The organism is Myroides sp. N17-2 (assembly GCF_002286775.1).
In the GTDB taxonomy this organism is placed as follows: domain Bacteria; phylum Bacteroidota; class Bacteroidia; order Flavobacteriales; family Flavobacteriaceae; genus Flavobacterium.
In genome coordinates this window covers 1-51121 of the sequence record NZ_NSGJ01000039.1, presented here as the reverse complement: position 1 = coordinate 51121, position 51121 = coordinate 1, and the positions used below count along the sequence as shown (strand labels likewise).

General features: G+C 35.1%; 44 protein-coding genes and 1 pseudogene. 11 read left to right on the top strand and 34 right to left on the bottom strand.

From position 1 onward, the window contains the following. A pseudogene (locus tag CF599_RS19935) lies at positions 1–91 on the top strand (transposase); the annotation flags it as partial. On the opposite strand, the gene CF599_RS14860 reads toward CF599_RS19935, so the two are convergent. The 3 genes from CF599_RS14860 to CF599_RS14850 all read right to left on the bottom strand — a co-directional run bounded on the left by CF599_RS14860 (position 75) and on the right by CF599_RS14850 (position 3934). Beyond that, positions 75–986, bottom strand: coding sequence for a YhcG family protein (locus tag CF599_RS14860; protein ID WP_121966783.1), 912 nt, complete (start codon positions 984–986; stop codon positions 75–77). The pseudogene CF599_RS19935 and the gene CF599_RS14860 overlap by 17 nt on opposite strands. A 737-nt stretch (positions 987–1723) precedes the next feature. Beyond that, positions 1724–2446 (bottom strand): NAD(P)-dependent oxidoreductase, encoded by a 723-nt coding sequence (locus CF599_RS14855; protein ID WP_121966782.1) that lies wholly within the window; start codon positions 2444–2446, stop codon positions 1724–1726. Positions 2447–2809: 363 nt separating this feature from the next. Next, on the bottom strand, positions 2810–3934 hold the full coding sequence (locus tag CF599_RS14850) for an aspartyl protease family protein (RefSeq protein ID WP_121966781.1): 1125 nt from the start codon (positions 3932–3934) through the stop codon (positions 2810–2812). A gap of 314 nt (positions 3935–4248) precedes the next feature. Between CF599_RS14850 and rlmD the strand changes: the two genes are divergently transcribed. From rlmD to CF599_RS14835, 3 genes are all read left to right on the top strand, one after another. After that, the gene (gene rlmD, locus CF599_RS14845; protein WP_121966780.1) at positions 4249–5661 is read left to right on the top strand and encodes a 23S rRNA (uracil(1939)-C(5))-methyltransferase RlmD; all 1413 of its coding nucleotides are present in this window, start codon (positions 4249–4251) and stop codon (positions 5659–5661) included. Between the two features lie 53 nt (positions 5662–5714). Continuing rightward, positions 5715–6044, top strand: coding sequence for a DUF2185 domain-containing protein (locus CF599_RS14840; RefSeq protein ID WP_121966779.1), 330 nt, complete (start codon positions 5715–5717; stop codon positions 6042–6044). 179 nt (positions 6045–6223) lie between these two features. After that, a complete protein-coding gene (locus CF599_RS14835; protein ID WP_121966778.1) occupies positions 6224–7084 on the top strand; it encodes a hypothetical protein in 861 nt (286 codons plus the stop codon). A 17-nt stretch (positions 7085–7101) separates the two neighbouring features. On the opposite strand, the gene CF599_RS14830 is transcribed toward CF599_RS14835, so the two are convergent. Genes CF599_RS14830 through CF599_RS14815 form a run of 4 tightly spaced genes read right to left on the bottom strand, consistent with a single transcriptional unit; the run spans position 7102 to position 11357 of the window. After that, positions 7102–7680 (bottom strand): LUD domain-containing protein, encoded by a 579-nt coding sequence (locus CF599_RS14830; protein ID WP_121966786.1) that lies wholly within the window; start codon positions 7678–7680, stop codon positions 7102–7104. An 8-nt stretch (positions 7681–7688) separates the two neighbouring features. Further along, positions 7689–9062, bottom strand: a complete 1374-nt coding sequence (locus CF599_RS14825; RefSeq protein ID WP_121966777.1) for a lactate utilization protein B — start codon at positions 9060–9062, stop codon at positions 7689–7691. A 2-nt stretch (positions 9063–9064) separates the two neighbouring features. After that, on the bottom strand, positions 9065–9805 hold the full coding sequence (locus tag CF599_RS14820; RefSeq protein ID WP_121966776.1) for a (Fe-S)-binding protein: 741 nt from the start codon (positions 9803–9805) through the stop codon (positions 9065–9067). 19 nt (positions 9806–9824) lie between these two features. Continuing rightward, complete coding sequence (locus CF599_RS14815; protein ID WP_121966775.1) at positions 9825–11357, bottom strand: L-lactate permease; 1533 nt, start codon at positions 11355–11357, stop codon at positions 9825–9827. Positions 11358–11752: 395 nt separating this feature from the next. On the opposite strand from CF599_RS14815, the gene CF599_RS14810 reads away from it, so the two are divergent. Continuing rightward, positions 11753–12271 carry a DUF6452 family protein gene (locus CF599_RS14810; RefSeq protein ID WP_121966774.1) on the top strand — a complete coding sequence of 173 codons (519 nt, stop codon included), beginning with the start codon at positions 11753–11755 and terminating at the stop codon, positions 12269–12271. Further along, positions 12225–13088 carry a DUF6048 family protein gene (locus CF599_RS14805; protein ID WP_121966773.1) on the top strand — a complete coding sequence of 288 codons (864 nt, stop codon included), beginning with the start codon at positions 12225–12227 and terminating at the stop codon, positions 13086–13088. Before CF599_RS14810 ends, CF599_RS14805 begins: the two co-directional genes overlap by 47 nt. 95 nt (positions 13089–13183) lie before the next feature. Here the strand turns inward: CF599_RS14805 and CF599_RS14800 are convergent, their stop codons facing one another. From CF599_RS14800 to CF599_RS14780, 5 genes are all read right to left on the bottom strand, one after another. After that, entirely contained in the window at positions 13184–13729 is a 546-nt protein-coding gene (locus tag CF599_RS14800; protein ID WP_121966772.1) for a putative glycolipid-binding domain-containing protein, read from the bottom strand. Between the two features lies 1 nt (position 13730). Beyond that, positions 13731–14522 (bottom strand): class I SAM-dependent methyltransferase, encoded by a 792-nt coding sequence (locus CF599_RS14795; protein WP_121966771.1) that lies wholly within the window; start codon positions 14520–14522, stop codon positions 13731–13733. A gap of 10 nt (positions 14523–14532) precedes the next feature. Further along, entirely contained in the window at positions 14533–15021 is a 489-nt protein-coding gene (locus CF599_RS14790) for an exonuclease domain-containing protein (protein WP_121966770.1), read from the bottom strand. Between the two features lie 301 nt (positions 15022–15322). After that, positions 15323–15859, bottom strand: coding sequence for a GRAM domain-containing protein (locus tag CF599_RS14785; RefSeq protein ID WP_121966769.1), 537 nt, complete (start codon positions 15857–15859; stop codon positions 15323–15325). Positions 15860–15902: 43 nt separating this feature from the next. Next, positions 15903–16571 carry a hypothetical protein gene (locus tag CF599_RS14780; protein WP_121966768.1) on the bottom strand — a complete coding sequence of 223 codons (669 nt, stop codon included), beginning with the start codon at positions 16569–16571 and terminating at the stop codon, positions 15903–15905. Between the two features lie 661 nt (positions 16572–17232). Between CF599_RS14780 and CF599_RS14775 the strand changes: the two genes are divergently transcribed. Then, positions 17233–17469 (top strand): hypothetical protein, encoded by a 237-nt coding sequence (locus tag CF599_RS14775; protein WP_121966767.1) that lies wholly within the window; start codon positions 17233–17235, stop codon positions 17467–17469. A 365-nt stretch (positions 17470–17834) separates the two neighbouring features. Here the strand turns inward: CF599_RS14775 and CF599_RS14765 are convergent, their stop codons facing one another. The 3 genes from CF599_RS14765 to CF599_RS14755 all read right to left on the bottom strand — a co-directional run bounded on the left by CF599_RS14765 (position 17835) and on the right by CF599_RS14755 (position 20330). After that, positions 17835–18593 carry a LytTR family DNA-binding domain-containing protein gene (locus tag CF599_RS14765; RefSeq protein WP_121966766.1) on the bottom strand — a complete coding sequence of 253 codons (759 nt, stop codon included), beginning with the start codon at positions 18591–18593 and terminating at the stop codon, positions 17835–17837. Continuing rightward, entirely contained in the window at positions 18565–19650 is a 1086-nt protein-coding gene (locus CF599_RS14760) for a sensor histidine kinase (RefSeq protein WP_121966765.1), read from the bottom strand. Before CF599_RS14760 ends, CF599_RS14765 begins: the two co-directional genes overlap by 29 nt. Before the next feature lie 95 nt (positions 19651–19745). Further along, positions 19746–20330: a GNAT family N-acetyltransferase gene (locus CF599_RS14755; RefSeq protein ID WP_254050324.1), complete on the bottom strand. Its 585-nt coding sequence runs from the start codon at positions 20328–20330 to the stop codon at positions 19746–19748. Positions 20331–20578: 248 nt separating this feature from the next. Between CF599_RS14755 and CF599_RS14750 the strand changes: the two genes are divergently transcribed. Next, positions 20579–22981, top strand: a complete 2403-nt coding sequence (locus CF599_RS14750) for a TonB-dependent receptor domain-containing protein (RefSeq protein ID WP_121966764.1) — start codon at positions 20579–20581, stop codon at positions 22979–22981. A gap of 333 nt (positions 22982–23314) precedes the next feature. Here CF599_RS14750 and CF599_RS14745 read toward each other — a convergent pair whose 3' ends face one another. From CF599_RS14745 to CF599_RS14735, 3 genes are all read right to left on the bottom strand, one after another. After that, positions 23315–23713 carry a (deoxy)nucleoside triphosphate pyrophosphohydrolase gene (locus tag CF599_RS14745; RefSeq protein WP_121966763.1) on the bottom strand — a complete coding sequence of 133 codons (399 nt, stop codon included), beginning with the start codon at positions 23711–23713 and terminating at the stop codon, positions 23315–23317. A 420-nt stretch (positions 23714–24133) separates the two neighbouring features. Continuing rightward, the gene (locus CF599_RS14740; protein WP_121966762.1) at positions 24134–24691 is read right to left on the bottom strand and encodes a hypothetical protein; all 558 of its coding nucleotides are present in this window, start codon (positions 24689–24691) and stop codon (positions 24134–24136) included. A gap of 453 nt (positions 24692–25144) precedes the next feature. After that, positions 25145–25408 (bottom strand): (2Fe-2S) ferredoxin domain-containing protein, encoded by a 264-nt coding sequence (locus CF599_RS14735; protein WP_121966761.1) that lies wholly within the window; start codon positions 25406–25408, stop codon positions 25145–25147. A 74-nt stretch (positions 25409–25482) separates the two neighbouring features. On the opposite strand from CF599_RS14735, the gene CF599_RS14730 reads away from it, so the two are divergent. Next, positions 25483–26550, top strand: coding sequence for a DUF3810 domain-containing protein (locus CF599_RS14730; RefSeq protein ID WP_121966760.1), 1068 nt, complete (start codon positions 25483–25485; stop codon positions 26548–26550). 230 nt (positions 26551–26780) lie between these two features. Here the strand turns inward: CF599_RS14730 and CF599_RS14720 are convergent, their stop codons facing one another. From CF599_RS14720 to guaA, 4 genes are all read right to left on the bottom strand, one after another. Next, positions 26781–28070 (bottom strand): NAD(P)/FAD-dependent oxidoreductase, encoded by a 1290-nt coding sequence (locus tag CF599_RS14720; protein WP_121966759.1) that lies wholly within the window; start codon positions 28068–28070, stop codon positions 26781–26783. Positions 28071–28899: 829 nt separating this feature from the next. Beyond that, complete coding sequence (locus CF599_RS14715; RefSeq protein ID WP_121966758.1) at positions 28900–29124, bottom strand: DUF3820 family protein; 225 nt, start codon at positions 29122–29124, stop codon at positions 28900–28902. 2 nt (positions 29125–29126) lie between these two features. Next, on the bottom strand, positions 29127–31178 hold the full coding sequence (locus CF599_RS14710; RefSeq protein ID WP_121966757.1) for a LysM peptidoglycan-binding domain-containing protein: 2052 nt from the start codon (positions 31176–31178) through the stop codon (positions 29127–29129). 67 nt (positions 31179–31245) lie between these two features. Beyond that, on the bottom strand, positions 31246–32772 hold the full coding sequence (gene guaA, locus CF599_RS14705; protein WP_121966756.1) for a glutamine-hydrolyzing GMP synthase: 1527 nt from the start codon (positions 32770–32772) through the stop codon (positions 31246–31248). 251 nt (positions 32773–33023) lie between these two features. On the opposite strand from guaA, the gene gltS reads away from it, so the two are divergent. Further along, positions 33024–34232, top strand: coding sequence for a sodium/glutamate symporter (gene gltS, locus CF599_RS14700; protein WP_121966755.1), 1209 nt, complete (start codon positions 33024–33026; stop codon positions 34230–34232). A 138-nt stretch (positions 34233–34370) separates the two neighbouring features. On the opposite strand, the gene CF599_RS14695 is transcribed toward gltS, so the two are convergent. From CF599_RS14695 to CF599_RS14675, 4 genes are all read right to left on the bottom strand, one after another. Then, positions 34371–35123, bottom strand: coding sequence for an MBL fold metallo-hydrolase (locus tag CF599_RS14695; RefSeq protein WP_121966754.1), 753 nt, complete (start codon positions 35121–35123; stop codon positions 34371–34373). Positions 35124–35329: 206 nt separating this feature from the next. Beyond that, on the bottom strand, positions 35330–37018 hold the full coding sequence (ettA, locus tag CF599_RS14690) for an energy-dependent translational throttle protein EttA (protein WP_121966753.1): 1689 nt from the start codon (positions 37016–37018) through the stop codon (positions 35330–35332). 737 nt (positions 37019–37755) lie between these two features. Next, entirely contained in the window at positions 37756–38259 is a 504-nt protein-coding gene (locus CF599_RS14680; protein ID WP_121966751.1) for a GNAT family N-acetyltransferase, read from the bottom strand. Between the two features lie 314 nt (positions 38260–38573). Further along, positions 38574–39374 carry a YoaK family protein gene (locus CF599_RS14675; RefSeq protein ID WP_121966750.1) on the bottom strand — a complete coding sequence of 267 codons (801 nt, stop codon included), beginning with the start codon at positions 39372–39374 and terminating at the stop codon, positions 38574–38576. 518 nt (positions 39375–39892) lie between these two features. Here CF599_RS14675 and CF599_RS14670 point away from each other — a divergent pair. Continuing rightward, complete coding sequence (locus CF599_RS14670) at positions 39893–41350, top strand: hypothetical protein (RefSeq protein WP_121966749.1); 1458 nt, start codon at positions 39893–39895, stop codon at positions 41348–41350. A 55-nt stretch (positions 41351–41405) separates the two neighbouring features. On the opposite strand, the gene CF599_RS14665 is transcribed toward CF599_RS14670, so the two are convergent. The 8 genes from CF599_RS14665 to CF599_RS14630 all read right to left on the bottom strand — a co-directional run bounded on the left by CF599_RS14665 (position 41406) and on the right by CF599_RS14630 (position 50585). Continuing rightward, the gene (locus CF599_RS14665; RefSeq protein ID WP_121966748.1) at positions 41406–42434 is read right to left on the bottom strand and encodes a macro domain-containing protein; all 1029 of its coding nucleotides are present in this window, start codon (positions 42432–42434) and stop codon (positions 41406–41408) included. Then, a complete protein-coding gene (locus CF599_RS14660) occupies positions 42431–43027 on the bottom strand; it encodes a DUF4433 domain-containing protein (protein ID WP_158221787.1) in 597 nt (198 codons plus the stop codon). Before CF599_RS14660 ends, CF599_RS14665 begins: the two co-directional genes overlap by 4 nt. Before the next feature lie 214 nt (positions 43028–43241). Beyond that, on the bottom strand, positions 43242–43970 hold the full coding sequence (locus CF599_RS14655; protein ID WP_121966746.1) for a hypothetical protein: 729 nt from the start codon (positions 43968–43970) through the stop codon (positions 43242–43244). Between the two features lie 105 nt (positions 43971–44075). Next, the gene (locus tag CF599_RS14650) at positions 44076–45644 is read right to left on the bottom strand and encodes a P-loop NTPase fold protein (RefSeq protein WP_121966745.1); all 1569 of its coding nucleotides are present in this window, start codon (positions 45642–45644) and stop codon (positions 44076–44078) included. A 69-nt stretch (positions 45645–45713) separates the two neighbouring features. Beyond that, the gene (locus CF599_RS14645) at positions 45714–47894 is read right to left on the bottom strand and encodes a DNA/RNA helicase domain-containing protein (RefSeq protein ID WP_121966744.1); all 2181 of its coding nucleotides are present in this window, start codon (positions 47892–47894) and stop codon (positions 45714–45716) included. Then, the gene (locus CF599_RS14640; RefSeq protein WP_121966743.1) at positions 47894–48223 is read right to left on the bottom strand and encodes a nucleotide pyrophosphohydrolase; all 330 of its coding nucleotides are present in this window, start codon (positions 48221–48223) and stop codon (positions 47894–47896) included. Before CF599_RS14640 ends, CF599_RS14645 begins: the two co-directional genes overlap by 1 nt. A 184-nt stretch (positions 48224–48407) precedes the next feature. After that, the gene (locus CF599_RS14635; protein WP_121966742.1) at positions 48408–50066 is read right to left on the bottom strand and encodes a hypothetical protein; all 1659 of its coding nucleotides are present in this window, start codon (positions 50064–50066) and stop codon (positions 48408–48410) included. Positions 50067–50195: 129 nt separating this feature from the next. Beyond that, on the bottom strand, positions 50196–50585 hold the full coding sequence (locus tag CF599_RS14630; protein ID WP_121966784.1) for a GxxExxY protein: 390 nt from the start codon (positions 50583–50585) through the stop codon (positions 50196–50198). Between the last annotated feature and the right edge of the window lie 536 nt (positions 50586–51121).

The following is a 51121-nucleotide window of genomic DNA, read 5'->3' as shown; positions in this document are numbered from 1 at the left end:
TAATGCCAAAATTAAAGCATTCAGGGCTCAATTTAGAGGAGTAAGAGATATTGACTTCTTCTTATACAGATTGACTAAACTTTATGCATAAACACAACTTTTGAGATTGATCCCTTTTTAGACTTGCAAATAATGATCCCTATAGAAGGATTTTCGTGTGGCAGTTTTATCGTGTCATTTAAAACATTTAGATAGAACTCCATTTTCCCTTTATACTCAGGAAGAAATTTTCCTATTTTTAACTCTACAGCGATTAGTGCCTGAAGCTTTCTGTGATAAAGCAGCACATCGATAAAGAACTCCTCCCCTTCTATCTCTATCTTATACTGATTACCCACAAAAGTATAGTCTGCCCCAAACTCAATAAGAAAAGATCTAATATCCTTAATAAGTGCCTGCTCAAGATCAGCTTCAGAATGTTCATCAGTTAGATTTAGGAAGTTAAACACATAATCGTCTTTTATAGCAAGTATAGCTTGGTTCTTGATATTATCAGGTAGTGTCTTATCAAAATTAGCTTGCCCAGTAAGATACTTCTCGTAATTCTTAGATTCTATCTTATTAATTAATAGATTCTTTGACCATCCGTATCTCTTAGTTGAAAGTATATAGAATTGACGCTCTTGCTCATTTTTACATTTAGTCATTATCACCAAATGTTTAGTCCAGCTAATTTCTCCAACCGATGGTTGGAGAATTACACTTTTGTTATATTCTGTAAAAAACTGAGCCATAGACCATAAGTTTGACACACCAAAACCACGAATACCCGGAAACTCTTCTTGTAAATCTTTTGATAGCGTTTCGACAACAGATTTACCCCAACCTAGTTGTTCTTGTTTTGAAGTAATTTGTTTACCGATATCCCAGTAGAGTGATATCATCTCTTTATTAACCGCTTTCATAGCCTCATACTGTGCAGAGCGAATGCGTTCTTTTACCTCTATTAGAAACGAACTGTAATGTTCTTGTTGCTGAATATCCATAGTTAAGTTTTATGTTATATTGCACAATTACCATGCCTTAATCAACAGAATATTAGTCTTTTAAATTCTGCAACCATTGGTTGCAGAATTAGGTATCACAATCAAATACACACAATTCTCCAACCATCGGTTGGAGAATTAAACCTCCTATAGCTATAAGCAACAAACAGCGCATTACAACACTATTTACATCTCCTTTTTACTTGATGTCATTTTGCGAAATAAAAACAAGTTCGGACACTACCGAACCTTCACAAACCCAACAAAATAAAGGCTTAAGGTATCACATTCCACCATTATTCCTGTTTTGTTCCCAAGAACACTGCAAAACGGGCTCTTTTGGGAACAACTCGGGAACAAAACCAAAGCAAACCCAGGAAAACACAAGGTTTTCACAGCCAAAAAAATCTAAAAATAATAAGTAAAAATGAAAACAAAAGTCTTTTTGAGTTGACTTTTTTAAGCAGAGATATACAAAGTAGCTTTATAGTAATTCAAGGCTATTATATCTCATATAATTCATCAGATAGAACTCTGATTTAATGCATATTAAAGCACAAATATATAAAATATAATTTAAACTTAAAATCAGCATTAACCTAGTACTACAAAGAAAGCCCCCCTCCTCTAATTGGAGAGATAAAAAAAGCGATAACAAATCTTCACAGACCTATTATCGCTTTATATATTACCTTAATTCCATAACTAGCAGACTACGAAATCTCACTAGTCTTAAATTATTGCTTAAGCTTAAAAAGATTGAATGAATTATATTGGGGAGTATAATTCAATAGCCTTTTTGCTTTAGTTATATTCAATCTCTTATATGTATTATTAGAAATAGCATTAAATATTTCGAAATCAAATGTATCTATTGATTCTATACACTTATTTAGCAACTGATTAAGATCATCCGGATGCAAATAAGCACTCATATCTCTAGCATTCATCTCTGTAAAGTCTTCAGGAAACTCATAAGCTCCTATTCTTAAGCAAATAGCTTTAACCCCACTACTCTTAGACAAATAAGAAAGTAATGACTCACCAAATACTTTTGATATCCCATAATAATTCCCTGGCAGCGTAGGCATCGTTTCGTCGATTTGGATATCTTTTTCATACCCCTCAATAGTTTGTGCACTACTAGCAAATATTATTTTAGAAATATTGTTCTCTAGCATACTATCTAATAGGTTTTTTGTTCCTAACATATTAGCCGCTAACACTAAATCAAAAGGAGTATCCGCAGAAGGAATCCCTGCTAGATGAAGAACTATATCAACACCCTTACAGGCTTTCGATAAAACATCAACATCACTTAAATCACCTATGATATAATCAACCGATTCATCTATTGGTCGTTTTTTATCTAATACTATAAAATCGTATTTTTCTTTATTTTGTGATATAAAGTGACTACCTATTTTACCCGCTCCACCTGTAATTAATATTTTTTTCATTGTTATCTTTTCACTATTTTGTTTATCACATTGTAAACTTTTTACAATTAAGGATAAGTATCTAAAACCAGCATTCTATCTACTGTAATCTCAATACCATCTGAGTAAAATTAAAAATAATAAAGCGATTGCTTTTTTAAAAGAGTCTTAAATTATACAAACACCTTCTACAATATTGTTTTCTTGGTCATAAGTATATAGAATTGACGCTCTTGTTCATTCTTACCAAATGCATAGTCATACTAATTTCTGAAGAAATAGATTAGAGCATCGGATTAATCATAGTTGTTATCTGTGACTAAAAAAAAGCGATAACAAATCTTCACAGATCTATTATCGCTTTATATATTATATCATTACTTCTTACAGTGTCAACTTCTCTCCATTGCGAAGTACCTCTAGCTTAGGTTGCTTCTTACTGCGTTGCAAGTATTTTCTGTACCCACATAATTGTTCCATTGGTTGACCGTCTATAGACAAGACCACATCCCCTAGTCTAACAGTCTTCTCTTTCTCGTGAATAGCTGCTACCATATACTTTCCTTCGATATAAGCTATACCATACCCCACTTTCTCTAAAGTAGACACGATAGGGTTATTCTGCACTTTCTTTAAATACAACAGCTTAAAAGAAGGCAAATAATACATGTGAAACTGCTTTATAAACTCCACTCCTATCTGATAAGTGTCATCGCTCGCACTAAACGTCAATTCCTCATTCTCTAGTGCCATTTTGCCAATCTTGATTCTCGCTTCTTGAGTAATCAATGTTCTATTAATAGACTCATTCATTCCGAAAGCTCCTATACTCCCTACACTGATGTACGAATTAAACTTTAACCCTGACAAATATGCTAATAGTCCTCGATCTGCAGTCACTGTAAGATATCCATTATCACCTGTATCTAATAGAAACGGACGTATAGCTCCGTGTCCTACTTCTACCGGCACCACTATCCTAGTATCCATCTCTAAAGGATAACTCTGCACAGATGTAAAGTTATCTTTTAATAAAGTATCAACTAACTCCGGTGAGAAGTCTTGTATGATAATCTCTTTCTTGATCGGGTCTATCTCTAATACTTTATCTTTATAAATCACATTACCTAGTATCCCATCTATCTTATAACAGTTAAAAATAGGGTCATTAATCATTGGGAAAGACTCAAAGTCGGTAAATGGTAAATGACGAAACGTATAATTACCCACCTTCAGGCTATCTACATAAATTGTCGGAACTGCTTGTACCACATTATTTGCATCCACAGCCGAAATAGCTTCCCCAACATAAAACTCTTTTAACAAGCTACTGCGAATAGATAATCCATCCCATCCAGTATCAAATAAGAAAGTCATTGGTTTATTATTAACCTTTAAATCAACAAGCATCCAACCTGAGTCATCATTGTAAGGAAGGCGCACTGTCTGAGCATACCCTCCAATTGAAAATAAAACAAAGGCTAGTAAAAAGAATTTGATAGATCTCATATAAGTTTGATTGAATAATCTAAAATAGATAAATTATCAATCAGTTTTACATCTTTATGAATAATACATCTCTAATTTAACAAATCTCTCTTCCTGTCTCTATATACCCTTATCTACCTTACTACTTTTGCCTGATTTCTTCTTCTAGAACTTAAAATCCTCGTACTTCTGCCAAATTAAATCAGCACAACGACAGCTACTCCACCCATCACCGTATAAAAAACTAACAAACAACCATTTATGCAATTATATAAACTCATTATGAATAAGCTTTAAGAGAGGTAAGCAAATGAAAATAAACTTAATTTTGCGGCATGAGTAGAAAAAAAACAGAAAGAATCGTATTCGAAAACGTAGAAGTCCTTGATGCAGGTGCAAAAGGCGTTTCGGTAGCTAAAGCTCCAGATGGGAAGGTTATCTTTATTCCTAACGTAGTTCCGGGAGATGTGGTAGACGTGCAAACATTCAAAAAACGCAAAGCGTACTATGAAGGTAAAGCAGTAAACTTCCACAAATATTCTGAACAAAGAATAGAGCCAGTATGTGAACACTTCGGAGCTTGTGGTGGATGTAAATGGCAAAATATGAGCTATACGCAACAGTTGTTCTATAAGAACCAAGAGGTTTTTAACAACTTAAAGCGCATAGGTAAAATCGAATTGCCTGATTTCGAACCTATCTTAGGTTCTAAAGAAACTTTATTCTATAGAAACAAGATGGAGTTTTCTTTCTCTAACGCTCGTTGGTTAACACCAGAAGAAGTAGCTAGCGGAGTAGAAATGGGTAAAGAGAATGCACTAGGATTTCACATTCCTAAAATGTGGGACAAAATCTTAGACATCCAAAAATGTCACTTACAGCAAGATCCTTCTAACGATATCAGAAACGAAATCAGAAGATTTGCTAATGAGAATAATCTATCTTTCTTTAATCCTCGTGATCAAGAAGGTCTATTGCGTACATTAATGATCAGAACTGCCTCTACAGGGGAAGTAATGGTGATGATCCAATTCTTCTATGACAACAAAGAAGAACGTGAGTTATTAATGAACTTCTTAGCTGAGCGTTTCCCTAATATCACTTCATTACAGTATGTGGTAAACGGAAAAGCAAATGATACAATCTATGATCAAGATGTAGTACTTTATAAAGGTCGTGATTATATCTTAGAAGAAATGGAAGGTCTTAAATTTAGTATCAACGCTAAATCATTCTACCAAACTAATTCTGAGCAAGCGTACGAATTATATAAAGTAACGAGAGATTACGCAGGTCTTACAGGTAGCGAGCTAGTATATGACTTGTACACAGGTACAGGTACTATCGCACAGTTCGTTTCTAAAAAGGCAGGTAAAGTAGTAGGTGTAGAAGCAGTACCTGAGGCTATCGAAGATGCTAAACTAAACGCTGAGCGTAACAATATTACTAACTGTGAGTTCTTCGTAGGTGATATGAAGAATGTGTTTAACGACGACTTTATCGCTACGCACGGTCATCCAGACGTGATAATTACTGACCCTCCTCGTGATGGTATGCATAAAGATGTAGTAGAGATGCTATTAAAAGTAGGTGCTAAACGCATCGTGTATGTAAGCTGTAACTCAGCTACTCAAGCACGTGACTTAGCGCTTATGGATCATATGTATAAAGTGATTAAAGTACGTCCAGTGGATATGTTCCCACAGACGCACCACGTAGAAAACGTAGTATTATTAGAACTTAGATAATAAATACATAAAGGGCAATCTTCTCGATTGCCCTTTTTTATAAAACAATAACAATGAATCAAGACAACAACATTCTTGCTGAGGCAACCAAGAACCTAGTAGGTGATATCGGATTCTGTTTAGTATCTGCTAAAATTATGGTCTTAGGCGAAAACGTAGATTATATGTACCGCGAAGAGCCAAACTCTGATACAGATAGCGGATGGAGATTCTTAAGCAATACAGAAGACGAAGAGTACTTAGATAATCCTGAGAACACAGACATCTACAGCGTTAATGCTGTAGCACATAATGACAAAGCGATTATCCCTTACTTAAAATTACCTGTAGGAAGCGAATTAGCTCGTGTAGAAGGAACTAATGAGTTCGAAATTTTAGACTAAACAATATCTCTTTCATAACAAGTAGCCACCTTAATAGGGTGGCTATTTTTGTTTACTTCTTATACAAATCAAACAATACAACACCACCTTGTCATAACAAATTATTTTATCATTACATTAATTTACAACAAAAGCAATATTTATTCATATTTTTAGTTAAAATAAAAACACTTTAAAAAATGAATAAACTTCTCATTATACTATTCACCATTTCTTTAGCACTTACTTCGTGTAGTAGCGATGATAATACTAACACTCCTACTAGGACTAGAGGAAAGTTAGTTATCGAAACCACTAGCTTGACTACTTATGTAAACAAACCTGTCTACTTAACGATTAAAGACGAAAGAGGAGAAGTACTCACAGATAGAAGCAAGATTATCAATATTAATAATAGTGAAGAGGTTACTTCATATGGCCGTTTTAAACCAACACATATAGGTCAATATCAACTTATAGCTAAAGCTACTATCAATGGCTTCGCTTATAAAGACAGTGATCCTATCTTTATTAAAGTATTAGAACCTACAGAGAAAGTGTTTCGCATCGACGGAAAGTATTACCCTGTATCTAAAGCAACATTAAGTATCAAACGCGTAAAAGTTAAAGACAACAATGGCAATGAGATTACACGAGATAAGATTATCGTATTAGGACAAGACTATAACTGTAATGAATATGTACTCGATATAGCAGGAGGAACACCTTATCTGTCTAGTGTAACGATTACTTTCCTAGTCTACAATGAATCTGTCAAAGCTACTAACGGACAAATCACTGATTATGGCAAAAGAGCCTTGCCTAATAATGTAGAGGCAACTATCCTTAAACAACTAATCATCAAGCCTGCAGGCGGAACAACTACTATCCAAGAGGTCATCAGCTCCCCTACTAGAGAGTTGCAGTTCTATAGTCTAACAGCTCCTAAAGAAGGATTAGAGAATCAAGTACTATCTAAAAGCTACTTTGGCTTAGAAACAAAAAGTGCGAGTATAGACTACATCGGAGATTTAACTTTCAGTGAAATCATAGAGAAGTAAATGACATTACATAATGTTTACTTCAGTATTACCGTTAATCCCTTAGGACCGTGCGCACCTACTACTAAAGCCTGCTCAATATCTGCTGTCTTAGATGGGCCGGATATAAATACCCCAAAGCCTTTTTCACTTGGAGTAATCTGTTGATAAGCCTCGTGCATATTATTAACCAATTTAGAGCGATCTAAAACGATAACTAAATATTGAGTTATAAAGTATAGTGCCTTGTACTTTATTTGCTGAGGGACCCATATACATCCATTCTCGCATACACCGAAAGCACCTTCTATAATCGCTAAGTCTACATCATTAAGATTTTTTGGGCTAGCTACCTGATCTGGATGAAGTGTTGCTAATGTAATATCCGCTATCTCTGAAGCGATCACATTAGCCTCTGGATATAAAGATCGGATCACTTGATTAATATCCTCTCCTTCTTTTAATATTACCGCATCACCTCCCACCGCTTTCGAAATCTCCGCGAACTGTGTTAGTTTATCTTCATAGCTTATCGCTGACAACTCCATTTTAGGCTTGTCATAAACCTGCTTAGTATTGCGTTTTATATTGTTTAATATTTGTTCTTTACTGCTCATAATACACCTTATTTCTTTTGCACCTTTCCTTTTTTCCACATCTCAGTGAACGACTCTTTTGCGAAGTTTGGCAAGTCACGCCCATCTTCCCATTCCTTTAATCCGAAGGTTAGAGAACGCGGAGCATACTTCGCTAACGAACTAAACTTTAAGCTCGTTCTGAATAAAGCAGGATGCGTAAATAAAAACTGCATACCACTAGATATAAGTTTTTTAGATGAGTTCGCTTTACCTAAAGAATCAAGGTCCTGACGCCATCTATATATTTGATCTGCCAAGTCTATTTTCACTGGGCACACATTGTTACACGAATAACAAAGCGAACACGCAGATAGGTTCTCACTGTGCTTCTCAGGGTCTTTTAGCATCCCAAGGTTAATACCGATAGGCCCAGGGATAAAGTAGGTATATGAATATCCTCCACTGCGTCTATACACAGGACAGGTATTCATACACGCCCCACATCGAATACAGTTAAGAGATTTGATATGCTCCTCATTATTTAGAATATCACTTCTACCGTTATCAACTAAAATAATGTGAAACTCTCCTCCTTCTACAGGCTTGCGAAAATGTGATGTATAGGTAGTACTTGGTTGACCTGTCGCTGATCGAGCTAGTAACCGAGTGAATACACTCAAACTCTCATAGTCAGGAATCAACTTCTCTAATCCCATTGAGGCGATGTGTAGTTTAGACAGTGAAGTTCCCATATCAGCATTTCCTTCATTGGTACACACTACTATTTCTCCTGTAGCAGCGATACCAAAGTTCACACCTGTCATAGCAGCATCAGCAGTTAGGAAGTCATTTCTTAGCGATGCTCTAGCAGCACGAGTTAGATAGGTCGGATCACTATTTCCTTTTTCAGTGTTTAACTTCTCAGTAAACAACTCTCCTACCTCTTCCCTTTTCATATGGATAGCAGGAAGGACTATATGTGAAGGTGCTGTACCATTCAGTTGCAAGATACGCTCACCTAGGTCACTCTCTATCACATCGATTCCCTTTGCTTCTAGATAGTGGTTTAGATCACACTCCTCTGTTAGCATTGACTTACTCTTTACTACCTTCTTTGCATTGTGTTTCTGTAAGATCTCTACAGCGATAGCATTGTGTTCTTCAGCATCTTTTGCCCAGTGCACGATTACACCGTTTGCTTCTGCATTAGCGGCAAATTGCTCTAAATACATCGCTAGATTACTAACGCTGTGCAGTTTTATCTTCTCACCCATAGCGCGTAGTTCTTCCCATTCAGGAAGTCCCTTAGCCATTTTATCTCTCTTCTCTCTAACGAACCACAAAGCATTATCGTGCCAAGTTGCTCTCTCTTTATTCTGCTGAAATACATCAGCATTCTGTGCGTGCTTAGTACTACTCATAACTATAAACCTGATGCTAATATTTCGACAACGTGAATCAATTTGATCGGCGTCTTATTCTTATCTACGATACCTCCCATATGCATTAGACACGAACTATCAGGACCTGTGATATACTCCGCACCTGTAGCTACGTGACAGCTGACCTTATCATTACCCATACGGATAGAGATAGCAGGCTCTTCGATAGAGAACATCCCACCGAATCCACAGCATTCATCTACCCTAGCAGGTTCTAGTATCTCTACTCCTTCTACTAAGCTCAGCAAGTCCTTTACTTTAGAATATGGTTTTACATTCAGTTCACTTGCAGATCCTAATTTAAGCTCTCTCAATCCATGGCAACTGTTGTGCAGACTCACTTTATGAGGAAACTTACCTGGCAACTTATCTATCTTGAGAATATCGTGAAGAAACTCACAGATATCATATACTTTACCACTTACCTTACTTGCACATCCTTCTTTCTCCATTAGTCTCGGATAAGCATCCTTAACAAATCCTGCGCAACTACCTGACGGTGCTACGATATAATCAAACTCCTCAAACAAATTATTAAACTGCTTCGCTAAAGGCAAAGCCTTGTCTTCAAACCCCGCATTAGCCATAGGCTGTCCACAGCACGTCTGATCTACAGGATAATCTACATCTACCCCGAAGTGTGTTAATATTTTATAACTCGCTACTGCTGCTTCTGGATAAACCGCATTTACGTAACAAGGGATAAACAATCCAACTCTCATATATCTATCTATTTAATTCTTAACTTCCTAAATACACTATTAATCCTGCAATAAGGATATATAATAATGCGAACCCAACTGCTTTCTTAAGGATAATACCTTCTTTACCTTGTTGTCCACAGGCCGTAGTAGCTACCGCTATACTCTGTGGTGAGATAATCTTACCTCCTGTTGCTCCTGTTGTATTAGCTGCAGCTAGCCATCCTTTATCAGCTCCTATTCTATCTGCCACTGTTGCCTGTAATTTACCAAACAAAATATTAGACGAAGTATCACTACCTGTTAGGAATGTCCCTAATGCCCCAATAGCGGGCGCAAAGAATGGATAAAAAGCTCCTGTAGCTGTTGCTAGCCCTAATCCTAATACCGTAATCATCCCTGAGAAGTCCATTAAAGTAGACAGTGCGATCAAACAACATACAGTAACAACAGTCTTCTTCAATTGAACCGTTGTTTTGCCTAATAACTTAAACAATGCTCCAAAAGACACTCCTTGAATTAACCCTCCTACGATAGAACTAACGAAGATTAATACTCCTGTATCTGTTAGCCAATATATACCTATGGTGCGCATAGCACCTGCTATATCAAAATTAAAAGAGGTCTGGAACGCAGTCCAATTGGTCTTCATAAATGTTGCAAATGGAAACAACGGACTTGTCAATAAAACAAGCAATAGGATCAACCCATATACACTCCAAGCTTGAAAAATATCCTTAAAGCTAAAGTTTAACTTAATATCACTAACTTCTTTTCTTGCAGTAATCTTACCAAATAATATAATTACTATTACTGAAGCTATACTTCCTAATATCGCAGGTGTCTCTGCTCCGATATACACTGCAGCATAGTACTGTACTCCTAAGGTTACAGCTCCTACTAAGATACTTAGGATGATGTTCTTCGGAACAGACTTCAATGATTTATCAGCTAGAGTAACGATCAAGAAAGGAACTAAGAACATCAACACAGCCAACTGCCATACGATATTAGCACTGATCGTTGTGATTTGATCCACCATCTCTACTTCTCTAGCTAATACGATTACAGGTATTCCTACTGCCCCGAAAGCTGTCGGTACACTATTAGCTATCAAACTGACAATTGCAGAGAACATAGGTTTAAATCCTAAGCTAATCAAAATAGCTGCCGGAATAGCCACTGCAGTACCGAAGCCTGCCATTCCCTCTAATAATCCTCCGAATCCCCACGTTAATAATAACACTTGGATAGACTTGTCTTTTGAGATTGCTGAGAATTGCTGTTTAATGGTCTCTATCTTTTGAGATTCTACCTGTACATTATAGCTATAAATAGCCATCAGAATAATAATCAAGATGGGAAATACCGCTTTAATCACTCCATAAAGTACGGATAAGCCTGTATCTCCTAAAGACAAATTAAAGCCGAAATGAGCGATAAGGAGTGTGGCAACTAAAGTTATAAACGCACTCTTCTCTCCTGCTAATTTTAAAAAACCCAACAAAACAATTAATAGCACTACTGGCGTAGCTGCTAATATAATCTGCAAACTAGTGATTGATTCTAACATTCTCTTTCTTTATTAAAAACCCTAGAAAGACAAATAATCAAAAGCTAATACTACAAAAGAACTACAACTAGTCCTAAAAAAACAGATTTATTACTAGAATAAGCAAAGGTAATCTAAAGTAAATAAGCTTGTAATATTTGATATTTGTAATTCTTAAGGTTAGACTACATTCCTTAAAGATAAGGCCTAATTTGCTCTTATCCCACTAAATCTAGTTAGAATTTACTAAAAACACATACAATTTAGAATGTTTAAAAGAGAAAACTACTGCTTTAAGTGGTTTTACTACTAAAGCAGCTTGTTATTTATCTAATCCTTGCTGTGCAACTTTTTTAAAGAGTTCTGAATTAGTTTTAGTATTTTTGACGACTTATATACAGAGATAAAAGATCTATATGAAAAAACTAATATTGACAGCTTTTTGTCTAGGCATTGGAAGTCTAATCTTTAGTGCCTGCGAGAAGGATGATATCTGCGGTGCTGAAGAGGAAACTACCCCTAACTTCTTGATTGAATTCTACAACTTTGACGATCAAGGAATCGCTAAGAATGACCTAGTAGAAGCATTCGTGGCGGGTAGAGAGAAAGACATTATCAAAAGTAGTGGCAATAAACTTCTTATCCCACTTCGTCTAGATCAACCTGAATCTTCGTGGATACTTAAATCGATAAGACATACTCAGAACCGAACGGATACCCTATACGATACATTGACATTTAAATACCAAATCAATACAAAGTATCTAAATAAAGCGTGTGGATATGTATCTACATTCTCTTTGAGTCAAGATGGTACTTCGCCTACCTTAAATGGAAAAGCAGAACAAACTAGTGGTAACTGGATTAAACATTATACAACTGAAACAAATGAAATTCAAGATAGCAAAAAAGCACACTTCAAGATTTATTATTAATTGTGGTATCCTATTTTTCGCTTTCTCTTCATTTGCACAAGAGAAAAAGAAAGAAACTCCTGTAACTGTTAAAGATTCTACAGATCAGGCTATCCACTATTATCCTCAACGTTATGGATTACGTGTAGGAGCTGATCTATTTAGAATTACGCGTTCTATGTATGACAAAACCTACCAAGGGTTCGAAGTATTCGGTGACTATCGTCTTACGAAGAATTGGTATGCTGTAGCAGAGCTAGGACACGATAAGATGACTCGTGATGAGAGTAGTTATGGTTTTACCACGAATGGTAATTATATCCGCTTAGGTGGAGACTATAACTTACACCAAAACTGGATGGATAGAGAAGATATGATCTCTGTAGGTTTTAGATACGGAATGGCTGCATTCTCTCAAACACTTAACTGGTATCAACCTTATACTACCAATCCTTACTTCCCGAAAGAGAGAGTAGATATTAATAAGAAACAGAGTGGACTGAGTGCACACTGGGTAGAGTTCGTAGTAGGTATTAAGACACGTGTGTTTAGCAATGTCTTTATGGGATTCACTATGCGACTAAATGGATTAATCTCTCAGACACAGCCTGATGATTTTGAGAACCTATATATCCCTGGTTATAATAAGAAACACAGCGGAGCTATAGGTGTTGGGTTTAATTACACAGTCTCGTACTTCTTCCCTTTATACAAATCGAAGAAAGACAAATTCGTTATCCCTACAGAAGAAGCTAAGTTTGACTTAGAAGGTAATGCCATAGAACAATCTGAAGATCTAAAAATGATCCAAGAGAATAAGAAGAAGACTGCTAAATAAAGGAACAGGGAACTGAACAATATTTACTAAAAGACATAAAAAAAGCCCCGAAGGTATATCTTCAGGGCTTTTTTATATCTTCTAATCACAGATTACTATACTCTATTAAATAACTTCGGATAATTAGTGATTAATCCATCACTATCCACCTCTATCGTTGACTCAAAATCACTCCATAGGTTCTTATAGTGATAAGTTGTCTCTGATAATCGCTCATAGCGCTGTACCACTCTTGTGAATCGCTCTTCTAGCGGATTAATATAAAGCACTGCCAATTCTTTAGCTTGCCCTATCTCTAGTTTAAGTCTATTAATTGGTAGCGTATTGGTAAATGGAGTCACAGAAATATCAATATCTAAACAATCGTGCAACTCTGGATGTTCTTGTTCATCTATGATCCATTGATTGTTTAATTTGTACCCGTGTATCGCATAGTTCTTATGTCCTACCTTACACGAGATATCGAAGAACCTAGTTTCCCACTTCTGATCAACTACTACCTGATACTCGGCACCATATACTTGGTTATTTTTATTTCCTACTAATTCACCCTTACAGTGAATAGTCTCTTCTTTATCAATCAAGACACACTTTTCTATCGATAAGCTATCGACACCTGTCCAGACTATGTTCTTCTCCATACTATTGAAGTTTAATTGCTACTGTACCTATAAAGGTTGGTAAATAATGATCTATTACAAATCTTGGGTTAGGTTGAAACACCTCTTCGTATTCCTTAATTAAGAAACCGGCTTTTAACTGTCCCCCTATCAAATCTTGAAGGCTATGCCCGAAGACAAAAGCTTCCTCTTTATTTTGTTTTTCGTCTATCTGCTCTTGGCTTAAATCTCGCAAGTCTGCATAAGGTATCTTATACTTTGGTTTAATAACTCCTTCAGCAGTATATTTAGTATCCTTATCGTGAATAAAAACCACTGGATTATAAAAACTACTGATCAGTCGACCTCCATTAGATAATACGCGATAGCACTCCCTCCACACCTTCGTCACATCACTCACATACAGATTAGATATCGGGTGTATGATGATATCAAAACTATTATCTGCGAACATCACTAGGTTAGTCATATCTCCCTGCACAGTAGTTAAATCAAGATCATCTCTCATCGCTACTTCCTTATCCTTATTTAGCTGTTCTGCTGATAAATCTAAGACGGTCACTTTCGCTCCGATAGCAGATAATATAGGCGCTTGTTGTCCTCCCGCAGAAGCTAGACACAGTACTCTCTTTCCCCCCACATCTCCTAACCACTCTTTATCTATAGGCGTAGGTAGTACATATAACTCCCATTCGCCTGCTTTAGCCTTCGCTACAGTCTCTGCACTTACAGGTAGTGACCATTGTTGATTCGCTAATGCTTGTTTATCCCAAGCCTTCTTATTGTGTTCTAAATACTCTTTTGTTTTCGTCATAATCTTGTAATTACAGTATTAATCCTTCCCCCTTTAAATACTGTTCAAATAGTATTCCACATACCTTCGCATCACTAAGTGCATCGTGGTGATTAAGCTTTAACTTATACTGTGTAGCTAATGCAGCCAACCCTTTCTTGTACAATTTATAGGTACAATGCTTCTCATACTCTGGTATAGCTAGGTTATAATACTCTAGTGTCTTCGCTAAGACAGGAAAGTCAAAACCAAAACCATTATGTGCTACTACATTCTGAAACTCTATAAAGGGCAATACCTTATGCCAAACCTCTTCAAACGTAGGTGCATACTTCGTATCTTCAGGTGTAATACCGTGCACATCTATAAATTTGCTCCAATAAGCATTCTGAGGAGGTTGTACTAGTATGTTTAGGGAATCTACTATTATTCCATTCTCGAATACCACTAACCCTATTTGACAAATACTATTGCGTTGGGGTTGAGCGGTCTCAAAATCTATAGCTGTAAATCTATTCATTGAAGTATTAAATCTTAATAGCTAAGGTAGTATTTTTTTGGTTTAATGTGTCTTGTTACTCTTAAAAAACCCGTATTTGCTACATTATTTAGCGATACTGTACAAATAATAACGCCTGTAAGTACTTCTTACAGGCGTTATCTATTACCTTAAATCTGCAACCACCATTTACTGCGAATTAATTCTACTTCACATAGCTTCGATTAGCTCTAAAACCATACTATAGTATGCTTTAATCACTAATCTCACTCTGTTTTGTACAATTCATTCTCGTTTAAACGTTATTTGCAGATTTAAGGTATTACTTTATTTTCTGCTTGATTACTTCTAGCCAAGCCTTTCTATCATTCACTACGAATACACATCGCTCTGCATCTGTCCTTACCTCTATTCCATTACTTAATATCCACATCACCTTACAGGGCTTTATACTCTTAATATCCTCAAAAGGAATGCGAATAGTGCTCCTCTGAATATTAAACTTATGCGAGTGGAATACTAGAGTATCTTCTGTGATCCCTAATTTACCCCCTATCGCCTCTTTTCCTAAGAACATATTAGCCACCCCATACGCCTCAAGTTCCTCACCTTCAGCCAAGGGAATTTGCAGTTTTAGCTCCACTCTTTTAGTCAATGTCTTAATCGAATAATACATTAACCCAGAGAGCAATAAACTATAAATCAGACCTTTTAAAAGATAATTCTCCCAACTTTTAATCGCTCCATCAAAAAGCCAATCAAAACCAAGCATTATCAACACATATATTACAAAGAAAAACAATACAAGTTTAACCTTATCTCCATTGCTTATTCCTATCGTATCGTTACCTATTTTCATATCTTATTCTCTTTTTAGAATACTAAAGGTAGTAAATAAACTACTAAAATCTATAGTAAATATAAAGTATAAACAGCACTTGTACCCCTACTAAGGCATAAAATACCCAAAGTGCAGGAAGTAATGCCATCGGATTAAAACGAAGTGTCGTCAACTGCTGTACTAAACTTGAAGAACTGTTGCCTAGACGAGCTTTAGAGACTACATAATGAGTTGTCTTGCGCTGTAGTATACCAGCTACGTGATTGTGATCATTAAGCGAGATTACTTCGCGCTGTATCTCTTCCCTATTAGGTTTATCCCCAAATAACGAAGGTCTCTTTTCATAAAGATAATCCATTAGTTGACCTACATAGTCAGTGATAAACACACTTCCTTGTTTCTCCCATAATAGAGAGATCGCTTTCTGAATCACATACTTGTTCGCTACAAAAAAGTAAGCGATGATCATCACTATTTGCAATAAGAAAATAAGGATAACAGAGTAGTTAATATCACTAAAGAAAGCCGTAAAGTTATTCCAAAAGCCCTTCGCTTCACTTCCACTTCTCAGTTGATATATCTTACTCATCGAATAGAAGAATATCCACAGAGACAGGAACACCCCAACTGCCATCATCCCCACCCAACGGATCAAACAAGAGAACACAATCCCTACGGACTTAAGTCCTTGCTTACCTATCTTCGCTCCTTGATCTAGTATCTTCTTCATCTTTTGATTAATCCAGTTCAGGTTAAAATTACGAACTTCTACTCAATCCCCCAAAGATTAAGCTTAACAAGTAACCTTCGTTATCCCATAATAAGTATTATTTCAAAGAACATTTCTATATTCAAATACACACCAAAATTACAATTACTAAAAACCTTCTTACGACATCAGGTAACTTTTGTCCAAAAAAGACTAAAAAAAGCCAAAAAAGACCATTTTTTACCTAAAAACGCCCAATAAAAAAATCATATCAAACTTACTATCAACATAATACTAACACAAACATATCCATTCCTTCGGAACGCCTGCGGAAGAATCCAGTACTTGTTCGGAACAAGGGGGTGTTTTCCGAACAACTACCGAATTCTTCCAAAACGACTTCCGAACAAACCCACCCACACATAGCTTTTAGCCTAGTATACATAAGGCTTTGAAGAGTTTTACACATTAAACAAAGTTCTCCTTCTTTACGTAATTCACAAGACAGAATAGGCAATTTTAGGCAAAAAATGGTCAAAAGTGGCGTTTTATTCCCTAGTCTCTAAATAGCATTTCTGTAATCTTCATCTTTGTACAGGATAATAAAAGAAGTCTTAAGAAACAATCTTATATCTAATTATTGTATATTTTTGTATTACATATAAATACATTTATATACCTTATGAGTACTAAAGAAACGAAAAAAGCAGGCTCTTTTAGACTTAACAGAGGGCTTTATAATCACATAGAGGAGTTGGCAAAAAAGAATAATAGAAGTTTTAATAATCTAATAGAGACATTATTAATACAAGCCACTAATTATCACGAACCAAACCAAGAAACGATAGACGCTATGAATGAGAGCAATCTAGAGAATTTAAACAAAAAAGAGTTTTTAGATCTAGTAGATAAGTTGTAATGTATGTATCAGTTACAACTTACTTCTCAGTTCAAAAAAGATCTAAAAAAGGTTAAGAACAACAAGGAAATCCCCATTTAATAGCCAGACGGTACAGGTGTATTACAATACGCCCACATAAAACATCTAAAAGAGGATTGTGGCTACTGTGTGGATATACACGGCACGGATTGCTCCATCACGCCACCTGTCCCATTCACTAAAACTGTCCACAGGACACTTTTTAACGCTCTGTCCTGCGCCAGCGCAAAGATTGTGGATGTAGATTATGTGATAAAATATGTCTGTAAGATCTAATATTCCCTAATCCCGAAGGGCAAACAATTCCTAACTCCTAATTTATAATTCCTAATTTCCCGAAGGGCCTAGGTGTCTAGCCATTGCTTTATAGCTCTTGTGCGCTCTCTACTTAGATCGACTTCCACATTGTTATTTAGGATAATACTGACCTTGCTATTAAGGTTGTTTTGTATTGTTTTGATGCTTTCATAGCTGACTAGATATTGTCTAGAGGCTCTGAAGAATCGCTTGGGATCAAGTTCAGTCTCTAACTCTTCCATTGTGAAAGGTAGCACGTGTTCTGATTTGTCGAACATCACTGCTTTTGACAAGCGAAACTCTGTATAGATATAAGCGACATCTTGAGTTTGGATAACTTTATAACGATCATTATTACTCAAGAGAAAGCGCATTCTATAGTTCTCTTTTTTGCCGAGCATTACTTCACTCAGATTGTTTAAGATACTCTTGTCAAAAGCTTGTAGTTTATGCAGTTTCTTGTACTTGTCTATGCTTTGTTCTAAGGCAACTTTCTTGATGGGTTTAAGCAAGTAATCTATGCTATTAACTTGGAATACCTGTAAGGCATATTGATCATACGCAGTAGTAAATACGATAGGTATATCGACCTCTATCGCATCAAATATCTCAAAGCACACACCATCACTCAGCCTGATATCCATAAAGATAAGATCTATGTTATGGTCAGTCTCTAAGCGCTCTATACAGTCTTCTACTCCCTCTATGATAGCGACTATCTCTATAGTAGGGTCTATCTCACTTAACAGTCCTATTAGGTGCTGCGCATTATATTGTTCATCTTCTACTATTAATGCTCTTATCATAATCTTGTAATAAAGGGATTCTTACTCTAAATACTGATTCTGTCTGTTCTATCACCACTTCTCTATCTTCGACGAGTTGGTATCTTTTCCTTATATTAGTCAGTCCTAATTTAGAAGAATGAGGAAGGTTATTTAATAGTTGCAAATTATTTTCTATCACTAAATATTCTTCTTCCCCATAAATCTTAATATTGAGGGGACTTTTCTTAGTCGCTTTATTGTATTTTATGGCATTCTCTAGCAATAGTTGTAAGGTCATCGGCGGTATCTTCATTCCCAATAATTCGGGTTTGACACTTATATCAACTTGTATACTATCTCCAAAGCGTATCTTCATCAGGTAAAAATAGTCTATTAAGAACTGAATTTCTTTGGCTAAGCTGACTAGATCGTGTTCTAGGTTACTAAGTAAGTAGCGGTGTACATCAGATAATCGCTCTAAGAATTGGCTTGCTTTCTCACTGTCCTCTTTAATTAGACTTCCTAGCACACTATAGTTATTAAACATAAAGTGAGGGTCTAACTGAGCTTTTAGAGAAGCTACTTGACATTGTAACATAATCTCTTTCATCTGTGAGTTTTCATAGACCGAGTCTTTCCATAGCCTGATAAGTTTTCTTCCGTTGTGGATAACCATAATGATAATCATTAGACAAACGCCAATAAACAAAAACTGTCTTATCTCTACCCAATCATCTTTAGCTACATAATCTGCATCGATTAGATAATAGTCCGTTATAATCACTAATGATAGGAAGATAAGTACGCCTATAAGTATCTGTAACGTCCATAATCGCATTAGTTCTTTGATAGAATAGGTCTTCATCGGTAACTTATCCGATATAAATATTCCAAGTGTAGTCACTACCCAACTTATAACGATGAACCATATCACATCTGCAGTGAATGTATATCCACTCTCAAAGGATACGATCTGATACTGATCTGCCGTACTGACGATATACAAAGAAAAAATAAAGAATAGCGCCACAAATATGGTTAGCCAAGCTCTGTATTTCCAATTCTTATGCTCTTGTTTACTAACTTCACTCATCATTCAAAGGTAATAATGTACTCATTAGTAATTTAAACAAAAAACTTTAAGTGACAAAATACTATTCTCATTCTACAGTAAGCTAAACTGAAGTATAGTTAAACCAACTTCATCATATAGTAATACCCTGAGAAGCCTAGTCTATCACTTGACTTAGTATCAAGCTCTTCATACTTCACCTCTACGAAACCTACTTTCTCATAGAGTTCTTTTGCACGAGTATTTTCTTTGACCACATCTAGAGAGACAAAACTGAGGTTCTCCTCTATGGCTATTTTCTCTATTTCCTTAAGTAGGAGTTGCCCTACACCTTGTCCTCTAAATCGGTTATCTACAGCTAAGGCATCCACATAGAGCGTTGAGATATCTCGCTTAGTCGGAAAATGAGTGAAGAGCATAAACATCTTTTGTATTCCCCTCCAAAACCCATAGACTTCTATCATCGTACTCAGGGTGATATCAAGGGTAAACTTGCCATTATACTGATAAGCTGCTACACCGATAAGTTCGCCTTCACTAGATCGAGCTACCACTATATGCTTCGCATCTATCGACTTTAAGATCACCTCATATAACTGCTCTTCTGTGCCAAGTATCCCTAATAGTTTACTCTTAAAAGCCTGTACTAAAATCATCGCTGCAGTAGAACGATACCCTTTATTCAAATATCTATTAATTCTCATAACTCCTCTATTTGGTGCAAATGTAATTCAGTGTAGTTCATCGATATATAGATAGATACATCAACTGACATTTTTTGTACACGAAGTGTTTATAAGGTAAGTTATAGAGAATTTGCTTCTTAAATACACTACAATCATTGTTTAAAAAGCTTTAGTATAAAAATATGTTACTTGATGTAAAACCCAAAAAAAAGAGTGGGTGTTCAGTATACATTTGCCTCAGAAATAACCGCTAATACTATTTCAAGATGAAAAAGATCTTAATTATACTCCTGTGTATAATCAGCGTCCCTCTATGGGCACAGTCTCAGTTAAAAGGTATGCTTAAAGATAGTCAATCTGCCTCTATCGGCTGGGCGACTCTAGTACTACAAGCTACTAATAATACAAAAGAAGAATACTTCATCACGAGTGAAGAAGATGGTAGTTTTAGCTTTGATGCTATTAAATCAACAGGAAATTACAAGCTAACTAGTAGTTTCATAGGTTATAAAGATCTAATACTAAAGGTGGATATCTCAGAGGTCAATACTCCCCTAAATTTAGTAATGGTACCTGATGAGAATATCTTAGACGAGGTGATGATCACAAGCCACAGAAAGGCGTTAAAAGTAACTCCTGGTAAGGCTACTTTAAATATCGAGCAGAGTAGTCTAGCCAAGACACAGTCTGCTTATGATGTGCTCAAAACACTACCTGGGGTAACAATCAGTCAAAGTGGGGAACTTAAGATCAAAGGAAAGTCTGGAGTGACGGTCTTAATGGATGGACAACCTACGCAACTGTCTGCTGAACAACTTAAGACAATTCTGAAAGGTACTCCTGGTGCTACGCTAGAGTCTATCGAGATTATGAATGTACCTCCTGCTAATATAGATGCGTCTGGTACAGGTGGGGTGATTAACATTATCTCTAAAAAGAAGCTAGTACAAGGGTTCTATGGAACGGTGAACTCTACTGTGGGAGTGAGTAAAAAGGTAAGTACAGATCATTCGTTAAGTCTTGGGTATGGCAATGACCACTGGAACTATAACTTTCTCTACTCCTTTAGTTATGCACCTGATAGACTGCGAGAAAATTATGAGAAGAAAGAGCTTACTACATTAGATAAACAGTGGCTTAACCAATCTCAACGCACTTTCATTAACAGTAGATCACACCTAGTCAAACTAGGCATTGACAGAACATTTGACAACGGTAATGTACTTAGTCTAAACACGTCAATTGATTATAATGATACGCCAAGTACAGTGAACACAGCTATTGACTTTGGGGCAATAGGTACTGCTACTCAACAATCAACTCAGATGAATCAAAATAGAAGCAAACTGACCAATTTTAAAGCGGACTTAACCTATAAGGTAAAAGTAGCAGAAAAAGAGAATTGGACTACTTCAGTGGGAACTGTTTATGTCAAGGCAGATGTGAATGATTACATCTTTGGGAACAATGGGAATGCCTTGCGTCCAAATGCGCTGCTAACGAAACAACACAATACCTACCCTACTGATCGAAAAGAGTTTAACTTCAAATCAGATTATCAAAAACCACTTTGGGAACAAGAGAATACGAGTGGTAAAGTAGAGTTCGGTGTGAAGAGCAATTACACTGTTCTCCAAACAGATGAACGTCTGAGAACACTTATCAACAATGGCAATGCGGTAAATAATATAAGAAAGAGTGAGTTTGAGTATAAAACAGGGGTTCACGCTTTCTATGGTTCGTTAGATATGAACTTTGATAAATGGGCTATCACAGCAGGGTTAAGAGGAGAATATACACATATCTCTGGTGATACATTAAATCACAAGAAGTTAGTAAAACAAGATTACTTCTCGCTATTCCCTACTGTACAAGTAACTTATACAGCTAATGATAATTATGCTGTGATGGCATCTTACTCTAGACGAATAGAAAGACCTGAATTTGATAAGCTTAACCCTGCGGTGCGATACCTAAACAGTACGACGACCTCTATGGGTAACCCTAATCTACAGCCTGAATATTCTAATAATATAGAGGTTAATCAGCAGTTTCTAGGTTTTATTGATTTGGGTTTAGGATATAGTAGAATAATTGATCCGATGCTATACAGCTATTTTAATGAAGGGCTTAATAAGGCTTACTTCACGAGTATAAATGGCAAAAGTAGAAGTGAGTGGCAAGCTTCGCTATCAATGCCTATACCTACTATTAATTGGTGGGAGAACTACCACGGGATATATTATTACAATACTAGATATGATAACAACCTCGTGAATGAGAACAAAAATAGCATAGGTGTATTCACGTATAACAACTTCAAGCTTCCTCAGAATATCAGCATCGAGCTAACAGCTTGGTACCAAAACGGAGGGATAGATTCTAACTTTAAATACCGCTCTTTAGGAGAGGTAAACCTTGGGGTAAGTAAGAAATTCTTAAATGAGAAGTTCACTGCTACATTAGCAATAAGTGATTTGTTTAAGACAGGTGGAGTGCGCACTACAATTTTAGAGAATCCTAATCAGTTGACTAATTTCACTGTGAAAAATGATATGCGTGTATTCAAATTTGGGATTACTTATAACTTCGGAGGGAAGAATAAAAAAGAGCAACAAGAAGATACAACGATCAACAAGGGGCATACTCCTGTTAAAATCATGAAATAACCATCAATAACTATGTTTCAATAGGTCGATGAGGTATGTTTATTCTTTTCAGCTTCTTCAAATAATAACACATAAACATATAGTAGTTGACCGTAAAGAGGGTGTCTGTATAGATACCCTCTTTTATTTTTTGTTATGTATTATGGTTACTGTGTGGAAATACACGGCACGGATTGCTCCATCACGCCGCCTGTCCCATTCACTAAAACTGCCCACAGGACACTTTTTTAACGCTCTGTCCTGCGCCAGCGTAAGGATTGGGGATATGGATTATGGCTACTGGATAGGTCGTATCCCCTAATGCCTGAAAGGCAACCATTCCTAATTCCTAATTTATAATTCGTAATTCCCCGAAGGGAGCGCATATTCTTCTACGATAGGAATGTCCGCTTCTGCCCAATCATACTTTATTAACTCTTTAGGGTTTACCCATAAAACTTGTGCGTGTTCTGTCTTCTCGAACGCTTGTGTATTCGCATGACAAACAAAGGGAATTAACTCTAAGGAGAAAGTATCGTAATGATGTGTTACTGGTGTAAGCTGGGCTAATACTGTAATATCAAGATTTAGTTCTTCCTTAATCTCTCTGATAATACAGTCGTGGTCGCTCTCTCCTACTTCAACTTTTCCGCCTGGGAACTCCCATTTAAGCGGTAATAGCATTTTTTCGCTTCTTTGAGCGATTAAAACTTCCTCATTACACTCTATTATGGCACATATAACTCTTAACATCACTATTATTTTTTAACATTTAATAAATTACACAACAATATCTATAGTATGCACAATTACCTACTCCATCAGCCAACAAACACCCATATACCTCTAATAACAAACAACTTATACCTAAAAAGTATAAATAAAAATATACTTAAAGGCTCTATTCTACGCCTATCTATGTTATACAAAAGGTATACTTTATGTTAATATGGGTACTTAACAATTGCGAGATTTAGGAGATACCTATACATTTGCTAAGCTTTTAACCACTAAATATTCTTTGATTCCTTTGCGCAGGATATGGGAATAAAGGTATAAAGCCTATCCAAATTTGAAACAATAATTGCCCCACAATTAAAAATAAATTAAATTGCTATGAAGAAAAAAGCCTCAAAAGAGAAATCTGATGAGGCTTTTTTCGTTTATATCATTTTACCAAGGCATCTTATCTGTTGCCACAGGTGTTGACAAATCAAAAGATACACTGAAGAAGCTAGTCTTATCAACTCTCTTTAGGTTATAAGTATAAATATTATCATTGATAGTTACCCACCATACATTACCTGCTATAGAGCTCATCATATCAACAGTCTGCTGATCAGAAGGGAAGAATTGCATATCTGCAAATCCTGTATTAGTAGCAGTACCACCATACATCGTGATGTCATCTGGTGTACCATCTTTATGTCTGTGATCGTGCTTCAACTTTACTTTTCCCTCCACTAGCGTATAGATCCACGTACGTGAGAGATCCTCTCCTACAAAGAAAGAGATCTTTACTTCGTCTGCTTTACACGAGATAACTCTCATTATTAACTCTTTGTCTTTAAAGTCTGCAGGTACATTAGGAGATACTACTTGTCCTTTATAGGCTTTACCACAATGTGCACTTAATGAAGTTAAGAACTTCTCAGGGTTAGTAGGTGCTTTTTGGGCAAAAGAGGTCAGTGTAAATAGTAGAACAGTTGCCAAGACGATGATATTCTTCATAAATAGGGTTAGATTGGTTTTAAAAGTCTAAACATAGGCATTATCTGTCTTAATCACAAAAGTAAAGAGGATAGAAATCAAAGAAAGAGGATTTTTAAAACAGTATACTTTATTTTATCACTTCGTAAGCTTACGAGAGGTAGTTATAGTTTATATCACTTGTTAATTTTTTCGCTACGCGGTTGCGTTCTTTACTTTTTTTTCTTGATAAAGTCTGCGAAAGCAGAGTATGTGGGGAAAGTAACAAAAAAATCAAGGCTGTAACTCCTAAGCGGTCAATTACAACACAAATTCCTGAAACAAAATTAACTTGCTACGCTCAAACACATTATGTGACACGCAAAGTGTTGCGTCTCTACTGATTAACCACTGTTAACCATAAAAAAACAAGGCTATCTAGTATAACTAAATAGCCTTGTTTCTCTGTTATAGAATATTACGGTAATAATATAATTAAGCGATTATGTATTCCTGGAAAATCTTCTTTGCTTTCTTTGCTCCGACTTCTTTTTTATACTTGTCGTGGCTAGAGAGATATACCACAGGAGCGCTTTTACACATTCCTTGGCATTTCATCTTACACACAGAGTAATCGTCAGAAAGTCCGCTCTCTTCTAATAGGGCTTTAAAGCAACTCTTAGTCTCTTCGTTATATCTACAGCATTTTTTTCCATCGCAAACGAAGATAGTTCTCTCACCTTTCTTAACTTTACTCATAGTTTTAGAATTTGATACAAATATATCTATTTTTATCTATTCTAAATTAATTAAACGAATTTTATCACAGTTTTATGAAATTAAGGTATTGGTTACTCTTGTTTGTTTTTTCTATCGTTGCGTTCAATATAATTACCTCTTATCCACAGTGGATAGAGACCTACTACACGACAGGGTTTTACTACTATCTCTGTAAAATATTTAATACGGTTACTTCCCTACTGCCCTTTTCTTTAGGTGATGTACTATATCTGATAGTCGGGATATTTCTTATCTATAAACTATACAAGGGAATTAAAGAAAATAAAGGCTGGAAGAAGATTAGTATGGCTTGTAGTAGCCTTGCTTTAAAGTTTATTACTGTGTTTTATATTCTGTTTAACTTGGGTTGGGGATTAAATAACTACCGTCCAAGCCTAGAGAGCCAATTAGAGATAAAAAGAGGCTATGATGAGGATCAACTTATCACACTAACGAGTAAGTTGATTAAAAAGGCTAATTTGCTCCAATTAGCTATTACTAAAGATACGCTAACAGGTGTATACCTAAAACAGGATATCAAAACGATCTTAAAGGACAGCAAAAAGGGCGTGGAGCAAATAAGCTTCTTGCACAATATAGATAACACTAAAACACTGGCGATTAAGGAGTCTTTATTTAGTTTACCCCTTACGTATATGGGTTTTTCGGGATATATAAATCCGTTCACACTAGAGGCTCAGGTCAATAATAAAGTGCCTACGCTTACTCTAATCGTAACGGCATCACACGAACTGTCACATCAATTGGGCTTTGCTAAAGAGAGTGATGCTAACTTTATAGGCTTTATGGCGTCTTATAATCAAGAGGACTTAGCCTATCAATACTCTGCTATTATTTACGCGCTTAGATACTGTATTTCCAATATCAACGATATAGAATCTTCTGAAGTACAAGATCTACTAAAAACGATACAACCTGGTGTAAAGGAGAATATAAATGAAAATATCGTCTTCTGGAGTGAATATAAGAATTTCACAGATACTTTCTTTAAGGTGTTTTACAATAGCTTCCTAAAGCTTAATAATCAAAAAGAAGGCTTACAGTCTTATAACAAGTTCGTAGATCTTTTGATTAATTACGATTTAAAGAATCCTATTTGATAGACTTAAGACACAAAAAAGCCTACAATCTCATGACGAGTTTGTAGGCTTTTTTTATAATTTAACCCAAAATCCGTGATAGACATACAAACGAAAAGTAATTATACAAGATAGGTCTGAATTAGCGATACAAGCATACTATAGTATGGTTTTAGAGCTAATGAAAGAGCTATGAAGTAGAATTGCTTTGTAGTATTTGGCTAATGCGGATTTTGGGTTTAAAGTAAAAACTATTCGCGTTGATTCTCTTTATTCTTAAATGGGCGAATGATAAGACGTGCCTGTCTATCAAACATCATATAGTTATATAACCAGTTCCAAAACACAACTAATTTATTTCTAAATCCAATTAGAGACATTAAGTGTACAAACATCCACACGAACCAAGCGAAGAACCCACTAAACTGAAACTTCGGCAAGTCCACTACTGCTTTATTACGTCCGATAGTTGCCATAGATCCTTTATCCGCATAGGTAAATGACTTTAGAGGTTGTCCCTCTCTAAGTTTGATCAAGTTGTTCGCTAATAATTCCCCTTGTTGAATAGCTGGCTGAGCCATCATAGGATGTCCTATTGGTGTTTTTTCAGTCATCATAGTAGCTACATCACCGATAGCAAATATATCTGTGAAGCCCTCTACTTGATTAAACTCATTTACTTTTATTCTATTACCACGTTGGATAACTGTAGCGTCAAATCCATCTACAGCAGCTCCCATCACCCCCGCAGTCCATATCATCGTCTCTGCAGCGAACTGTCTGCCTGACTTGGTATGTACTACTTTATCTTGGTAATCTGTAACTATCTCTCCTAGATATACCTTCACCCCAAGTTTCTCAAGGAATTCCTGTGCTTTTTTAGAAGACTTCTCACTCATCGCATCCAAGACCTTATTCGCTCCTTGTACCACGTGAATCTGCATCTTATTAAAATCTAAGTCTGGATAATCCTTTGGCAATACATGATTCTTCATCTCCGCTAACGCCCCAGCAAGTTCTACCCCTGTCGGTCCTGCACCTACGATAACGAAATTCATTAATGCCTTTTGTTCCTCATCATCAGTAGTCAAAAGAGCAGCTTCGAAGTTCTCTAATACTAAGCTACGGATATCTAGAGACTCCGGAATAGTCTTCATCGCCATACTGTTCTTCGTAATATTCTCATTACCAAAAAAGTTAGTCTTAGATCCTGTAGCGATCACCACATAATCATAAAAAATCGTACCGATATCTGCTATTACTTTCTTATTCTCTGTATCAATACGTTGTACATTAGCGACTCTAAAGAAGATTTGATCATAGTTTTGTACTACCTTACGGATAGGGTAAGCAATAGATCCAGACTCTAATCCCCCTGTTGCTACTTGATATAGCAATGGTTGAAAAGTATGGTAGTTATGCTTATCTAAAAGTACAACTTGAAAGTTTTTATTCTTTAGTTTCTTAGCAAGCGCTAATCCCCCAAAACCACCGCCGATAATAACAACACGTGGTCGATCTGAAGTAGGAATATTCATCATAATCACTCGATTTTTACCTTGCAAATTTACAATAATTAATTTGCATTAAACCTCTTTTGAGTTTCCTAAAAAAACCTACAAAACCCCCACTCTATTACCACATACGAGGTTATCAGTGCTTTTTTTTATCGATTTGACAATACTCGCAAACCTAATTATAGAAGTTGTACTTCTAGTGCCAAAAAACTAACAATATAATTATTTTAATAAATACTGTGGTTATCTCGACTTTTAAAGAACACAACAGCTTTCAGTCAGCTCCTTTCTTATATATTCAATTTACTTTCGTAATTTTGCCTAACTTCTATCTCATTAGAAATCAATGTTTCTATCCTTTCTAAGGATTACATATCTTATCACTTCCCTCAAAAAAAAATTCCCCCTTTTTATTTACCCATTTCCGTCTATGAAGTTGCTATATGGTTTTATATGAAAGTATTTTGATTGCATCCAGAGTCCATAGTGACTCCATTGAAAAGACTGTCTTAATGGACCCATTATGGACTCACAATGGACTCATTATAGACTCACCCAAACCAAGAGGCCATAAAAATGCCTTTTTTACCCTGTTAAGATAATTTCTGATTATTTTTAGATATTAGCCTAGAAGATTGGCCTAAAAAAACTATTAAACATTCAAAATGAATGCCTTGCAAAGATACATATTAAAATCTAAATATTTTATACATCTTTGTTTCTTGCTACAAAATAAATCTATAAGACCAAGATGACTTTCAATTATACATTGGCATTGATCCCTATAACCAGACCAAAAAAAGGACAGATTATAGTGATAACCTGTCCTTTTATAGTGTATTTCAGAAAGTAATTATTTAAAATTACTTCGAATATTCCTGATCAATTGTTCTAGGCCATTTAACTTCAACTCATAGATTAAACCTAGCTGCTCTCCTAGTTTTCCCTTAGGAAATCCCTTATTATGGTACCAAACGACATAATACTCTGGCAAATCTATTAGATACCACCCCTCATATTTGCCATACGGCATTTTAGTATGCGCTAGCTCTACTAGATACTTTTCATTGTTGATCATACTTAATTAATCACCTTTACATTTAAATCACTGTCATACTGTAATAGATAAACACCTGAGTTACGCACTGTACCCTCAGGATTTCTACCATAGACAAACCTGTTCTCTATCTCTTGTGATTTCTTCGCTGATGTCTGAAGGAATTCCTCTTTTTGGAACATTCTCAAGATTACATCTAGCGTCACATCAAAACCTCTTGTGGCAAAGCGGTTAGGATATACATTATATTTATTTTTATACTCTGTTGCGAATAATGATTCTGACTTAGACTCACCTGCATCTCTTGTTACAGAAGGGAAAGTATATTTTAAGTCAACTAGAGTCTGTATTTTGATTTCGTTGTAGTCAAATACATCAGATTTGTCAAAAGAGGCAATCTGTATATCATAATCCTTCACTCTATTCTTTAATCTATCAGTAAACAATAAAGCAGAAGCGATACTATTCGAATCTAAGATAAATACATTCTTTTTGTCTTTAACTAATGTTTTGTCAAGCTCGCTAATTTGAGATGTACTGACTACTTTAACATCAGAGAAGTGCTTTTGCATAAACTGCTTTGTTGACTGTTTTTTATCATCAACAACTACAGTAATCTTCGCACCTGAGTTTTTAAAGTAATCTATCAATTGCTTTTTAAGTACATCACTATAAGGCATAGTCTGCACTAAGCGATTAGAAGGCGTTGCTTTCTCATTAGACAATGGAGATACTAGAATCACCTTATCATTAGGCAAGTTCTTCACCGCTTCATCCACGTTACTTTGATAGAAAGGTCCTATAATAACATCTGTATCGTTAAAGTCTTTATTCTTAAACACATCCTTCACACCACTGCTAGATTTCGTCTCATTAGAATCATATACATTCACAGTCAATGGCAAGTTTAGACTCTCAGCATACTCTACTGCTAACTTAGCACCAGAATAAAAGTCTAAAGTCATATTTAAAAAGGCATCAGAGCCAAGTTTGGCATCTACATCTCCTCCTATTTTATCAATATTAAAAGGCAATAATAAAGCTAATTCTTTGCGTTCAGATCGAGTAACAGAATCACTCAAATCTACAAAACCTCCTGTTGCAGTTGGTAGTGTGATATTCGTCTTCGTAGGTTCTTCTACAACCTCCTTACCTGTACTAGGTACTAGAATTTCCATTCCTGTCTTTAGTCCATCTTGAAGATCAGGATTAAGTTTGATTAACTCTTTTACAGGAATATCATATTTACGACTAATACCGTATAAGGTCTGTTGAGGCTCTATCGTTACCTTGATAAACTTAGTATCGTTTGTTTTTGGCGCATCAGGAGTTACCTCTACTACTTTTGCTTTTGATTGGAATCCATAAGCAGGTACTTTGATAGACTGCCCGCTTTTTAACCCATCCTTAAGCTCAGGGTTAAGTTCTAATAAACGCTGTACAGAAGTATTATACACCACCGCTAAGCTATATAAAGTAGCCTGTGGCTCTACATCTATCGTACGGTAATAGATATTATTAATATCCTTAATCGTATCTGCAGACGAAGCCGCTAAGGTAGTCGGTATCTTCTTAGGTGTACCCTGATCATAACTAGTCACATCTACAGAACCACCCTTTTTATAATTTGACGATACGATAATCTCGCTATTCGCTAATAATCCCGTAGTCTTTAACGTAGGATTCCACGCGTGTAGATTATCTACTGATACCCCATACTTTTTGCTAATGCTGTATAGTGTTTCCTTAGATTGTACGGTGTGTACACCTTTGTTTGTAGAAGTATTATTTGTTTTTGCGCTTTCTTTCTCCTTTAATAGAGGGTTAGCGCTCTTATTCTTTTCTTTTGCTATAAAGTCTTTCGTAGGAATTAATAGAAAACTATTCTCGTTAATTCCATTCTTCGCGTCAGGATTATACTTCAAGATTTCTCCCACAGGAATATCATAATCCCTAGAGACTTTACTAACAGTATCCCCCTTATTAACTCGATATTGAATAAATGACCCAGCTTGGGCAAAAACAGAGGATGTAAAAACAAATGCCGTTAAGGCTATAAATAACTTCTTTTTCATTAGCGTCGAATTATAAAAGCGAAAAGTCGCTATAACAAAGTTACAGCGACTTATTCAATTATTTAAATTATTCCCACTCAATTGTTGCAGGCGGTTTAGAACTAATATCGTAAACCACTCTGTTTACACCTTTTACGCGGTTAATTATTTTATTTGAGATTTCCATTAAGAACTCATAAGGCAAGTGTACCCAGTCAGCTGTCATACCATCTGTAGAAGCTACAGCTCTAAGAGCTACTACCTTCTCATATGTACGCTCATCTCCCATAACACCTACACTATTAACAGGTAAAAGGATTGCTCCTGCCTGCCATACTGAGTTATAAAGACCATGCTCTTTTAATCCTTCTATAAAGATAGCATCTACTTCTTGTAATAGACGTACTTTCTCTTGTGTGATATCACCTAAGATTCTAATTGCTAATCCAGGTCCTGGGAAAGGGTGTCTTCCTAATAACTCAGGATCGATACCTAAAGAAGCTCCTACTCTACGTACTTCATCTTTAAATAGCATACGTAAAGGCTCTACTATTTTTAACTTCATAAAGTCAGGTAATCCCCCTACGTTATGGTGAGATTTAATAGTAGCAGATGGTCCTTTCACAGAGATAGATTCGATAACGTCAGGATAGATAGTACCTTGACCTAAGAATGTAGCATCCTCTATTAATTTAGACTCATCGTCAAATACATCGATAAATGATTTACCGATAGCTTTACGTTTTAACTCTGGATCTTCTAGACCAGCTAAAGCATCCATAAAACGGTCTGTAGCATCTACACCTTTTACGTTTAATCCCATTCCATTGTATTGATCTAATACATTTTGGAACTCGTTTTTACGCAATAGTCCATTATTAACGAAAATACAGTATAGGTTCTCTCCGATAGCTTTGTGTAATAATACAGCAGCTACTGTTGAATCTACACCTCCAGATAAAGCTAATACTACTTTTTCTGTTCCGATTTTATTTCTTAAATCTGCGATTGTGTCTTCTACGAAAGCGCTTGGAGTAAAGTCTTGGTTAACTCCTGCGATGTCTACTAAGAAGTTTTTCAACAGCTGTGCTCCGTCTGTAGAGTGATAAACTTCTGGGTGAAACTGGATAGCATAAGTTTGTTCTCCCTCTACTTTATAAGCAGCGTTCTTCACATCCTTAGTACTTGCTAAAAGTACACCGTTAGTAGGTAATTGTTTGATTGTATCACTGTGACTCATCCACACTTGACTGTTGTGAGGAATCCCCTTAAAGAAAGCATCGTCAGCGACGAAGTCTAAATTAGCTCTACCGTACTCACGAGTATCTGATGGTGCTACTTCTCCACCGAAGAAATGAGCCAAATACTGTGCACCGTAGCACACTGCTAATAAAGGCATTTTTCCTTTAATGTTCGATAAATCTGGGTGTAACGCTTCTTCTGAGCGAACTGAATAAGGACTACCTGATAAGATAACAGCTTTATATTCTGTTAAATCTTTAGGCATATCATTGTAAGGTAAGATTTCGCAGAATATGTTTAACTCGCGAACTCTCCTCGCAATCAACTGAGTGTATTGCGATCCAAAATCTAAAATAAGTACATTGTGTTGCATGCGCAAAAGTAATTATTTATATACTAATCTCAAAGCAAGATATTCAAATTTGTTTATAGAAATTACAATTAAACTAACAATCACACTACATCTCACTCATTACCATAGCAGAATACAAATAACAAATCAATAACCTTAACACAATAAAACTAACTTTTTCGCGATACTCCATCCTAGTTTTTTTATATTTGCGACCGAGAGTACTCAAATACTCAATATTTTTTATAGTAATTTAAATAAAACAGACTTATATGGATTTTGGAATTTATGAAACTTTGATGCTTGCTTGCTTTGTACTACTACTAGGACACTTCGTAGTTCAAAAAGTAAACTTTTTTCAAAAATTCAATATCCCCGAACCCGTTGTAGGTGGTTTTATCGTTGCTATGGTGTCATGGGCAGCTTATTCTATCTCAGGTAAGGTATTCACCATTAATGAAGATATCCAACAGGGAATGATGTTTATATTCTTCTCTTCTATTGGGCTAAATGCAGATTTTAGAACACTACTTAAAGGAGGAAAAGGCTTAATCATATTCTTAATGGTAGCCGCTGTCTTTATTATTTGTCAAAACTCTTTAGGAGTAGCCTTAGCTTATTTATTAGAGTTAGATCCACGATTTGGATTAATCGCAGGTTCTATTACCCTTACTGGTGGTCACGGTACTGCAGGAGGTTGGGCTGATACATTTATGGCAAGTGCTAACCCTCTAATAGGAGCTAGAGATATCGGTATGGCTTGTGCTACTTTTGGACTTATCTTAGGAGGGACTATTGGTGGACCATTAGCATATAAACTACTTCGCAAGAACAATTACAAAGAATTATCTCCTGAGCAAATAGAAGAGAATGATGAGACACATGAAATCTCTGCTCCATCAGTAGTAACAGACAAAAAGGTAAACTATAAGAGTGTGATGATGACTATCACATTTCTTTCTATCTGTCTAGTTGTAGGACAATATCTAGCTGACTGGAATGCTCAGTACGTATTTAAACTACCTACTTTCGTATGGTGTTTATTTATAGGAGTAGTAATCAGAAACGTACTTCCACATCTATTTAAGGTAAAGATGCATGATGAATCTATAGAAATATTAGGTAATGCTGGTCTATCCATCTTCTTAGCATGTGCTTTAATGTCTTTAAAAATGTGGACAATTACAGAGCTTGCTTTACCTGTCTTACTTATCTTAGTGGTGCAAGTAGTGATGATGTTATTCTTTGCGTACTTTATAACGTATAGAGCGATGGGGAAAGATTATGATGCTATCGTACTAAGTGCTGGACACTGTGGATTCGGACTAGGAGCTACTGCAACTGCTGTAGCGAATATACAGGCTGTAACAAGTCGTTTCGGGCCATCTCCTAAAGCATTCCTTATCATTCCGATGGTAGGTGCATTCTTTATTGATATCCTAAACGCATTAATCTTAAATGTCTTTATTACATTTATATAGAGAAAAATTAAATACAAAAAAGAAAGGCTACTTAAATCAAGTTTAAGTAGCCTTTCTCTTTTTTGTTTAGACGCAAAGCAATCATCTCTACAGATTAAACATTAGACGCAATGTATTGACGTCTCTACAGATTAAATATTAGACGCAAAGTGTTGCGTCTCTACTGTATTTTATAATTAACCTCTCTAACTTCCCATCAATATCATCTTCTACTACCCCACCGTGATAGCAAATAATACGACTAGGTTTAAGTGCCTTGATCTTCTCTACAGATGCTAATGCAGCCTCCATATCTAAAGTAAACTGAGGATTAGCGATATCAAACTCACCATTCTCTACCACGATTGCATCAGCTGCTATAAGTGTCTTACTCTCCGTATCAAAGAAAGAAATATGCCCTTTAGTATGCCCTGGTGTAGCTATAACGTGTAATGTATCTTTAAATAGCTGTCCATCCTCTAAAGTACGATCTACCTCAAAGTGCTTAACAGCTTCTAAATCTGCTATAAAGCCCTCTACCCAAGCTTTCATCTCTGCTGGTACGTGTGCTAAGCTCTCTCTCACCTGTACTAATCGTTCGGAATCTATCTTACCTGATACAGAATCAGCCTCTAGAGCACTAGTAATCACCTCTAGAGCTACGTACTCCTCTTTAAAACAATGTAATCCTTCTAAGTGGTCTATATCATCATGTGATATAATAATCCCCTTTAGATCTGCTATCATTAGCCCTAAACTAACTAGCTCTTGCTTAAACTCCTTAAAGTTATAAGTAAACCCACAATCTATCAAATAGGAAGTTCCATCTGCAAACCCTACTACTACAGGGTTAAAGACAGCTGGTTGTCCCTCTGCTGATTTGGCGTTAATCGTTAATATATCTATGTTCATTTTTTTTGTTTTTTTGTTTTTTTGTGATGGTGTGATGTCGTGAAGGCGTGATGTCGTGATGTTGTTTTTTAAAAGCTTAATTAACTATTAAAAGAATAATACGCTCTGCAAAAAAACGAAAAAACGAAATCACAAAAAAACAAAACAACAGAATCACAACCAAAAAAGCCTAACTAGATAACTAATTAGGCTTTTTAATATTTTAATTAGCGAACTAATTTTTTATATCTCAAACGAGTAGGAGCTACATCACCTAAACGTTTCTTACGATTCTCTTCATAGTCTGAGAATGATCCTTCAAAGAAATAAACTTGAGAATCTCCCTCAAAAGCCAATATATGTGTACATATACGGTCAAGGAACCAACGGTCATGGGAAATAACTACCGCACATCCAGCGAAGTTCTCTAGACCTTCTTCTAATGCACGAAGTGTATTAACATCCAAGTCATTCGTAGGCTCATCCAGAAGTAATACGTTACCCTCTTCTCTTAATGTCATTGCCAAGTGTAAACGGTTACGCTCACCTCCTGATAATGTATTCACCTTTTTATTTTGATCAGAACCACCGAAGTTAAATCTACTCAAATAAGCACGAGAATTCACCTGACGACCTCCCATCATGATCAACTCTTGACCATCACAGAAGTTCTCCCAGATTGATTTCTCAGGGTCTATATTAGAGTGCGCTTGATCCACATAAGCGATTTTTACAGTATCTCCGATAGAGAACGTACCAGCATCAGGCTGTTGTTCACCCATAATCATACGGAAGATAGTAGACTTACCAGCTCCGTTAGGTCCGATAATCCCTACGATACCTGCCTGAGGTAATGTAAAGTTCAAATCATCATATAACAACTTGTCTCCAAAAGCTTTTGCTACACCCTTAGCCTCGATAACGTTAGTACCTAGACGAGGTCCATTAGGGATGTAGATCTCTAATTTCTCTTCAAGCTCTTTTTGATCTTCGTTTAATAATTTATCGTAGTTCTGTAACCTTGCTTTTTGTTTCGTTTGACGACCTTTAGCCCCCTGACGTACCCAGTCAAGCTCACGCTCTAAGTTCTTACGACGCTTAGATGCTACTTTTTCCTCTTGTGCTAATCTAGTAGACTTTTGATCTAACCAAGAAGAATAGTTCCCTTTCCAAGGAATACCTTCACCTCTATCTAGCTCAAGAATCCAACCTGCTACGTTATCTAAGAAATAACGGTCGTGCGTTACAGCGATTACTGTACCAGCATATTGTTGTAAGTGTTGTTCTAACCAGTGTACAGACTCAGCATCTAAGTGGTTAGTAGGCTCATCTAATAATAGTACATCTGGATTCTGAAGTAATAAACGACATAAAGCTACTCTACGACGTTCCCCTCCTGATAATATACTAATAGGTGTATCAGGTTCTGGAGTACGTAAAGCATCCATTGCGATAGCTAACTTAGTATCAAGTTCCCATCCACCTACAGCATCTATTTTATCTTGTAGTTCAGCCTGTCTGTCCATTAGTTTCTGCATCTTATCTGCATCTTCATAAACCTCTGGCAAACCGAACATATCATTAATCTGATTAAACTCATCTAAGACAGCTACAACATCTGCTGCACCCTCTTTAACGATTTCGATTACAGTCTTCGTTTCGTCTAACTGAGGTTCTTGTTCTAAGTAACCCACAGTATATCCAGGTGCGAATACCACATCCCCTTGATAGTTCTTATCCGCTCCAGCGATAATCTTTAATAAAGAAGATTTACCTGAACCATTAAGACCTAAAATACCAATTTTAGCTCCGTAAAAGAAACTTAAATAAATATCTTTTAATACCGTTTTGTTTGTCGATGAGTAAGTTTTACTCACTTTTGACATCGAAAAAATTACCTTTTTATCGTCTGACATAAAGTAAAATATATTGAATTTATTGATTACTAAGCTATAAGCATTCTATAGCGAATTAGCCAAAAATAAGATTAATAAAGGAGATAAAGAAACTTTTTTACTATTGTTGTTTTGGGATTTTGTCTTTTTGTGTTTTTATCAATTTGAAAAGAACATTTCCTATTTTATATTACTTAGAGTACTTGCTAATCCCTCTTAACCTACCCTAAAATTCTCATTTTGCAAACATTTAACATAATTAAACAAAATAAAACTATCTAAATATTTGTTTTACAGTATTTTATAACCTATATTAGAGACATAATTTTAAAACTCACACAAATGACAGAAAATCTACTTTTTACAACAAGTGATAATTGTGAAAACAACCATGAAGATCACTACTACGACCCATCAATAGACGCGTATATTTGCGCTCATTGCAATGCAGTTTCACCAGCAAACTCATTTTATGGATTAGAAGACAAAACGGATGATGAATACGCACATCATATTGGAATCTAAAGTAGTATCTAGAATCTTGTAATTAAATCCACTGTGAGAAGATTTAGTTACAAGATTTTTTTTTGTGATGTTTTTTTGTGATGGCGTGATACAAGCTCCGCAAAGTCTCCCGACTTTGAGGTATTATTTTCTTGTGCTTTTTTAACACCAGTTCTGTGATGCCGTGATGTCTCATCATTTCACAAGAGCATTCGTCTTCTAAACGCTATATAAAAACCGCTAACTGTAAACCATTAACAAACCCTCTTTCCTAATATCATCAGACTCTTCTCCTGCCCATCTAACACAGCGATATTAGGCAACATCCCCCATTGTTCAAAACCAAAATACTCAAACAACTTTATACTAGGGATATTATGAGCAAAGATAAACCCTAATAAATTCGTAATTCCATACTTAGGCGCCTGTTCTATGCAGTGTGCTATTACTAGCTTGCCTAATCCCCTTCCACGTTGATTTGCATCCAGATAGATACTAATTTCCACTGTGCCGTCATAAGCAGGCCTACCATAGAACGATTGAAAACTAACCCAACCGACTATTTCATCTCCCTCATCCTCTATTACCCAAAGCGGCCTTCTAGATGGTGTGTGATCCTCAAACCATTTCATTCTACTCTGCACAGTCACAGGTTCAGTATCTGCCGTCACCATTCTAGACGGTATTGTTGAATTATACACTTCTACTATTCGCTCAATATCTATAATCTCAGCATCCCTATAATGTAATTTTATCATGTGTTGTTTTTTTGTGATGTCGTGATGTCCCCTCGCGCGCTAGCTGGCTCCATCACTAAAAATGTCTACTAGACATTTTCTAGCCGTTTGGCCCTGTGATGTTGGTTTTCTGTTTAAAGTCAATTGCCTTTTTAAAGATAAATATTCTTTCACAAGCTCCGCAAAGTCTCCCGACTTTGAGGTATTGTTTTCTTCTGTTTTTTTTGTGATGTTGTAATGTCGTGATGGCATGATATTAGAGTGTCTCATCATTTCTCAAGAGTATTAGCCTTCTAAACGCTATATAAAAACCGTTAACTGTAAACCATTAACCATTAACCATTCTTCTTTCTCTTCCAGATATCATATAACCTATAATCTCTTGTCACTACCTTTTTACTCCAATCTACGATATGTTTCCCCTCTTCTAGTACCCTCATCATTTTAACCACTAGATAGTCATACACCATAGTAAATAAGATAACTCCTACGCCAATATATAAGGTACGCAAATGTAGATATTCAAAAGAGAATGCTGCTGTAATTCCCCCTATCCCAAAAGATAAGACTATCGCAAGCTTAAGACCTATATGAGAAAATAATACGCGACGTACATTTGCATTTCTGAAGTAGAAAAATAACCTCGCTGTTTCAATACCTAAATCAGTCACAATATCTGTGATATGCGTTGTTCTGACTACCGCCTTAGAGATGAAAGTAACTAGTGAATTCTGAAGTCCCATTGCGAATAAAAGTATATACGCTATTTTCATTGGATATTGAGATAAGATGTCTCCCTCCACATAGGCTACGCCACCTAGTAATACTGCTTCTAAGATTAGAGGAACTGTAAAATACACCTTGTTCCAAATCATCTTTTGCAACTGTAGAATAACGTGGGAAGTAAAAGATCCCAAAAAGAAAGCGACTAATAGCAACACTGACTTCAGAATAGCCGTTTTATTAAATGTCAATACCTCTTGTGCGAAGTTGGACAAATACCCTGTTACATTCGTTGTCATCAACTTTAACGCTAAAAAACCACTAACATTAACAACACCCCCGACAAAAGACAGCAATACCGCTAAACGCAAATTCTGCATAAAACTTCTCTCCTTACCGCGATGTGACAACATAATTACTCTCTTTTAATTATAACCTTAAATCTGCAACTACCATTTACTGCAAATTAATTCTACTTGACATAACTTCAATTAGTTCTAAAACCATACTAATGTATGCTTTAATCACTAATTTTGCTATGTTTTGTATAATTCATTCTCGTTTAAATGTTTTCTGCGGATTTAAGGTATAACAAATTTACTGATTAATAAGAACCTATCCCTTGTTGTTCACTTATTAATTATAATAGATAATAATAAAACCCTCTTTAGTGCAATTTTAGAGTTAATTGAAACTCCATAAAATAATATTTATTCGCAATAAATGGTAGTTTAGGATTTAAGGGAAAAGACTTTATTTGTTAAAATAACAACTACAAAACAACTGTCTATCCCATTAACCACAGCACCTAGCCTATTAAAACATTGGTTAAATAAGATATTATATCACAAAAAACAAACGAATAAATATTCTCAAAAATAAATATTATACTAATTTTAATAAAAATATAATAACTTTGAGAAAAAAAATTATGAGAACTTATATTACCACATCCCTTGTAGTACTAGCTGCTATCGGAGCTCATGCTCAAGATTTCAATGTTAAGAAAGGTGTTATTACTATCGACAAAGCAGAAGTAGCGAAGATTGAAAGAAAAGGCACCACTTATAAACTGACTAGCCTAGATGACAAAAACTTCTTTTGGGCAGAGGTTAAGAGTAGTGCTAATAACAACTTTTGGCTACAACTTAAAGGTGAGAATGGAAACATACAAGATATGGAGATGAAAAATGTACCATTCACTTTAAGTAAAGAGAAACAGGTCATTATGGCGGTATACTTTAGTGCAGATGGCCTAATCACAGGAAGTGGTATTAACAACGACAGAGCTACTGAACTATTCCAATCGTCAAATAAAGAGCTTTCTGAAAAATGGCAAAAAATAGATGGAGATAGACAAAATCAGAAAGCTGAAGAAGTAGCTCTATTAAAAAAGGCAAATATCAATGTAACTGACAATGCGAGTATTATGCAAGGGGCTACTAAGATAGGTTTTATCAACACTAAAACTACTAAGCAGGCTTACTCGTTCCATGAAGCTACGATTGCTGATAATGAGGGAAATGTCATTGCTAAAGTAAGTTATGATGAGACTAAAAGTATGAACGCAGCTAGAGGTGTCAAACTAAGAACATATGACAATAAAGAATTTGACATGACAGATCTAAACTACTGGATGGACAATACAGACCCTATAAAAGCAAACCCTGTATTTGTAGGTAGATTATATGCTAATGGGTACAAGTTCGGTGATATGACTCAAGAAATAAAAGATTACCAAAACGCAAAAACAGCAGAGAAACAAGAAGAATATAATAAACACGTAGAGGAGTCTAAAGGCAAATCACGTAATATATATGACGTAGAAGGATATGTTTTAGATAAAAAAGGTGTTAAACACACTGGATTAGTTACTATTGAATTCGAGTCAGTACCACGCAATGGGGATTACAGAATAAGCGGTGCTGTAGGTATTGCAGATGTAAGCAGTTATGGAAATTCAGTATCTATCCAGACAGATAAGAAAAGATTGAGTTTTAAAGCAAAAGACGGTGTAGAATTTGGCGTAGGTAACGAACGTTATTTAGGAATTTCTACTTCTGAAGATGGAGGTCTAGGCAACTCTAATGGAGAACTAGACGTCTTCGGTGGTTCTAGCAAATTCCTTCTCGTAGACTATGATAACGGAGGAAATATGGTCTTACACCATATGAAAACACCTAATGGATTCTACCTACTATTAAAAGGACAGAAGAAAGCTGTTTATTTAGGAGACCGCAGTACTTTCGGAAAGAGAAAAGAAGAAACTACTAAAAAGATATTTGACAAATACGTTAACTGTAGTGCGCTAAGCTTCGAGAAGTATGACACCATTACTTTAGAAGGATTAAAGAAACTAGTTGACGATTATATCCAGACTTGTAATTAAGAGCTTAAATATTCAGAAATATAAAGCCCGCTCAGTGATGGGCGGGCTTTTTATCTTATAATTGTTCTAAATGTTTTAATCCTAATGCTATTTTATTGAGATCATTAGCAAATATCCTTTGCTTTCTAGAGTTCCAATTCTTTAAATAACTAGATATCTCCTCTATAGTCTGTCCTCCTTCTTTCTGTTTAATATAATCAATAGTAGAAAGTAGCTCTAATCCAAAATTAGAATAATAACCTGATAAGAATGTCTGAGTCTGCTCTACAATATCTAAATACCTATGATCTTGACTCTTTAAATAACTTAACACACTTTGCTCATCACCTAAATTAGCATCTAATACATCGAATGGCCTTTTATCTTTAGATGAATACCCTGTAATATAACTCCCATTTAGATAATAAAGCACGTGCTTTACCTTCCCTGAATAGGGACCATAATGATACGGCTTAAACTCTAATTTAAACTCCGAATCAGCACCAAATCGCTGTAAAAAATAAGCAATCTTCTCTGCTGAGAACTCTGATATAAACTCTCCTTGTTTTACCAAATCATACAAGACTGCTAATAACATAGCTCTTGCAGGAGTTAAACTCACTCTTTCTATAGCAACATCCTCTTTAATGACTACATTAGGCAAATACACGATAACGTCACACGCTAGATCTCCTAAATGATACTCTATTTTCTTCTTCACCTCATTCCATTCTAATCCACCATTACCAGCACCTAGGGCAGGTATTGCAATAGACTGAATATTATAATCTTGAATGAAATTTACCAACTCTTTTAATCCTTCCTCCACATAACTATACTCTGAAGGCTTCCGCCATGTAGTCTTCGTTGGGAAGTTCACTATAATCTTTTTACCTGTTAACAGCGTCTCTTCTTCAAATACAAATAGCTTTCCTATTGCTATTCCGTTAGTGTCACATGCCTTTTTATAAGCCTTAAAGTTCTCAGGAAACTGTTTCTTAAATTGTAAAGCAATCCCCTTCCCCATCACTCCATCGAGATTCACCGTATTAACTAAAGCCTGCGCTTCACTATCCAATAAATTACCCTCTCTATACTTTATCATAGCCTAAAATAATAACCTGCTCTTATTACAATTTTCTCTTCTGCAATTCCCATTGCTACTAACCTTCTTTTTGTTTCCTCATTGCAACAGATGTAACCTAACACAAACTCTGATGTCAAATCCCCATCCAATAATAACTCGGCTTCCTTCCTTCTCTTTTTATCAACATCATTCTCATCAGTCCAATACTTTGCACTCACAGCGTTGAAATCAATAAGTTCTGCTATCTCATCAATTCTCTCCTTCATATAAAAAGTAGTTAACTTACTATTTCCTTGACCATCTGTGAAGAGAAAATCAAGTCCAGAATCTAAGATAGCCTTCACAGAAGTCACACAATAGATAATAGAGGTCGCCTCTACTTTTGTCACTCCAGTATATCCATTCTGTATCACATATAACATAGGTGTACAATAACCAAAATAGAATGGCAAGTAACTCCCTATACTCCTTCCACTCTCTAGTTCTCTATTATGCCGAACAGAGATTATACTACTATTACCAATAGAAACGTAGTCTACATTACGATTAATAGAGTCTACATGTGTCAACCCGTACTCACTAATATGGTTTATATTATCAATATGTACCATTCGGTAAACCCATAATGTACTAAAGCCAACCATAATAATACGCTACAAATTTAAGTATTCTTACCTGCAATTTACTCAAATTAAGCACAAAAAGCAAAAACAAACACCGATATCAATAGTAAAACCAATAGATTGCTATAATTTATAGCACACCCTAATCTTGTCATTCTAATTCAGATAGCTAAAAGTATCATTACAAATTTCTGTTATAATATTATCCCCTAACTATACCATCAACTACATAAAGAGAATGATACCAACTGAATCTCAACTTCCCACTATAGGGCTCTCCTACAAAATCAAAAACACGATCACCACAAACGACACACTCTTCTCCCTTATGATACTGATAAATCACAACACCTTGCTTTTCATACTTATATAAGTAAGGAAATAACTTCAGTAGTTCACTTTTAGCAATTACTGTCCTAGCACGATTAATAGGATCAAGATACATCTCTTCTGAATAATTAACATCTACGATATCTTCTGTTAGCCTATAATTTACATTCTCTTTATTCAGAAATTCTTTCACCTGCTTAGAGTTACTTATGTATTTATCTGAAAGAAATCGCAAAACATTCTCTATGGTATTGATTTCTTTTCCAAACTTAGTTTCATTCAGTAATAGAAAAGGTGTCTCTTGCCCATCTAATTTCAAAGCCAATACATCTTTATCAAAAAACTCATTCTTATATAAAAAATGCTCCTCATTTATTCCTAGTAGAATAGAATTATAACCTAAATATTCCCACCTACAGATTTCTACTTTGCCATTAGAAGAAACCAAAAGCTCTTTATTAGATCTGAAGATTAAGACTTTCTTCACCTCCTCTATCTCATTCATCACCACCCAATGTTGTCCTTCTAATAAAGCCACATTGTCTATCTTATGAGAAAACTGATTTATCTTCTCAAATAATTCTCTAAAAAAATACTTCATTAACAATTCATTTAAATATCGAATATCTCTACATTCTTAGGTAGTTTTCTAATACATACTCTGTATATATGACAGAAGTCTAATAATATACTTATAATTACTTTACTAGTTTTTAGGTATAAAGCCATATTCTTGTAGCTTTCTAAAAGCTTCTATAAGCAGTAAATCATAATTCACTTTATAATCAATATTATCATCACCTCCAATTTCTCTAATATATTTAATTTTAAAATCATCTATATCTTCATATCTTAAATTATAAACTACATCTAATTTAAATTCATGAAGTTGTATAACTCTATTACCATCTGTTGTCATATCTTCATTTTTTAAATATTCTCCTACAAAAACCTTGAAAATTTCTCTCTTTAGAAAGTCTACTTCATGACCATAATTATAATTAGTTAAATTATACTTGTCTAAAAATTGCTGATGCATATCAAAATAGTGCTTATTAGAAGAGTATTCTTTCACTAAAAGTAAAGCCTTCTCTAACTGCACCCAACCACCTAGCATTTCACTTATAATTTCAAATACTACTACAAGAGAGATTTTATTCTTCGATAGGGTTATATTGTTTTTTATTGTAACATATTCCTCTATGGATAATAAAAAAGTACTACTCTTTAAAAGACTACGTAGATTTATAGCTTTATTCTTTGATAATATTTTTAAAACGGCAGATAACAAATATACCACTGAAGGTGTTTTTACAACTACTATTTGTGATTGACTACTAAATGTTGATTGATCAATAATAGCTGTGATTTTCTGTGTTAAATATTTAAAATTATCATAGACAAAAGGCCTTATAGAATAGAACTTATCCATATACCCTGAGAAATCAACACCTTGTCCGTATTTATGTGCATAAATCTTACGGATATTCTCTATATCGCAGACAAAAATAACCTTATCAAAACCAAACTTATTCTCTCCTGATATCGAATGCGTATGAGCAGAGAAAATATTAAATAACCTAAAGATATGGTCAGGATCTAAACGATCTAAATCATCTATGACTAATACTGTCTTATTCGTTCTCTTCTTATCTTCTTCTATCTCCTCTTGATCAGGTAACTCATCTCCTTTCAGTCTATCAACTAAATCAAAGATAAACTGTGAAGTCGCATCCATTTCATAAGGACTGCCTTTCTTACTTTCGAATGTTTCTAAAAAGCCAAATACATCACCTGTCTCATCTATGTTTATTTTCTTACTATATGTCTTAAAGTCTTTAACTAAAGGCTTAACCACTTCTATAAACTTTGCTACAGGTTTACCGATTGTCTCATGAAGAGAAATAATATGCAAAAACAAAGGCATTAAATCAGCCTTATTTTGCATAAACATTGACATACGTAACCAAAAGTTAAAGTCTTCTTTTTCTAAAGCTATCTCTTCATTATGATGCGCTATCAACTCATACAGAATATCAAACTTAATTAACTCAAATATATCCTCATTAGCAGATACAGCATAGTTCACAGGATAAAGTCTTATAAAGCGATATCCCTCTTGATGTTGATTTTTGAAATCATCTATAAACGTTGACTTCCCTGCACCAAAAGGAGCTGTAAATAGAATACGTTGATTATATTCTAACTCTAAATGTTCTTGAAAATCTACTATTATAGACTCGTTGGATATTTTTATTTTTTCTAAGTGCGACATGCTTTTTTCTATTTTAATAAACAGGTGTTTTAATAAAGTTCTTGTATTCTAACATTTACTCACACTCCTCTACCCTAACACCCTAACAAAAACTCCAATAACCCTTAACAGCGTTGTTTCTTCATCTCTAAGACACATCGCCTCATAAGAAACATCAGTAGACAGAGGCTTTAAGATAATCTCGGAGTGTTCCCAATTATCCTCATCGTATGTTTTCTTACTTTCGTACTCTTTAATAGTATAATTGCCACCCAAATCAGAATCTTGAATATCTGTAGACTCCACGAGGCAAATTAACCCATTACGACTTCCACCCATCTCTTTTCTAAATAGAGCGATTGCCCCATTAGGAATCACCTTATTCATTGAATCACCCACCACCTTACATGCAAAATACTCTCCTGTATTCTTAAAATACTCTTCCATTTCTATATAACTCACCTCTTCCACACTTTGTCGTTCACTGAACGAACCTGCTGCTATCTCTAAATCATAATAAGGAATACACTGTGTGCTGATTTGCTCCTGATGAATTACGAGTGCATCTACTTCTTTTCTAGCTTCCTTAGTAGGCAAGAACTCTTGAAAATAAGCTCTTAAATCTTCATCACAGACATACATATAAGTGCCTCTAATACCTCTCAATAACAGCGTTTTGTATATATTAATGATATAATTACGAAGAGTATCTATATCCTTTATAGACTGCTTACCATTCTTGTCTTTATACAATTCTTTCTTGATAAGAATACACTTATTAATAGGATCATATCCTATCTCAGGACCTATAATTACCCCTACATAATTTAAATCATATCCTTGAATAGTATGAATACACCCCACTTCATTAATAGAATTAGGCGAATTCACCCAATCCACTGCAACGCTATTCCACTGAAGTAGACTATCCCCAATAGCAATATCATATTTAGTTCTATCGTTCTTAGATATCCAATCCCAAGCAAAACCTGCTACCATTCTAGATAGTCCATACGAAGATTCTTTCTCTTGTATTTGTTTAACCATCAAATCTAAATCCTCAAAAACAAAAACCTCATACTCATTTGATTTGTATTCTTTAAGGTTTTTAAAGTTTAAATCTAAAAGGTGATCTATAAACTCAACATATTGTCTCCCTCCCTTTACTCTAAACTGTGATCTTAATACTTCTTTACGTGAATATGGAGCATTTTTAAGCTTATCAAAATCTTCCTTCAAGACATCTGAAGGCTTGATACTTTGTTTCTCGTCATAAAAAAGAACTAACTTCTCTGACTTCAAAACAGCCCATTCTAACTCAGAACTTGTCTCTCTATCTAATCCTAAAGTTCTACAATTAGTATCAAACACACCAAAATATGCACCTAGATTAACTCTCCTTCTCAATCTATGAGACTCATCTATGATCAGAATATCATATTCATTATTAGCTATTTCAGCCGGTCCGATTACCATCTTAGCACTTAGCCCAGGAATATTTTTGAAGACATTAGAAATTGTCTTTCTAAAAGAAGACATCGGGATAACTAATCCCATCTTAAGGTCTTTATACTTTTCTTTTATCTGATTAACAAGAGTAAATATCTCATCATCAGTCTCTTTAAAATCGCTGTAATTAAAATTAGATAAGTCAGTCTTTAATAACTTGAATAAGAATATAGCAAGTATACTCTTACCTGTACCTGCTCCTCCTTCGATCAAGCTCACTTTAGCATCTTTATCTAATATACACTCAAGGATTCTCTTTAGTCCAAGAACCTGCTCTTTAGATAAACTCTTATAAGGTGAGTACTTAAACAAATCTGAATTATCAATATATTCCAATGAATGTCTAACCACTCCTAGAGAGCGCAGTTCACTCCATATATCCTTAAACAAGTCCCAATACACCTCTTGCTGCTGATAGTATTGATGATTAGCGATACCTAGATTTCCGTTGATAAGCTTAAACTGACCATCAGCTGCCACATAACGGATAAGGTTAGACTCTATATCTAACGTCGCAGACTTATTAAAATAATGACTCGTAATAAACCGAGCCACACTCATTCTATTTTTCTCAGTATTACTCAAGTGATTAGTCATACGAGCTATCACATCGGTAGTTTCACCTATGTAAGCGACCTTCTCTTTATCTTCATTTAAGATATAGACCAATGGCCAAGACAACGCATTTGTAGCCAGTAATTCTAATTCTATCAGTTGGTCTTTCTTAAAATCTAATTGTATAATCTCAAAAGCTTTCTCCATTATAACTCATTATACTTTTTAGCCGTTCCTTTAGATTTCTCTACTGGATATTTCTCGTTATTCCTTTTTATTTTTTCCTCTATAATTTCGACAACATTTAGATTGTTTTTATGTGCTAATAATAAACCGTACATAAACACATCTGCTAGTTCTTCTTTCAGTCGATCTTTATCACACTCCTCATTCCCCTTCCATAAAAAAACCTCTAATAATTCTGAAGCCTCAATAGATAAAGCTAATGCCAAATCCTTAGAATTGTGAAACTGTTCCCAATCTCTTGCATCTCTAAAAGCTATAAGTTCCTTTATTAAATCATCTAATTGTTTCATCTCTCGAAATACTTGTTAAGCTATACAGTATTAAATGTTCATCATTTATAAACTGTCATCACTTATATTAGTCATATAGTTGTAAATATACCATCATCTAACCTCCTGTACAAGCAGAAAATTACAAACAATGCGAATTATTGAGTAAAAAGAAAACCGAAGCTGTACTTCGGTTTTATTAATCTTAAAAATTTATTTCAAATAAATTATAACAATCATGTCCTAACTGTTCATACTTAGCTATCTCTTTAATTGACAACTTATTAATCAACCATTTATTCTCATCTTCATAATTTAATATATCACGTGCTTGGTCATTAATTTTTCTCATTTCTTTAAGTAATCGGTTATATGTCTGTTTATCTACCTTAGAGATTCTACTCACATCATTCATATTTCTTAATGGATATTTCTTTAAGACCTTTTCTATCTGATCACTTTTCGCCTTTCCTTGATTAACTAATGTCATAAATCTGTTGTACAATGCTTTCTCTTCTGCTGTTATTTCTTTTGGAACTCTCTTAAAAATATATCCATTTCCATGCTCTTCATCTCCCATATGATTATAATTCTGAAATAGATTAAACAAATAATTATTAACGACATAATACTTTTTCGTTCTAAGACTCTGAATAATCATAAACAAATCCATATCAGAATCAGTCTTAAAAGGTGTCCTTACTATAAATTTCTCTGTTAAATCTAAAGAGTTAAAAGAAATGTATTTAAGTTCATCATAATCAATAGCTTCAGAAAGATTAGGCAGTTCGTACATTCCTGTCATCTTCTTTTTATTTAACGCAGTAGAAAACTCTCCATCATTTCTAACTTTAGCAAAATAGTTCAAACGTTCAATTGTAGACTTAACAAAGTAAAAAGGATTTCCTTCAATCTCATTTATAGACTTAAAATAAGACAATATATTGTCTTTTGCATTTGTTATAAAACTGCGATTATCCTCAGAAAATATAACTTCGTATCGAATAGGAGAAATCTCCGAATATCCTTTAAATTTTTCGTGTATCCTATAGGCTTCTTGATCTCTAAAAAAAGCTTTTATTCGATACTCTCCCACATTAATTGAGACCAAATTATAATCACTTGATGAATTATAAGTAAACTTCAATGTAAGATCACTTAATGGATAATCTTCATCTACATACACCATTATATTTTTTGTTATAGAATTCTCTGACAACACTAACCCTTTTGTTGTTTTAGGCATCCTTTCTAATTCATCCTCTAATTGCTTAAATCGATACTTTTGATTTTCTGTAAATCCTCCAGTATTATTTTTTTGGTAAGTATATCCTATTCCATAATATGTATTCTGTAAATCTCTTTGATACTTTAAAACCGCATTAAGAAAACCTGTATCTGGTCTCTTCTTTTCATCATAAATAAACTGTTTATTTCTAAACTCTGAACCATCAAATCCTTCTAAAAAATTATAGGCTCTACTAATACTATCTGCTTCTTGTAACAGTATCACTTTCTCTTTATATCTATCAGAACTACTAAGATATTCTTCTATTTTATTTACAAACTTAGTTCGCGCATCTTCCTTGGCTTTATTTTTAGCTAACCACTCTTTATATCTCGCATAATTACCTTCCGCTTCATTAGTTAACGCAACATAACGAGGATTAGGTATTTCCTTCCACTCCATAACAGGAAACTGAACCTCCTTATTCTGCACTTCGTAGAATACTACATCCTTTCCATTAATTAGTTTATACAATTGTAAATGATCGTTACCTATGTTAATTGTATTTTCTTGAGCAAAAAGAAGATATGTAAAAAAGAATACACTAAAGGTTATTTTTAGTCGTAAAGCACTCATAATATAATTTATTTTTCGCTAAAATAAGTATCCTATTTTTCTAATAGGTACGGAAAACCGTAAACTCTGCGAATTATTGAGTAAAGTGGTATGTCGGTATTTCCGACACACCACTTTACGCTCCTAACATCAGACTCTCTTATTATCAGGATGAGTGAGATTATACACTCTTTTAAACTCAAGGCTTTTACTACCAAAATTAATTAATAAACCTGTTTCTAACTTATAAGCTTCCAAATAATTCATTGCTTGAGCTAAATGCACATCTTCTAATTGAACAACAGCTTTAATCTCAACCATCACACATCCTGCTACAAAAAAGTCAACCCGACGTGTCCCTACATTATATCCTTTATAATCAATACTCATCTCAAACTCTCGCTCAAAAGACAATCCTCTTTGATGTAATTCTATGTTTAATGCCCGTTGATAAATAACCTCTTGAAACCCATTACCTAAAGTAGAATGAACTTCCATAGCCGCTCCGATAATCTGATGTGTAACTTGATTAATATCCATATAATTATATTTTAAACATTGATACCTAATTATCTGAACCTTATTACCTAATTGTCTGAACATTGATTTTCTTAATTAATGGGATTAATAAGATCTGGACGGATAAACTTTCCGCATAATCTCTTTCCGCATAATGCCTGAATCTTGCTACCTAATTGTCTGAACCTTGATTTTCTTGATTAATGGGATTAATAAGATCTGGACGGATATACTTTCCGCATATTCTTACCACATACACAATCTACATCACACAAACATCTTATTAATCCTAATAACCCTACTAATCACAGTCCAAACAAATAACCACAATCAACATCACGCAAACATCTTATTAATCCTAATAATCCTATAAATCATGGTTCAGACAATTATCCACAAACATCCTACTAATCATGATTCATTTAAATAGTAAATATACCGGATCAATCTCAAAAGTTGTGTGTGAATTAAAAACTACAGATCTTTGTAATGATAAATAATAAACGTGGAAAACTATATTGAGTTTATAAAAATGATTTTACCTGAGTTTTTAGTAG

Bases quoted from the DNA above. Each gene is read 5' to 3' on its own strand.
- CF599_RS14860 (WP_121966783.1), bottom strand. From the start codon at position 986: ATGGATATTCAGCAACAAGAACATTACAGTTCGTTTCTAATAGAGGTA.
- CF599_RS14855 (WP_121966782.1), bottom strand. From the start codon at position 2,446: ATGAAAAAAATATTAATTACAGGTGGAGCGGGTAAAATAGGTAGTCAC.
- CF599_RS14850 (WP_121966781.1), bottom strand. From the start codon at position 3,934: ATGAGATCTATCAAATTCTTTTTACTAGCCTTTGTTTTATTTTCAATT.
- rlmD (WP_121966780.1), top strand. From the start codon at position 4,249: ATGAGTAGAAAAAAAACAGAAAGAATCGTATTCGAAAACGTAGAAGTC.
- CF599_RS14840 (WP_121966779.1), top strand. From the start codon at position 5,715: ATGAATCAAGACAACAACATTCTTGCTGAGGCAACCAAGAACCTAGTA.
- CF599_RS14835 (WP_121966778.1), top strand. From the start codon at position 6,224: ATGAATAAACTTCTCATTATACTATTCACCATTTCTTTAGCACTTACT.
- CF599_RS14830 (WP_121966786.1), bottom strand. From the start codon at position 7,680: ATGAGCAGTAAAGAACAAATATTAAACAATATAAAACGCAATACTAAG.
- CF599_RS14825 (WP_121966777.1), bottom strand. From the start codon at position 9,062: ATGAGTAGTACTAAGCACGCACAGAATGCTGATGTATTTCAGCAGAAT.
- CF599_RS14820 (WP_121966776.1), bottom strand. From the start codon at position 9,805: ATGAGAGTTGGATTGTTTATCCCTTGTTACGTAAATGCGGTTTATCCA.
- CF599_RS14815 (WP_121966775.1), bottom strand. From the start codon at position 11,357: ATGTTAGAATCAATCACTAGTTTGCAGATTATATTAGCAGCTACGCCA.
- CF599_RS14810 (WP_121966774.1), top strand. From the start codon at position 11,753: ATGAAAAAACTAATATTGACAGCTTTTTGTCTAGGCATTGGAAGTCTA.
- CF599_RS14805 (WP_121966773.1), top strand. From the start codon at position 12,225: ATGAAATTCAAGATAGCAAAAAAGCACACTTCAAGATTTATTATTAAT.
- CF599_RS14800 (WP_121966772.1), bottom strand. From the start codon at position 13,729: ATGGAGAAGAACATAGTCTGGACAGGTGTCGATAGCTTATCGATAGAA.
- CF599_RS14795 (WP_121966771.1), bottom strand. From the start codon at position 14,522: ATGACGAAAACAAAAGAGTATTTAGAACACAATAAGAAGGCTTGGGAT.
- CF599_RS14790 (WP_121966770.1), bottom strand. From the start codon at position 15,021: ATGAATAGATTTACAGCTATAGATTTTGAGACCGCTCAACCCCAACGC.
- CF599_RS14785 (WP_121966769.1), bottom strand. From the start codon at position 15,859: ATGAAAATAGGTAACGATACGATAGGAATAAGCAATGGAGATAAGGTT.
- CF599_RS14780 (WP_121966768.1), bottom strand. From the start codon at position 16,571: ATGAAGAAGATACTAGATCAAGGAGCGAAGATAGGTAAGCAAGGACTT.
- CF599_RS14775 (WP_121966767.1), top strand. From the start codon at position 17,233: ATGAGTACTAAAGAAACGAAAAAAGCAGGCTCTTTTAGACTTAACAGA.
- CF599_RS14765 (WP_121966766.1), bottom strand. From the start codon at position 18,593: ATGATAAGAGCATTAATAGTAGAAGATGAACAATATAATGCGCAGCAC.
- CF599_RS14760 (WP_121966765.1), bottom strand. From the start codon at position 19,650: ATGATGAGTGAAGTTAGTAAACAAGAGCATAAGAATTGGAAATACAGA.
- CF599_RS14755 (WP_254050324.1), bottom strand. From the start codon at position 20,330: ATGAGAATTAATAGATATTTGAATAAAGGGTATCGTTCTACTGCAGCG.
- CF599_RS14750 (WP_121966764.1), top strand. From the start codon at position 20,579: ATGAAAAAGATCTTAATTATACTCCTGTGTATAATCAGCGTCCCTCTA.
- CF599_RS14745 (WP_121966763.1), bottom strand. From the start codon at position 23,713: ATGTTAAGAGTTATATGTGCCATAATAGAGTGTAATGAGGAAGTTTTA.
- CF599_RS14740 (WP_121966762.1), bottom strand. From the start codon at position 24,691: ATGAAGAATATCATCGTCTTGGCAACTGTTCTACTATTTACACTGACC.
- CF599_RS14735 (WP_121966761.1), bottom strand. From the start codon at position 25,408: ATGAGTAAAGTTAAGAAAGGTGAGAGAACTATCTTCGTTTGCGATGGA.
- CF599_RS14730 (WP_121966760.1), top strand. From the start codon at position 25,483: ATGAAATTAAGGTATTGGTTACTCTTGTTTGTTTTTTCTATCGTTGCG.
- CF599_RS14720 (WP_121966759.1), bottom strand. From the start codon at position 28,070: ATGATGAATATTCCTACTTCAGATCGACCACGTGTTGTTATTATCGGC.
- CF599_RS14715 (WP_121966758.1), bottom strand. From the start codon at position 29,124: ATGATCAACAATGAAAAGTATCTAGTAGAGCTAGCGCATACTAAAATG.
- CF599_RS14710 (WP_121966757.1), bottom strand. From the start codon at position 31,178: ATGAAAAAGAAGTTATTTATAGCCTTAACGGCATTTGTTTTTACATCC.
- guaA (WP_121966756.1), bottom strand. From the start codon at position 32,772: ATGCAACACAATGTACTTATTTTAGATTTTGGATCGCAATACACTCAG.
- gltS (WP_121966755.1), top strand. From the start codon at position 33,024: ATGGATTTTGGAATTTATGAAACTTTGATGCTTGCTTGCTTTGTACTA.
- CF599_RS14695 (WP_121966754.1), bottom strand. From the start codon at position 35,123: ATGAACATAGATATATTAACGATTAACGCCAAATCAGCAGAGGGACAA.
- ettA (WP_121966753.1), bottom strand. From the start codon at position 37,018: ATGTCAGACGATAAAAAGGTAATTTTTTCGATGTCAAAAGTGAGTAAA.
- CF599_RS14680 (WP_121966751.1), bottom strand. From the start codon at position 38,259: ATGATAAAATTACATTATAGGGATGCTGAGATTATAGATATTGAGCGA.
- CF599_RS14675 (WP_121966750.1), bottom strand. From the start codon at position 39,374: ATGTTGTCACATCGCGGTAAGGAGAGAAGTTTTATGCAGAATTTGCGT.
- CF599_RS14670 (WP_121966749.1), top strand. From the start codon at position 39,893: ATGAGAACTTATATTACCACATCCCTTGTAGTACTAGCTGCTATCGGA.
- CF599_RS14665 (WP_121966748.1), bottom strand. From the start codon at position 42,434: ATGATAAAGTATAGAGAGGGTAATTTATTGGATAGTGAAGCGCAGGCT.
- CF599_RS14660 (WP_158221787.1), bottom strand. From the start codon at position 43,027: ATGGTACATATTGATAATATAAACCATATTAGTGAGTACGGGTTGACA.
- CF599_RS14655 (WP_121966746.1), bottom strand. From the start codon at position 43,970: ATGAAGTATTTTTTTAGAGAATTATTTGAGAAGATAAATCAGTTTTCT.
- CF599_RS14650 (WP_121966745.1), bottom strand. From the start codon at position 45,644: ATGTCGCACTTAGAAAAAATAAAAATATCCAACGAGTCTATAATAGTA.
- CF599_RS14645 (WP_121966744.1), bottom strand. From the start codon at position 47,894: ATGGAGAAAGCTTTTGAGATTATACAATTAGATTTTAAGAAAGACCAA.
- CF599_RS14640 (WP_121966743.1), bottom strand. From the start codon at position 48,223: ATGAAACAATTAGATGATTTAATAAAGGAACTTATAGCTTTTAGAGAT.
- CF599_RS14635 (WP_121966742.1), bottom strand. From the start codon at position 50,066: ATGAGTGCTTTACGACTAAAAATAACCTTTAGTGTATTCTTTTTTACA.
- CF599_RS14630 (WP_121966784.1), bottom strand. From the start codon at position 50,585: ATGGATATTAATCAAGTTACACATCAGATTATCGGAGCGGCTATGGAA.